General features: G+C 69.9%; 51 protein-coding genes, 1 tRNA gene and 2 CRISPR repeat arrays. Of the genes, 26 read left to right on the forward strand and 26 right to left on the reverse strand.

All coding sequences use genetic code 11. The features are described 5' to 3' along the window. Positions 1-66 precede the first annotated feature (66 nt). Positions 67-2,340 carry a catalase/peroxidase HPI gene (katG, locus tag FM112_RS08445; protein WP_087006441.1) on the reverse strand — a complete coding sequence of 758 codons (2,274 nt, stop codon included), beginning with the start codon at positions 2,338-2,340 and terminating at the stop codon, positions 67-69. Continuing rightward, positions 2,330-2,842 carry a Fur family transcriptional regulator gene (locus FM112_RS08450; RefSeq protein ID WP_254910424.1) on the reverse strand — a complete coding sequence of 171 codons (513 nt, stop codon included), beginning with the start codon at positions 2,840-2,842 and terminating at the stop codon, positions 2,330-2,332. Before FM112_RS08450 ends, katG begins: the two co-directional genes overlap by 11 nt. Positions 2,843-2,996: 154 nt before the next feature. Here FM112_RS08450 and FM112_RS08455 point away from each other — a divergent pair, with 154 nt between their 5' ends. Next, positions 2,997-3,995, forward strand: a complete 999-nt coding sequence (locus FM112_RS08455) for a putative FMN-dependent luciferase-like monooxygenase (RefSeq protein WP_087006443.1) — start codon at positions 2,997-2,999, stop codon at positions 3,993-3,995. 4 nt (positions 3,996-3,999) lie between these two features. Here the strand turns inward: FM112_RS08455 and FM112_RS08460 are convergent, their stop codons facing one another. Further along, the gene (locus tag FM112_RS08460; protein ID WP_087006446.1) at positions 4,000-4,722 is read right to left on the reverse strand and encodes an ABC transporter permease; all 723 of its coding nucleotides are present in this window, start codon (positions 4,720-4,722) and stop codon (positions 4,000-4,002) included. A gap of 45 nt (positions 4,723-4,767) precedes the next feature. Next, on the reverse strand, positions 4,768-5,655 hold the full coding sequence (locus tag FM112_RS08465) for an ABC transporter ATP-binding protein (RefSeq protein WP_176386749.1): 888 nt from the start codon (positions 5,653-5,655) through the stop codon (positions 4,768-4,770). A 111-nt stretch (positions 5,656-5,766) separates the two neighbouring features. Between FM112_RS08465 and FM112_RS08470 the strand changes: the two genes are divergently transcribed. Together FM112_RS08470 and FM112_RS08475 are read left to right on the forward strand one after the other, a co-directional pair. Then, positions 5,767-6,924 carry a sensor histidine kinase gene (locus FM112_RS08470; protein WP_087006450.1) on the forward strand — a complete coding sequence of 386 codons (1,158 nt, stop codon included), beginning with the start codon at positions 5,767-5,769 and terminating at the stop codon, positions 6,922-6,924. Continuing rightward, positions 6,921-7,523, forward strand: a complete 603-nt coding sequence (locus FM112_RS08475; RefSeq protein WP_087006452.1) for a DNA-binding response regulator — start codon at positions 6,921-6,923, stop codon at positions 7,521-7,523. The genes FM112_RS08470 and FM112_RS08475 overlap by 4 nt, the downstream gene beginning before the upstream one ends. Positions 7,524-7,538: 15 nt before the next feature. On the opposite strand, the gene FM112_RS08480 is transcribed toward FM112_RS08475, so the two are convergent. Then, positions 7,539-8,201, reverse strand: a complete 663-nt coding sequence (locus FM112_RS08480; RefSeq protein WP_254910425.1) for a TIGR00645 family protein — start codon at positions 8,199-8,201, stop codon at positions 7,539-7,541. Between the two features lie 149 nt (positions 8,202-8,350). On the opposite strand from FM112_RS08480, the gene FM112_RS17235 reads away from it, so the two are divergent. The 5 genes from FM112_RS17235 to FM112_RS08500 all read left to right on the forward strand — a co-directional run bounded on the left by FM112_RS17235 (position 8,351) and on the right by FM112_RS08500 (position 13,633). Continuing rightward, positions 8,351-8,524, forward strand: coding sequence for a hypothetical protein (locus tag FM112_RS17235; protein ID WP_176386750.1), 174 nt, complete (start codon positions 8,351-8,353; stop codon positions 8,522-8,524). Positions 8,525-8,624: 100 nt separating this feature from the next. Further along, positions 8,625-9,262: a CRISPR direct-repeat array (repeat unit 28 nt; unit sequence GCCCTCTCCGTGTGGACGGAGGTAGGCC). A gap of 295 nt (positions 9,263-9,557) precedes the next feature. Next, positions 9,558-10,547 (forward strand): hypothetical protein, encoded by a 990-nt coding sequence (locus FM112_RS16870; RefSeq protein WP_140400631.1) that lies wholly within the window; start codon positions 9,558-9,560, stop codon positions 10,545-10,547. A 221-nt stretch (positions 10,548-10,768) separates the two neighbouring features. Then, positions 10,769-11,686, forward strand: coding sequence for a hypothetical protein (locus tag FM112_RS08490; RefSeq protein WP_087006456.1), 918 nt, complete (start codon positions 10,769-10,771; stop codon positions 11,684-11,686). Positions 11,687-11,894: 208 nt separating this feature from the next. Next, a complete protein-coding gene (locus FM112_RS08495; RefSeq protein ID WP_087006458.1) occupies positions 11,895-12,632 on the forward strand; it encodes an SDR family oxidoreductase in 738 nt (245 codons plus the stop codon). Between the two features lie 11 nt (positions 12,633-12,643). Further along, a complete protein-coding gene (locus FM112_RS08500) occupies positions 12,644-13,633 on the forward strand; it encodes a Gfo/Idh/MocA family protein (protein WP_087006460.1) in 990 nt (329 codons plus the stop codon). A 62-nt stretch (positions 13,634-13,695) separates the two neighbouring features. Here the strand turns inward: FM112_RS08500 and FM112_RS08505 are convergent, their stop codons facing one another. From FM112_RS08505 to FM112_RS08530, 6 genes are read right to left on the reverse strand one after another with little or no spacing between them, the layout of a single operon-like run. Next, positions 13,696-15,012 carry an MFS transporter gene (locus FM112_RS08505; protein ID WP_087006463.1) on the reverse strand — a complete coding sequence of 439 codons (1,317 nt, stop codon included), beginning with the start codon at positions 15,010-15,012 and terminating at the stop codon, positions 13,696-13,698. 33 nt (positions 15,013-15,045) lie between these two features. Continuing rightward, complete coding sequence (locus tag FM112_RS08510) at positions 15,046-16,170, reverse strand: FAD-dependent oxidoreductase (RefSeq protein ID WP_087006465.1); 1,125 nt, start codon at positions 16,168-16,170, stop codon at positions 15,046-15,048. Next, positions 16,163-16,570 (reverse strand): Rid family hydrolase, encoded by a 408-nt coding sequence (locus FM112_RS08515; RefSeq protein WP_087006467.1) that lies wholly within the window; start codon positions 16,568-16,570, stop codon positions 16,163-16,165. The genes FM112_RS08510 and FM112_RS08515 overlap by 8 nt, the downstream gene beginning before the upstream one ends. Further along, entirely contained in the window at positions 16,567-17,811 is a 1,245-nt protein-coding gene (locus FM112_RS08520; RefSeq protein ID WP_087006541.1) for a pyridoxal phosphate-dependent aminotransferase, read from the reverse strand. Before FM112_RS08520 ends, FM112_RS08515 begins: the two co-directional genes overlap by 4 nt. 10 nt (positions 17,812-17,821) lie before the next feature. Beyond that, complete coding sequence (locus tag FM112_RS08525; protein ID WP_087006469.1) at positions 17,822-19,447, reverse strand: hydantoinase B/oxoprolinase family protein; 1,626 nt, start codon at positions 19,445-19,447, stop codon at positions 17,822-17,824. Continuing rightward, complete coding sequence (locus FM112_RS08530) at positions 19,444-21,498, reverse strand: hydantoinase/oxoprolinase family protein (protein ID WP_087006471.1); 2,055 nt, start codon at positions 21,496-21,498, stop codon at positions 19,444-19,446. The genes FM112_RS08525 and FM112_RS08530 overlap by 4 nt, the downstream gene beginning before the upstream one ends. Positions 21,499-21,645: 147 nt before the next feature. On the opposite strand from FM112_RS08530, the gene FM112_RS08535 reads away from it, so the two are divergent. Then, positions 21,646-22,335: a GntR family transcriptional regulator gene (locus tag FM112_RS08535; protein ID WP_087006473.1), complete on the forward strand. Its 690-nt coding sequence runs from the start codon at positions 21,646-21,648 to the stop codon at positions 22,333-22,335. A 12-nt stretch (positions 22,336-22,347) separates the two neighbouring features. On the opposite strand, the gene FM112_RS08540 is transcribed toward FM112_RS08535, so the two are convergent. Next, on the reverse strand, positions 22,348-22,539 hold the full coding sequence (locus FM112_RS08540; RefSeq protein ID WP_087006476.1) for a hypothetical protein: 192 nt from the start codon (positions 22,537-22,539) through the stop codon (positions 22,348-22,350). Between the two features lie 371 nt (positions 22,540-22,910). Here FM112_RS08540 and FM112_RS08545 point away from each other — a divergent pair, with 371 nt between their 5' ends. The 6 genes from FM112_RS08545 (at position 22,911) to FM112_RS08570 (ending at position 33,945) form a co-directional block, all read left to right on the forward strand. Then, entirely contained in the window at positions 22,911-23,564 is a 654-nt protein-coding gene (locus FM112_RS08545; RefSeq protein WP_087006478.1) for a type I-E CRISPR-associated protein Cas6/Cse3/CasE, read from the forward strand. Positions 23,565-23,628: 64 nt separating this feature from the next. Then, the gene (locus FM112_RS08550) at positions 23,629-24,918 is read left to right on the forward strand and encodes a type I-U CRISPR-associated protein Cas7 (RefSeq protein ID WP_176386751.1); all 1,290 of its coding nucleotides are present in this window, start codon (positions 23,629-23,631) and stop codon (positions 24,916-24,918) included. 2 nt (positions 24,919-24,920) lie between these two features. After that, on the forward strand, positions 24,921-26,273 hold the full coding sequence (gene csb2 / locus FM112_RS08555) for a type I-U CRISPR-associated protein Csb2 (RefSeq protein ID WP_176386752.1): 1,353 nt from the start codon (positions 24,921-24,923) through the stop codon (positions 26,271-26,273). Continuing rightward, a complete protein-coding gene (gene cas3u / locus FM112_RS08560) occupies positions 26,270-30,145 on the forward strand; it encodes a type I-U CRISPR-associated helicase/endonuclease Cas3 (protein WP_087006484.1) in 3,876 nt (1,291 codons plus the stop codon). Before csb2 ends, cas3u begins: the two co-directional genes overlap by 4 nt. Before the next feature lie 146 nt (positions 30,146-30,291). Further along, positions 30,292-32,576: direct repeats of the CRISPR family, unit length 26 nt; unit sequence CGACTCCGCGTGCGCGGAGGTCTTCC. A 349-nt stretch (positions 32,577-32,925) separates the two neighbouring features. Then, positions 32,926-33,261, forward strand: coding sequence for a hypothetical protein (locus FM112_RS08565; RefSeq protein ID WP_087006485.1), 336 nt, complete (start codon positions 32,926-32,928; stop codon positions 33,259-33,261). A gap of 135 nt (positions 33,262-33,396) precedes the next feature. Further along, complete coding sequence (locus tag FM112_RS08570) at positions 33,397-33,945, forward strand: type 1 glutamine amidotransferase domain-containing protein (protein ID WP_087006487.1); 549 nt, start codon at positions 33,397-33,399, stop codon at positions 33,943-33,945. A gap of 207 nt (positions 33,946-34,152) precedes the next feature. Here FM112_RS08570 and FM112_RS08575 read toward each other — a convergent pair whose 3' ends face one another. Both FM112_RS08575 and FM112_RS08580 read right to left on the reverse strand, forming a co-directional pair. After that, positions 34,153-35,292 carry a YbdK family carboxylate-amine ligase gene (locus FM112_RS08575; protein WP_087006488.1) on the reverse strand — a complete coding sequence of 380 codons (1,140 nt, stop codon included), beginning with the start codon at positions 35,290-35,292 and terminating at the stop codon, positions 34,153-34,155. Then, positions 35,289-35,516, reverse strand: coding sequence for a hypothetical protein (locus FM112_RS08580; RefSeq protein WP_087006490.1), 228 nt, complete (start codon positions 35,514-35,516; stop codon positions 35,289-35,291). The genes FM112_RS08575 and FM112_RS08580 overlap by 4 nt, the downstream gene beginning before the upstream one ends. A 187-nt stretch (positions 35,517-35,703) precedes the next feature. Between FM112_RS08580 and FM112_RS08585 the strand changes: the two genes are divergently transcribed. The 3 genes from FM112_RS08585 (at position 35,704) to FM112_RS08595 (ending at position 37,797) form a co-directional block, all read left to right on the forward strand. Continuing rightward, complete coding sequence (locus tag FM112_RS08585) at positions 35,704-36,612, forward strand: SDR family oxidoreductase (protein WP_087006493.1); 909 nt, start codon at positions 35,704-35,706, stop codon at positions 36,610-36,612. A gap of 124 nt (positions 36,613-36,736) precedes the next feature. After that, positions 36,737-37,411 carry a DUF6766 family protein gene (locus tag FM112_RS08590; protein WP_087006495.1) on the forward strand — a complete coding sequence of 225 codons (675 nt, stop codon included), beginning with the start codon at positions 36,737-36,739 and terminating at the stop codon, positions 37,409-37,411. Between the two features lie 116 nt (positions 37,412-37,527). Beyond that, a complete protein-coding gene (locus FM112_RS08595) occupies positions 37,528-37,797 on the forward strand; it encodes a GlsB/YeaQ/YmgE family stress response membrane protein (RefSeq protein WP_087006497.1) in 270 nt (89 codons plus the stop codon). A gap of 52 nt (positions 37,798-37,849) precedes the next feature. Here FM112_RS08595 and FM112_RS08600 read toward each other — a convergent pair whose 3' ends face one another. From FM112_RS08600 to FM112_RS08610, 3 genes are all read right to left on the reverse strand, one after another. Further along, positions 37,850-38,335, reverse strand: a complete 486-nt coding sequence (locus FM112_RS08600) for a CinA family protein (protein WP_087006499.1) — start codon at positions 38,333-38,335, stop codon at positions 37,850-37,852. Positions 38,336-38,521: 186 nt separating this feature from the next. After that, a complete protein-coding gene (locus tag FM112_RS08605; protein ID WP_087006501.1) occupies positions 38,522-39,298 on the reverse strand; it encodes an ABC transporter permease in 777 nt (258 codons plus the stop codon). Next, the gene (locus FM112_RS08610) at positions 39,295-40,161 is read right to left on the reverse strand and encodes an ABC transporter ATP-binding protein (protein WP_087006543.1); all 867 of its coding nucleotides are present in this window, start codon (positions 40,159-40,161) and stop codon (positions 39,295-39,297) included. The genes FM112_RS08605 and FM112_RS08610 overlap by 4 nt, the downstream gene beginning before the upstream one ends. Positions 40,162-40,280: 119 nt before the next feature. On the opposite strand from FM112_RS08610, the gene FM112_RS08615 reads away from it, so the two are divergent. Together FM112_RS08615 and FM112_RS08620 are read left to right on the forward strand one after the other, a co-directional pair. Continuing rightward, positions 40,281-41,240 carry a TetR/AcrR family transcriptional regulator gene (locus FM112_RS08615; protein WP_176386753.1) on the forward strand — a complete coding sequence of 320 codons (960 nt, stop codon included), beginning with the start codon at positions 40,281-40,283 and terminating at the stop codon, positions 41,238-41,240. A 91-nt stretch (positions 41,241-41,331) separates the two neighbouring features. Continuing rightward, on the forward strand, positions 41,332-42,867 hold the full coding sequence (locus FM112_RS08620) for an asparagine synthase-related protein (RefSeq protein WP_087006505.1): 1,536 nt from the start codon (positions 41,332-41,334) through the stop codon (positions 42,865-42,867). 143 nt (positions 42,868-43,010) lie between these two features. On the opposite strand, the gene FM112_RS17560 is transcribed toward FM112_RS08620, so the two are convergent. Continuing rightward, entirely contained in the window at positions 43,011-44,180 is a 1,170-nt protein-coding gene (locus FM112_RS17560; RefSeq protein WP_087006508.1) for an Ltp family lipoprotein, read from the reverse strand. Positions 44,181-44,598: 418 nt separating this feature from the next. Between FM112_RS17560 and tatA the strand changes: the two genes are divergently transcribed. Beyond that, complete coding sequence (tatA, locus tag FM112_RS08630; protein ID WP_087006510.1) at positions 44,599-44,832, forward strand: twin-arginine translocase TatA/TatE family subunit; 234 nt, start codon at positions 44,599-44,601, stop codon at positions 44,830-44,832. A gap of 258 nt (positions 44,833-45,090) precedes the next feature. On the opposite strand, the gene FM112_RS08635 is transcribed toward tatA, so the two are convergent. Continuing rightward, positions 45,091-45,162 (reverse strand) — tRNA-Gln (locus tag FM112_RS08635). A 119-nt stretch (positions 45,163-45,281) separates the two neighbouring features. On the opposite strand from FM112_RS08635, the gene FM112_RS08640 reads away from it, so the two are divergent. The 3 genes from FM112_RS08640 (at position 45,282) to FM112_RS08650 (ending at position 48,035) form a co-directional block, all read left to right on the forward strand. Next, complete coding sequence (locus tag FM112_RS08640) at positions 45,282-46,181, forward strand: ion transporter (RefSeq protein WP_087006512.1); 900 nt, start codon at positions 45,282-45,284, stop codon at positions 46,179-46,181. 601 nt (positions 46,182-46,782) lie between these two features. Beyond that, positions 46,783-47,673, forward strand: a complete 891-nt coding sequence (locus FM112_RS08645) for a hypothetical protein (RefSeq protein WP_087006513.1) — start codon at positions 46,783-46,785, stop codon at positions 47,671-47,673. Next, on the forward strand, positions 47,667-48,035 hold the full coding sequence (locus FM112_RS08650) for a GntR family transcriptional regulator (RefSeq protein WP_087006545.1): 369 nt from the start codon (positions 47,667-47,669) through the stop codon (positions 48,033-48,035). The genes FM112_RS08645 and FM112_RS08650 overlap by 7 nt, the downstream gene beginning before the upstream one ends. Before the next feature lie 20 nt (positions 48,036-48,055). Here FM112_RS08650 and FM112_RS08655 read toward each other — a convergent pair whose 3' ends face one another. The 5 genes from FM112_RS08655 to FM112_RS08675 are packed head-to-tail and all read right to left on the reverse strand — an operon-like array spanning position 48,056 to position 52,041. After that, entirely contained in the window at positions 48,056-48,598 is a 543-nt protein-coding gene (locus FM112_RS08655) for a hypothetical protein (protein WP_087006515.1), read from the reverse strand. A gap of 4 nt (positions 48,599-48,602) precedes the next feature. After that, entirely contained in the window at positions 48,603-49,535 is a 933-nt protein-coding gene (locus tag FM112_RS08660) for an NAD(P)/FAD-dependent oxidoreductase (protein WP_176386754.1), read from the reverse strand. Then, positions 49,535-51,052 carry a glutamate--tRNA ligase gene (gene gltX, locus FM112_RS08665; RefSeq protein WP_087006522.1) on the reverse strand — a complete coding sequence of 506 codons (1,518 nt, stop codon included), beginning with the start codon at positions 51,050-51,052 and terminating at the stop codon, positions 49,535-49,537. Before gltX ends, FM112_RS08660 begins: the two co-directional genes overlap by 1 nt. 12 nt (positions 51,053-51,064) lie before the next feature. Further along, positions 51,065-51,649: a metal-dependent phosphohydrolase gene (locus FM112_RS08670; protein WP_140400632.1), complete on the reverse strand. Its 585-nt coding sequence runs from the start codon at positions 51,647-51,649 to the stop codon at positions 51,065-51,067. Further along, on the reverse strand, positions 51,646-52,041 hold the full coding sequence (locus FM112_RS08675; RefSeq protein ID WP_087006526.1) for a hypothetical protein: 396 nt from the start codon (positions 52,039-52,041) through the stop codon (positions 51,646-51,648). Before FM112_RS08675 ends, FM112_RS08670 begins: the two co-directional genes overlap by 4 nt. 111 nt (positions 52,042-52,152) lie before the next feature. Between FM112_RS08675 and FM112_RS08680 the strand changes: the two genes are divergently transcribed. Further along, positions 52,153-52,764 carry a SatD family protein gene (locus FM112_RS08680; RefSeq protein ID WP_176386755.1) on the forward strand — a complete coding sequence of 204 codons (612 nt, stop codon included), beginning with the start codon at positions 52,153-52,155 and terminating at the stop codon, positions 52,762-52,764. 88 nt (positions 52,765-52,852) lie between these two features. Here FM112_RS08680 and FM112_RS08685 read toward each other — a convergent pair whose 3' ends face one another. Together FM112_RS08685 and FM112_RS08690 are read right to left on the reverse strand one after the other, a co-directional pair. Beyond that, entirely contained in the window at positions 52,853-53,623 is a 771-nt protein-coding gene (locus tag FM112_RS08685) for a fumarylacetoacetate hydrolase family protein (RefSeq protein WP_087006530.1), read from the reverse strand. A gap of 14 nt (positions 53,624-53,637) precedes the next feature. After that, positions 53,638-54,516 carry a universal stress protein gene (locus FM112_RS08690; protein WP_087006533.1) on the reverse strand — a complete coding sequence of 293 codons (879 nt, stop codon included), beginning with the start codon at positions 54,514-54,516 and terminating at the stop codon, positions 53,638-53,640. A 160-nt stretch (positions 54,517-54,676) separates the two neighbouring features. On the opposite strand from FM112_RS08690, the gene FM112_RS08695 reads away from it, so the two are divergent. Next, a complete protein-coding gene (locus FM112_RS08695) occupies positions 54,677-55,333 on the forward strand; it encodes a TetR/AcrR family transcriptional regulator (RefSeq protein WP_176386756.1) in 657 nt (218 codons plus the stop codon). Positions 55,334-55,703: the final 370 nt, after the last annotated feature.

Consider the following 55,703-nt stretch of genomic DNA (forward strand, 5'->3'; position numbering starts at 1 on the left):
CGGGGCGCCGGGCCGTTCCGCTGCGACTCGTCGAAGCGGCGCCGCCGCGCCGTCAGCCGGCCGCCGTCAGCGCACGTCGAACCGGTCGAGGTCGGCGACCTTCGCCCATGCCGCGACGAAGTCCCGCACGAACTGCTCGTGCGCGTCGTCGCTCGCGTACACCTCGGCCACGGCGCGCAGCTCGGAGTTGGAGGCGAAGACCAGGTCGGCGCGGGTGCCCTTCCACGTGGCCTCGCCCGTGGCGTCGTCGAAGGCCTGGAAGGTCTCCGACCCGTCGTCGAGCGGACGCCAGGTGGTGCCGAGTTCGAGCAGGTTCACGAAGTAGTCGTTCGTGAGCCGGCCCGGCCGGTCGGTGAGCAGGCCGAATTCGCTGTCGCCGTGGTTGGCGCCGAGCACCCGCAGGCCGCCGACGAGCACCGTCAGCTCGGGGGCGCTCAGGGTGAGCAGGTTCGCGCGATCGACGAGGTGGTGCTCGGTCGGCAGCCGCAGCCCCTCGACGCCCTTGTAGTTGCGGAAGCCGTCGATGCGCGGCTCGAGGTAGCCGAACGACTCGACGTCGGTCTGCTCCTGCGTCGCGTCCACCCGGCCCGGGGTGAACGGCACCGTTGCCTCGAAGCCGGCCGCCCGCGCGGCCTCCTCCACGGCGGCGTTGCCGGCGATCACGATGAGGTCGGCGAACGAGACGCCGCGGCCGGGCTCCTCGGCGTTGAACGCCGCCTGGATCTGCTCGAGCGTTGCGAGCACGGGCGCGAGCCGCTCCGGCTCGTTCACCGCCCAGCTGCGCTGCGGCTCGAGGCGGATGCGCGCGCCGTTCGCGCCGCCGCGCTTGTCGCTGCCGCGGAACGTCGAGGCCGACGCCCACGCCGTCTTCACGAGCTCCGCCACGCTCAGACCCGATTCGAGCACCCGTCGCTTCAGCTCGGCGACGGCCGCCTCGTCGAGCGGCGCGAACTCGGGCTCGGGGAGCGGATCCTGCCACGGGTAGTCGACCTCGGGCACCTCGGCCCCGAGATAGCGGGACTTCGGCCCCATGTCGCGGTGCGTGAGTTTGAACCACGCGCGCGCGAACGCGTCCGACAGCGCCCTGTGGTCGTCCTTGAACCGCCGCGAGACCCTGTCGTAGTCGGGGTCGACGCGGAGCGCGATGTCCGTCGTGAGCATGCGCGGCTCGCGCCGGCGGTCGGAGTGCGCGAACGGCACCATGTCCTCGCCCGCGCCGTCCTTGGGCCGCCAGTGGTAGTGGCCGCCCTCGCCGGTGACCAGCTCCCACTCGTAGGCGTAGAGGATGTGGAGGAACTCGTTGTCCCAGCGCGTGGGATGGTACGTCCAGGTCACCTCGATGCCGCTGGTGATCGTGTCGTCGCCCTTGCCCGCGCCGTAGTCGTTGGACCAGCCGAGCCCCTGCGCCTCGATCGGCGCCGACTCCGGCTCCACGCCCACGTGGTCCCCGTCCGGCGCGGCGCCGTGCGTCTTGCCGAAGGTGTGCCCGCCGGCGATCAGCGCCACGGTCTCCTCGTCGTCCATCCCCATGCGCTTGAAGGTCTCGCGGATGTCGCGCGCCGCGAGCGCCGGGTCCGGGTTGCCCTCGGGGCCCTCGGGGTTCACGTAGATGAGCCCCATCGTCGTCGCCGCGAGCGGCTTCTCGAGCCCCTCGCGCTCCTCGCTCGACTCGTAGCGCTTGTCGGTGCCGAGCCAGGTGGTCTCGGCGCCCCAGTAGACGTCGTCGTCGGGCTCCCACGCGTCGGGACGGCCGCCGCCGAAGCCGGCGGTCTCGAAGCCCATCGATTCGAGCGCGACGTTGCCGGCGAGGATCATGAGGTCGCCCCACGAGAGGCTCCGGCCGTACTTCTTCTTGACCGGCCACAGGATTCGGCGCGCCTTGTCGAGGCTGACGTTGTCGGGCCAGCTGTTGAGCGGCGCGAAGCGCTGCTGACCGGTACCGCCGCCGCCCCGGCCGTCGAAGGCGCGGTAGGTGCCGGCGCTGTGCCACGCCATGCGGATGATGAGCGGGCCGTAGTTGCCGAAGTCGGCGGGCCACCACGGCTGCGACTCGGTGAGCGTGCGGGCGATGTCCTCCTTCACCTCGGCCAGGTCCAGCGCCTCGAACGCGGCGCGGTAGTCGAAGGCCTCGCCCAGGGGGTTGGACACGGCAGGATTCTTCGCGAGCACCTTGAGATTGAGGCGGTTGTCCCACCATCGCTGGTTCGCTGCGCCCTGCGTGGGGTACGGCAGTCGCTCGCCCTCGGCCTGCGAGCCCTCCACGGCTTGCGAGGACTGCGGGGCGTGCTCGGTGAACTCGCCGTGGTCGACCGGGCATTTCGACAGGGTGTCATCGGACATTCATGTTCTCCTCATGGGGCTGTTGGGGTGGCTGGGACGGGTTCTCGTCGCGCGCATCGGCCCGCGCTGCGAGGCATTCGGCGCAGAGGCCCTTGAACGTGACCTCGGCGTCGAGGATCCGGACCCCGTGGTGCATCCGGGGCTCGAGGAAGGGGACGCCCTCCGCGGGCACCTCGACGTCCTCGATGAGGCCGCATTCGACGCACTGCACATGATGGTGGTGCTCGTCCACGCGGGTCTCGTAGCGGGCGGCCGCGGAGTCCGGCAAGTCGATCCGGCGGATCAGGCCGCGCCGCTGCAGGTCGTGCACGATGTTGTGCGCCGACTGCAGGGTGATGGAGGGCAGCGCCTGGCCGATGCCCGCGTGGATCTCCACGGCCGAGCTGTGCGGGTGGTGCTCGAGGTACTCGAGCGCGGCGAGGCGCCCCGCCGTGACCCGCAGCCCCGCGCCGCGGAGGCGCTCGGCCCACGCCGGGACTGGACGGCTCGTTGCTTGCTCCACGCGCGAAGTGTAGCGTCGCCGCCGCCGGAGCGGCCGTGAACGTGACGACGTCTTACGGGGCTCGTCTTGGCGCGGCCGGAACGGCGGGGTAGCCTGCCGGTTCGCCTGTCCTTCACCCCGGCTCCGGCCGAATACCGTGAAACGAGGTCGCCCGTTGTCGCCACGCATCGGATTCTTCACCCGCCTACTCGAGGACGCGCCGGCCGCCGAGCGGTACCACTTCGCGCTCGAGCAGATCGAGCACGCGGAGCGGCTCGGGTTCTCGACGGCGTGGATCGCGCAGCATCATTTCGACGCGGCCGAGGGCGGGCTGCCCTCGCCGTTCCTGCTGCTCGCCGCCGCGGCCGAGCGCACCTCCCGCATCCGCCTCGGCACCGGGGTCGTCACGCTGGCCCACGAGAACGCCGTCCGCACCGCGGAGGACGCCGCCGTGCTCGACCTGCTCTCGGGCGGGCGCGTGGAGCTGGGCGTCGGCACCGGCGCTTCGCCGGAGTCCCTGGAGCTCTTCGGCTTCGGCGGCCGCGACCGCAACGACCTCTTCGCGGAGAAGCTCGCGCGGCTCCGCGAGGCGCTGGCCGGGCGGCCGCTCGACGAATCCGGGCGGCACCTCCAGCCTGCGGCGCCGACGCTCCCCGGCCGCATCTGGCAGGCGACGCTCTCGCCCTCCGGAGCCCGGCGCGCGGGTCGTGCGGGCGACGGGCTCATGCTGTCGCGCACGCAGGTCCGCGAGACCGGGCAGACGCTCGACGACGTGCAGCTGCCGATCATCGACGAATACCTCCGGGCGCTGCCCGAGGGCGTCGAGCCGCGCATCCTCGCGTCGCGGACGCTCGTCGTCGTGGACGAGGAGAACCGCGCCGCCGCCCTGCGCCACGCGGAGGAGCGGGTGCGCTCGCTCGCCCGCGGATTCCTCCGCAGTCCGGAGGCCTCCGCCGGCGACCTCGACGAGCTGTTCGCCCTGACGAACACTTGCTTCGGCACGGTGCCCGAGGTCGTCGACCGCCTCGGCGCGGATGCGACCGCGGCCCGGGCCGACGAGGTGTCGTTCCAGGTGCATTCGATCGACCCGGGGCACGAGCTCGCGCTGCGCTCGCTCGAGCTCATCGCCACGGAGGTCGCGCCGCAGCTGGGCTGGGGCGGGGCCGGCGCCTGAGCTGTCAGCGGCGGGGCTCCCAGCGGAACATCGCCCGCGCCAGCACGACCGCGACGACGGCCCAGAGGATGGTCGGGGCGAGCAGGACGAGCGCCTCGCCCGCATCGAGCGTCCGGTTCCAGGCGCCCACGGTGAGCTCGGTGGCCGAGCCGCCCGGGAGCAGCCGTTTGAGCCACGCGAGATCGGCGGTCCCGGTGAACCCGATCCAGAAGGCGATCGCCGAGGTGCCCAGCGTGATGGGCAGCGTGGTGACCTGCGCGTGCTCGGGCGACTGCGTGATCCCGGCCGTCGCGAGGGCGAAGCCGATCATCATCACCACGAGCGAGAGGGCCGATGCCGCGAGCAGGGGGATGTTCGGGCTCGCCTCCCCCACGACGCCGAGCACGGTCAGCACGGCCGCCACCTGGACGACGCCGATGATCGCCGGAGGCGCGAGGATGCCGATGAGGATGCCTGCATCGCCGATCGCGGTGGAGCGCAAGCGCTTCAGGAACAGCGTCTGCCGCCTCGAGGCGAGAGTGGTCACGGCGGTGGCGTAGAGGCCCATGCCGATGAGGATGACCATGAAGACGCCTGCGAGGAAGCCCGCCCCTGCCGGGAACTGCGCGAAGATCTCGCGCTGGGCGATGAAGAGCAGGCTGAGGCCGACCGGGATGACGGTGGCGCTGAAGAAGACCATCCGGTTGCGGAGGATCTGCCGGAACTCGCTGCGGGCGATTGCGAACACGATGAGGTTGCCTTTCGAGTGACGTACGGGGATTCGGGGCGGCGGTCAGCTCCGCGCCACGGAGCGGAAGACGCCGTCGAGGCTGGTGGGGCCGGCCTCGAGCTCCCGGAGCTCGAGGCCGTGGCGGTCCGCCCAGCCGAGGAGTGTGTGCAGGTCGCGCTGCAGGGCGTGGGTCTCGACGAGCAGGCGGCCATCCTCGGTCTCACTCGTCGGCAGGGGCGACGGCGCGGGCACTGCCCGCGGCGGCCGGAAGCGGATGGTGGCGGGCAGCGCCGCGGTGAGGTCGGCGACGGTGCCCTCGACCCTGAGGCTGCCCTCGTGCATGAGCCCGATGCGGTCGGCGCGCTGCTGCGCCTCCTCGAGGTAGTGCGTCGTGAGCACCACCGTCGCGCCGTCCTCGCGCATCCGGTCGACGGTGCGCCACAGCGCGTCTCGCGACTCCACGTCGAGCCCCGTCGTCGGCTCGTCGAGGAAGATCAGCTCGGGCGAGCCGTAGATCGCGGTCGCGAAGTCGAGGCGGCGCTGCTCGCCGCCCGAGAGCTGCGAGACCTTCGTGTCGGATTTCCGGTCCAGCCCCACGAGGCCGACGACGCGGTCGACCCGATCGGCGCGTCCGGTGAGCCCGCCGATGAGCGCCACCGTCTCCCCCACTGTGAGGTCTGGGCTGAACCCGCTCTCCTGGAGCATGATACCGACGCGGGGCCGCACCTCGGCCCGGTTGCGGGGGCTCTCGCCGAAGACCCGCACCGTTCCGGAGCTCGGGGCGCGATGCCCTTCGACGACCTCGAGGGTGGAGGTCTTCCCCGCCCCATTGGTCCCGAGCAGCGCGTAGAGCTCGCCCCGTCCGACGGAGAACGAGAGGTCTCGCACCGCGTGAAAGGCGCCGTACGCGACGCCGAGCCGTTCGACTTCGATCACTGGTTCGTTCTGCATGCCCCGAGTCCACCGGCTTCCCGGACGCCCGGGTAGTGGCGCGCGTTCACGAGCGGGATGTGACGCGGCATCACTACTGCCCTGCGCGGCGGACTGCAAGACTGAGGGGTCATGACGACTGCAGCGAATACCGAGGCGCACCGCCGGATGCACCGCACGACGGTGCTCACGGTCGTCGTGGCGGTCGCTCCCCTGTGCCTGGTGGCCATCGCCGTCACCTCGGACGCCTGGTGGGAGGCGCTCATCCTCGGCGCCGGCGTGCTCGGGACTTTCCCGATGCTCTTCGACCGCGACACGGCCGGCACACGCGCGTACTCGGTCTACGCCTCGCTCGTCTCGCTGCTCGTCTGGCTTGCATGCGCGCTCACCGCGCTGAACCCCTTCGGGTTCTTCGGGCTCGCGCTGACCGGGGCCTCCCTCATCGCCCGGCGCCGCGTCAGGCCGCTGCTGCTCATCCCATGCCTCGCCGTCTTCGTGGGCGCCATCGGCGCCCTCGCGCTCATCCGCCTGCCGCTCGACTGGGAGGCCGTCGGGCGGTTCGTCGGCCTGCCGATGGCGCTCACAGCCTTCGCGGCCGGAGTCGTCCTGCTCATCGAGCAGTACTGGTTCATCCTGCGCGATCTGGAACGGGCGCAGCACGCCGAGACCGAGCTCGGCATCATGCGCGAGCGGATGCGATTCGCGAGCGACCTGCACGACATCCAGGGCCACACCCTCCACGTCGTCAAGCTCAAGGTCTCGGTGGCCGAGGGCCTCGTCCGGGGCACGGGGGCGGCGGGCGCGCCGACGCTCGACGAACTCCGCGAGGTGCGCGAACTCGTGGGCGAGACCATCGCGCAGACGCGCGCCCTCGCGCACGCCGAGCGGCGGATCAATCTCCCCGCCGAGCTCGAGAACGCGAAGAACCTCTTCGAGGCTGCGGGCATCGACGTGCGCGTCGAGGGCCGCCTCGGCAGGACGTTCCCCGACGCGACGGAGGAGCTGCTGGCCCAGGTGCTCCGCGAGGCCACCACGAACATCCTCCGCCACGCGCAGGCCGCCGAGGTGCGCATCGCGCTGCACGAGCGGGGGATCGAGATCGAGAACGACGGCGTCTCGGCGGAGGGCGAGCCGGGGCTGCACGGGCTGCTCGGCCTGCGGGAGCGGGTCGCGGCGCGGGGCGGCGCCCTGCGCATCCGCCGGGTCTCGCCGCGGTTCGTCACGGCGGCGGACTTCCCCCGCCCCGCGCCTGCATCGGGCGCCTCCGAACGGGAAGAGGATCGCGCATGATCACGGTGATGCTCGCCGACGACGAGGCGCTGCTCCGGAGCGCCCTCGCCGCGCTGTTGCCGGCGCGGGGGGACATCCGCGTCGTCGGCCAGGCGCCCGACGGCGCGACCGCCGTCGCCGCGTTCCTCGAGCACCGGCCGGACGTGCTCGTGCTCGACCTCGAGATGCCCGGCGGGGACGGCCTCGACGCGGCTGCGAAGGTGCTCCGCTCCGCCCCGGACCAGGCGGTGCTGATGCTCACCCGTCACGCGCGGCCCGGTGTGCTGCGGCGGGCGCTGAAGCTGGGCGTGCGGGGGTTCGTCAGCAAGTCGGCGGAACCGGAGCATATCGCGGAGGTGATCCGCACGCTGCACGAGGGCAGGCGCTGGGTCGATCCGGACGTATCCGCCTCGGCCGTCATCGACGACTGCCCGCTGACCGATCGCGAGCTGGATGTGCTGCGGGAGACCCGCGCCGGATACTCCGTCAAGGAGATGGCAGGACGCCTGCATCTCGCCGAGGGCACCGTCGGGAACTACCTGTCCAGCGCGATCCAGAAGACGCAGTCGAAGACGAGGCACGAGGCCGCCCGGTACGCGCGCGAGCGCGACTGGATCTAGCCTCGTGCCCTCGACTCAGGGGCGCTGCTCGGGGTGGTACTGCTGCGACATCTTGTCGATCCAGGCCAGTGCGAGCGCGGAGACGATGAAGGCCAGGTGGATCATGACCTGCCAGAAGACGCCCTCGGAGGTGTACGTCTCGCCGGTGACGTCGCCGTTGCTGCTGGGCGCGCCGATGTTGCCGACCTCGATGAACGTGCGCAGCAGATGGATGGACGAGATCGAGATGATCGAGATCGCCAGCTTGACCTTGAGCACGTTGGCGTTGACGTGGTTGAGCCAGTCCGGCTGGTCCGGATGGTCGTTGACCCGCAGCCTCGAGACGAAGATCTCGTAGCCGCCCATGATCACCATGATGAGCAGGTTCGCGATCATGACGACGTCGATGAGGCCGAGCACCGCCAGCATGATCTTCGCCTCGTTGAGCTCTTCGAGTCCGAACAGGACGTCCTCGGTGAGATGCCAGAGCTCCACGAGGAACACGATGACGTAGAGCAGCTGCGCGACGATGAGGCCCAGGTAGAGCGGGGCCTGCAGCCACCGGCTGGCGAAGATCACGTAGCCGAGCGCTCCGCGCCGGGCCGGTTCGTCGCGGACGGGGCTGGGGACGTCCGACGGGTTGTCGGGGATCTCGGTCGTGCTCGTCGAGGGATCGGGATGGGTGTGGCTTGAAGTCACGCGTCGGAATCGACTTTCTCGTAAGTCCGAAGGATGCGCGGGCGGCGCCCTGCGCGGGGAAGGAGAAAATCGTATGGGCAGTCCGCCGCGCGAAGCTTGGAGCCCGCCGTGGCTTCGCTGACCTAGCCTGTGCCGCATGGCGACGAAGCTTGCTGCGGCAGGTGCGCACGCCGAGCGACCACTCGTCCGGATACGAACCGGGGCTGCCCATCCGCGATGCCTGGCACGGGGTCGTGCAGGCCTGCACCGCGGTGACGGTCGAGGCCGTCGAAGGCCGGCACACCATGATCGCCCTGGAGCTCGAGCGGGGCGGTCCGCGTTAAGGTGGGCCAGGGCTCGTTCGTGAGAAATGCGCCCGGATCGGACAACTCCAAAGTGAATGAACGCTGCGTCGCGTCGGGGAGGAAACCCTGGTCAGGAAGTGCCCTCTCCGTGTGGACGGAGGTAGGCCTGGACCAATCGTAAAGCCGCCGTCGAGGTTCGCGCCCTCTCCGTGTGGACGGAGGTAGGCCCGTCGCACCGAGCGCCACGCCCTCGAAGCCGTCGCCCTCTCCGTGTGGACGGAGGTAGGCCTGTCTGTGTCGCGGCCGAGGAACCAGTCACTGCGCCCTCTCCGTGTGGACGGAGGTAGGCCCCCGTGCGTCAGCTCCACCACGACAGAGCGGACGCCCTCTCCGTGTGGACGGAGGTAGGCCGAGGCCAAGTGAGCACGTTCAGCGAGTGGGCAAGCCCTCTCCGTGTGGACGGAGGTAGGCCGCCGCCGCCGTGCCGACCCTGTTTGACCTCGCGGCCCTCTCCGTGTGGACGGAGGTAGGCCCCTCCGCTGGCTGCACCGCGACCAGCTCGTCGAGCCCTCTCCGTGTGGACGGAGGTAGGCCTAGGGTTGATCCCCGTTACCGGGTAGTCCACTAGCCCTCTCCGTGTGGACGGAGGTAGGCCTCAACGCCAGACCCTCGGCTATATCGGCTCTACGCCCTCTCCGTGTGGACGGAGGTAGGCCGTCGACTGCTCTATCCGCTGAGCTACGGAGGCAGCGCTCTCCGTGTGGACGGAAGTCAGCCTGCATTGTTCGCGGCGTTCGGCCATATCGGGTCGCCCCCTCCGCGTAGGCGGAAGCCCGGGCTCCGGGCAGGCCGAAACGCCATTCCTGCGACGCCATGCCCGCTGGGCATCCGCGCGAATAGCCCATCCGGCACCGCGTCAGGTCGTACCAGCGGATGACATTGGCCGTGGTCCTTGGCGTCGCGCAACCGCTCTGTCGATATGATGCCGACAGGCCCCGGGCCGACGGGTCGATCGGCCGACGAAGGCACAACCAGCGCCAATCCCTGCACGACGAATTGAACGGAGAGAGCGATGAACGATCGCCAGCCCGACAGCTTCACTGCCGAAGAACTGAGCAGCCCGAGCACCGACGCCGCGACGCTCGCCCACGCAGCTTCGGTACGGCCCGACCTGTGGTCGGCCATCCTGTCCAACCCCAACTGCTACCCCGAGCTGGGCAGCTGGATCCGACAGCAGCAGAGCACCCAGCAGGTCGCGCCGGCGCCGCAGGCGGAGCCGCAGCCCGACCCGACCGCCTCGGCCGGGTCCCAGCAGCAGACCCCCTCCTCGCAGCCGGGCTTCGGCGAACCGCAGTCGGGCCAGCAGTCCGAGCCCGGTCAGCAGCCCCAAGCCGGTCAGCAGCCGCAGGGCGGCTACGGCCAGCAGCCCACCTACGGGCAGCAGCAGCCTCAGCAGGGCTACGGCCAGGGCCAGCAGCCGACGTACGGCCAGCAGCAGCCCAACGGTCAGGGCCAGCCAGGATACGGCCAGCAGGGACAGCAGCAGGGCGGCTCGAATCAGTTCGCCGACGGCGCCCAGCAGATGGCGAACGGCGCCAAGAACTTCCTCAACGACGCGGCGCAGAGCGCGGGCAAGCGGGCCAGCAACGACCCGAACAGCTTCCTGCACAAGTTCACCTGGGGGCAGGTGGGCGTGGTCATCGCCGCCGTCGTCGGCTTCATCGGCCTCTTCCTGCCCGCCGTCTCGGCCAGCGCCTTCGGCTTCAGCGTCTCGGCCAGCTTCATCCAGTCGCCGGACGGCATCTTCCTGCTCATCCTGTTCCTCGGCACGATCGGCATGACCATCTTCTCAGCGGTCTCGCCCCAGAAGGTGGTACTGATCATCGCCTGGGTCGTGGCGGTGATCGCCGGCCTCGTCGCGCTCATCGACGCCATCGCCACGCTCGCACAGGCGGGCGGCTACGGTGTCGCTCCCGGCATCGGCATCTTCGCGATCCTCATCGTCGGCATCGCACTCATCGCGGGAGCGGTGCTCGACATCATGCAGCGCCGCAAGAGCTGACGCACTCGTCGGACATCGCCGGCCGGTCGCCCTTCGAGGGGCGGCCGGCCGGTTTTTCGATATCCGACTGCAGGATGAGTTCTGGGGCGGAGGATGAATGCTGCCGGTACTCTCGATTCCGCCCAAATACGCGTCTCGACGCCGACGGGGCCGGGCGGCCCCGGCACGATCTCGCCCCGGACCGGAGCGATTCGCAGCATGACCATCGAACGGAGACCGCGATGAACGATCGCAACCCCGCCACCTTCACCGCCCAGGAGCTCGGCAACCCGGGCATCGATCAGGCGACGCTCGCCCACGCGGCCCAGACCCGCCCCGACCTGTGGCAGGCCGTCCTCGCGAACCCGAGCTGCCCGCCCGATCTGGCACACTGGATCCGCCAGAACCAGGCGAGCCGGCCGCAGGCGGCGCAACCGCAGTACGGCCAGCAGCAGCCCCGCGACGGTCAGCCTCCGCAGACGGGGTACGGCCAGCCCTCGCAGCCGGGTTACGCCCAGCCCGGGCAGCCCGCGCAGGGGTACGGCCAGCAGCAGCCCCAGGCCGGATACCCGCAGCCGCAGCAGCCTCCGCAGAACTACGGGCAGCAGGCGAACGACCAGTTCGGCCAGCAGGGACAGCAGGCGCAGCAGCAGAAGGGCCTGAGGGGCTACATGGCCAAGGCGGAGTCCCAGCCCGGACTGCGCGCGAGCAAGGATCCCAATAGCCTGCTCGCCAAGTGCACCTGGCCCCAGCTCGGCATCATCCTCGCCTCGGTCATCGGCTTCGTCGCGCTGTTCCTGCCTGCGATCACCGCGAGCGCGGGCTACCTCGGCAGCGAATCGGCGAACTTCTTCGCCGGCGGCGCGCGCTGGAGCTTCCTCCCGCTCATCCTCTTCCTCGGCGTGATCGGCGGCATGCTCTTCGCCATCTTCGGCAGCAAGCCGGGAACGCTCTCGAGCGCGTGGGGCCTCGCCGCGGTCTCGGGCGTGATCGCCCTGCTGCGTTCGCTGCAAGTGCTCTTCGAGGTCTCGGGCGTCGGCTCGGACTATGCGGGCATCTCGGTCACCGTCGGCATCGGCGTCTACCTCCTGCTGCTCGCCGGCGTGCTGCTCATCGCGCTCACCGCGGTGGACGTCATGACGCGCAAGCCGAAGAACTAGATCTGTGGCGTGAAGAAGCCGGCTGCTCGCGGAGCGGCCGGCTTCTTCGCGTTCCGATCACCCCCGCCGTCGGCGCTGATATTCACCCTTGTCACGTCAACTGAAAACTGTTGACACTGTGGGCTTCTACTGAGAGGGTGAGATGGCAATCCGCGCGCAGAATCCGCTCTGCGCGCAATCGCTCCTGACTCGATGAAGAGAGGCGCTCATGAACCGTCTGCAAGGAAGAACCGCCGTGGTCACCGCCGCGGCCCAAGGAATCGGCAGAGGGGTGGTGGAGCGGTTCGTCGCCGAAGGCGCGCAGGTCTGGGCTGTGGACCTCAACGCCGACGCGCTCTCCGAGCTCGACGGCGTCGAGGGGGTCACTACGGCGGCCTGCGACGTCACCGACGCGGAGGCCCTCGCCGAACTCGCCCGCCGCACCGGTCCGATCGACGCGCTGTTCAACGGGGTGGGCTTCGTCCACGTCGGCGCGCTGCTCGAGACCACGGCTGCGGAGCTCGATGCGTCGTTCCGACTCAACGTCGGCACGGCGTTCGCCGCCACGGCCGCCTTCCTGCCCGGCATGCTCGAAGCGGGTTCGGGGAGCATCATCACGATGAGCTCGGTGCAGTCGTCCATCCGAGGTTTCCCGAACCGGCTCGCATACGCGACGAGCAAGGCCGCGATCATCGGCTTCACGAAGTCCGTCGCGGCCGACTACGCGGCGCGGGGCATCCGCTGCAACGCCATCGCACCCTCCGCGGTGGACACCCCGTCGATGCGCGCCCGCATCGACGCGATGCCCGATCCGGAGCGGGCGGCCGCCGATTTCGCGAGCCGGCAGCCGGTGGGCAGGATGGGCACGCCCGAGGACATCGCCGCACTCGCCGCATATCTCGCGAGCGACGAGTCGTCGTTCACCACAGGCTCCGTCGTCGTCATCGACGGTGGAGCCTCGAGCTGAGGAGCGTGAACATGATCAACGCCGCCATCATCGGCCTCGGACGCTGGGGCCGCAGACTCGTCACCTCCGTGCAGGGCCCCGATTCAGACCCGAGCGGCTCGATCCGGTTCACCGCGGCGGCCACCGGTCGTCCCGAACGCGCCCGGGACTTCGCCGACCGGCACGGGCTGGCGCTGTATCCCGACCTCACCGCACTCCTCGCGTCGGCGGATGTGGAGGCCGTCGTCATCGCCTCTCCCCACAGCCTGCACGCCGCGCACGTCCGCGAGGCGCTCGAGGCCGGCAAGGACGTCTTCGTCGAGAAGCCGCTGGCCCTCGAGCTGCGCGCCGCGCAGGAACTCGTCGAGCTCGCGGATGCGCGCCGGCGGACGCTCGTGGTGGGGTTCAACAGGCGGCTCCTGCAGGCGTACCGCTTCGTCGCGGATGCCGTGCACGAGGGCCGGATCGGCACGCCCCTGCACGTCGAGGGAAATTTCTCGGGCCCCTTCGGCCTCGGGTACGCGAAGGAGGCGTGGCACGCGAACCCCGCCGAGACGCCGGCGGGCGGTTTGACGCTCATGGCCGTCCACGTGATCGACGCGTTCATCGGCCTGCTCGGACCGGTCGAGCGGGTCGCGACGCGGTCGAGACGGCAGGTGCTGACCGTGGATATCGACGACACCACCGACCTCGCCCTCGACTTCGTCTCCGGTCGCACCGGATACGTGAGCACGCTCACCGCGACGCCCTCCTGCTGGCGCCTGCAGATCTTCGGCACCCGGGGCTGGCTGCAGATGAACGACCAGTGGACGGTGACCAGCAGCACCGAGGAGGGCGTCGACACGCACACCTTCGCGCGGGGCGACCTCGAGCGCAGCGAGCTCGAGGCGTTCGCCGAGGCGGTGACGAGCGGGGACCGCGCACGGCTCGCGCCCCTGCCGGAGGTGCTCAACGGCATCGGCGTGCTCGAGGCCGCGGTGCGCAGCCTCGACGCGGGCGGCGCCCCCTCTCCCGTCGAGTAGCCGGAACGCGAAGCAGGGGCTTCCCCGAGCGGATGCTCGGGGAAGCCCCTGCTTCGTCGCGATCAGTCGTGCAGCGACCTGGCCTTCGTCTCGGCCATGAACAGGCCGCAGACGAATGTCACCACGGCCGCGCCGATCACATAGAACGCGACGATGTCGTTGTTCCCCGTCTGCCCGATCAGGCTCGTGACGACGAGCGGCCCCGCTCCCCCGAAGATCGCGAGACCGATGTTGTAGCCGACCGAGTAGGCCGTCGTGCGCACCGCGGCGGGGAACATCTCCAGCAGCGCGGTGTGGATCACGCCGGTCTGTCCCGCGAAGAAGATCGACAGGCCGACGATGCCCGCGATCGCCCAGGCCATGGTGCCGTTCTGCATCAGCCCGTAGGCCGGGAAGGTGAGCACGGCCATCGCCACGGCCGAGATGAGCAGCACCGTCCTACGGCCCCACCGGTCTGCCGCGATGGCGGCGAAGGGCACGGCGATGCACAGCGCCAGGAGACCGACCGAGGTGATGATGAAGCTGTCGAGCGAGGTGAAACCGAGGGAGGTCGACAGGTAGGTGGGCAGGTAGTTGTACACCACGTAGTAGCCGACGCCGTTGAGCACGGGCAGGAGCATCGCGATCCACAGGTTGCGGCGGTTGCTCGCCGTGCTCATCATCTCGCGCGCCGGGTTGACGGCGATGTTGCCGGTCTCCTTCTTCACCTGGAACACCTCGGTCTCGCCGATGGAGCGGCGCAGCCACAGCCCGAACAGGCCGAGCGGCAGCGAGAGCAGGAACGGGATCCTCCAGCCCCAGTCGTGCATCGCCTGATCGTCGAGCAGCGAGGTGAGGACGATGCCGAGGCCGGTGCCGCACAGCAGCGCGACGAAGCTCGCGGACTGCACGAAGGAGACGGCGAAGGCCCGGCGCTTGGGGTCGGCGTGCTCGCCCACGAAGGTCATCGCGGCCGAGACCTCGCCTCCGGCGGAGAAGCCCTGGGCGAGCCGGAACAGCAGGAGCAGGATGGGCGCCGCCACGCCGATCGCGGCGTAGCCGGGGGTCAGTCCGATGAGCGTCGTCGCGATCGTGATGATGAGGATGGACAGGAGCAGCGCCGTCTTGCGCCCCAGCTTGTCGCCGAGCACGCCGAGCACGAAGCCGCCGAGCGGCCGCACGAAGAACGTGACGCCGAAGATGGCCCAGGTGGCGAGCAGGCCGATGAAGCCGGTATCCGCCGGGAAGAAGACGGTGGCGATGATGGGCGCCATCGCGCCGTAGACGCCGAATTCGTAGAACTCGATGAACATGCCGGCGCTGCCGGCGATGGTCGCTTTGCGCCGCTGCCCCGCCAGGCGGGAGGCATCGGTGCTGGTATCAACGGTGGGGGTGGACATGGTGGATCTCCAACTTCGTTGTCAGGGGATCACCTAGCGGGCGGCCGTGATCGGCTGCTGCGCGTGGGTGGGGATGGAAAAGTCCGGATCGGCGGGGGCGTTCTCGAAGGCGAGGCCGGCGATGATCTCGCCGACCACGGGCATGAACTTCGCTCCTTGGCCGGAGCAGGGGGAGGCCACGACGATGCTGCCGATCCGGTCCAGGATGAAATCGTCGTTGCGGGTGATGGTGTAGAGGCAGGCGTCGCCGCCCACCGGGGTCGGCTCGAGGCCGGGGACGTGCTCCTCGACGAAGCGCGTGATGATCTCGCGGTTCTCGGCCGTCGGAACGCCGTCCCTGCGGTCCGGCGTGACGACCTTGCCGGGGTTGTGGCGTCCGATCTTGATCGCGGGCTCGGAGCCGCCGTCCGCGCCCGAGGGCAGCGCGAACAGCTGCAGGCCGCCCTTGTAGACGAACACCGGCCACTGCTCCTCGGGGTCCCGCTGGCGGAAGTGGAAGACGTTCTGCTCGTTGACGGTCACCATCGGAGGCGGGACGTCGGGGAAGGTGGCGGCGAAGAGCTCGGGCAGCCACGGGCCCGCGGCGATCACGGCCGTGCGCCCACGGAAAGTGCCGGAGGGGGTCTCGACCAGCACGCCGTTCGCCTCCTCCCGCAGGGCGAGCACGGGGGTGCTCGTCCGCAGTTCGGCGCCGTTGTCGATCGCGATGTCGAGCATCGCCCGGATCGCGGCCTGCGGGTCGATCGTCCCGGCCTCGCGGTGGTGGATCACCGCCGTGGGGAACCGGAACGAGGGCCAGCGCTCCTGCGCCGCCTCGGCGGTGAGCAGCTCGCAGTCGGTGCCGCTCCGCCGGGCCGCGGCGTACAGCGAATCGACGTTCCGGGTCGGGCCGAAGTCGAGCGCGCCGCGCATCCTGAGGATGCTCGTCCCCGACTCCTGCTCGACCTCGCGCCAGAGTCCCTGCGAGCGGTGCACCATCCGGCTGTACTTCGCCGACTCGTTCACGGTGCGGAAGATGCGCGAGGTGCCGTGCGAGCTGCCGCGACGGTGGTGGAGCCGCCCTGCCTCGAGAACGAGCGCCGATCGTCCCCGCTTGGCCGCGGCCCAGGCGGCGGCCGCGCCGGTCATGCCCGCCCCGATGATGATGACGTCATGCATCGTGCCCGGCCTCCCCGCGCCGATAGAGGATCGCCTCGACCTCGACCTCGCCGTTCGGGAGGTCCGATTGCACGAGCGCTCGGGCCGGGAGCGGCTCCGCCGTGCGGAGGTGATCCCGGTACACGCGGTCGAATGCCGCCGCGGTGCGAGCGGGATCGCGCAGGTACACGGTGACCTTGACGGCGTCGGCGAGCGATGCCCCCGCCGCGTCCGCGACCGCCGCGAGGTTCTCCATCACGATCCGCACCTGGTCCTCGAACGGCGCATCCGCGTGCCGGATCCCGTCCGGGGTGCGCGGCGTCTGCCCGGAGAGGAAGACGAGACTCCCGGCCCGGACGGCCTGGCTGTAGGAACCTGCCGGGGCCGGGGCCTGCGCCGTCCGCACTTCCCCGGTGCTCACGAGGTCACCGCCTCCGGCTCGTGATTCGCGGTGTACAGCGACTGCAGCACTTCCACGATCCGGGTCAGCGCAACCTTCCACTGCGCCTCGTCGCGGGCGTAGCAGATGCGGATGTGCCCGACTCCGCCGGGGCCGAACTGATACCCGGGGCTGACGAGCACGTTCGCCTCGCGCGCGAGCGTCTCGGCGATCTCGGTGTCGGACAGGCCGATGGCGCGCACGTCGATGAAGATGTACGCAGTGCCTCGCTGGGGCGACATCTCGAGCCAGTCGAGCGTCGAGAGGGTGTCGATCGTGAAGGCGCGGAGCTTCTCGAGATCGGCCACGCGCTCCGCGACCCACTCGCGGTCCCTGACGAGCCAGCCCTTGAGCACGTGCTGCGCATAGCCGGGGGCGCGGAGGGAGGTGAAGGAGAGCACGTCCTCGGCGGCCTGCACGACGCTCGCCGGGGCGAGCACGACGCCGAGCCGGTAGCCGCTCAGCGACTCGGTCTTCGAGGGCCCGAGCAGTGTGATGGTGCGCTCCCGCATGCCCGGCAGCGAGGCCAGGTGCACGAACTCGGTGCCCGGGTACACGAGCCGACCGTAGAGCTCGTCCACGAGCACGGTCACGTCGTACCGAGCCGCGAGTTCGGCGATGCGCTGCAGCACCTCGCGGGGGTAGACCGCACCCGTGGGATTGTTGGGATGCGAGAACACCAGCAGCCCGGGGCGGGCGCTGAGCGCCGCCTCGAGCGCGGCGAAGTCCGGACGGGGCTGCTCGCCGTCGAGCTCGATCGGGACCCGGCGGATGTCCGCGCCGAGGAAGGTGAGGATGCGCTCGGAGAAGAGGTACTCGGGGTCGAAGACCACGACCGCGTCGCCCGGGTCCACCATCGCCGTCAGCGTGGTGAACAGGCCGGCCTGGCTGCCGGGCGTGATCAGCAGATCGGTGGCGGGGTCGACGTCGAATCCGAACCACTCCGAGAGCACCGGCGCGAGCGCCCCGCGCACCTCGTCGCTGCCGCGGTACACGGTGTAGGCCTGCGAGCCGTCCTCGGCTGCCTCGGCGAAGAGCTCCGCGGCCCAATCGGGCGCGGGGAACCGCACCGTGTCGAAGTGGGTGGTGTCGAGCGAGTCGGGCCCTGTGGCCGCGAGCAGCGCGCGGTCGGCCTCGCGAACGGTCGCGCCGTCGATGCGGCCGCCGATGCCCGCCTCGCGCAGGCGTCGGCTGGTGGCTGGTCCGTTGTCCTTGTCAGTCATCATTTCCTCGTCATTCGCTTTCGTGGTTCGTGGTGTCGGGCGCGCCGAATCCGCCGCCGCCGGCGGTCTGAATCGCGATGGTCTCGCCGCGGTCGACGCGCTGCTGGCAGAGCGACGGCAGGTCGGCGCTGCCGGCCTCGGTGGTGATCCATACCCGGCCGGAGGATCCCGGTTCGCCGCCTTCGAGGCCCCAGGGCCGCGTCGTCACGCGGCTGGTGGCGATCACCGCCGTGGCGCTGCTCGACGTGACCTCGAGTTCGCGCACGAGGCCGTCTCCGCCGCGGAACCGTCCCCGTCCGCCCGTCCCGGTCGCGATCTCGTACCGGCGCACCCGCAACGGGTACTCACGCTCGATGACCTCGCAGGGCGTGTTCCGCGTATTGGTCATATGGGTGTGCACCGCGTCTCCGCCGTCGAGGTCGGGGTTCGCGCCCTGCCCGCCGCCGTAGGTCTCGACGTACGAGAAGTACTCGCCCGTCGCCTCGTCGAGGCCGCCGATGGTGAGGATGTTCTGGCTGCCGCAGGAGGCGGCGGGCACGACGTCCGGGGCGATGCGGTGGAACGCCCCGAGAAGCGCGTCGACGATGCGCATGGAGGTCTGCGTGTTGCCGTTCGCCACCGGAGCCGGGAATTCCGCGGACACGAGGGTGCCGGGCCGGGTCTTCACCCGGATGGGGCGCATGAGCCCCTCGTTCGAGGGCAGGGAGGGATCGGTGATGAGCTTGATCGCGTAGGCCACGCAGGCCTCCGTGATCGCGTAGGAGCAGTTCAGCGCGCCGGCGATCTGGTCGGCCGACTCGGAGAAGTCGAAGTCGATCTCGTCGCCGTGCTTGTCCACCGTGACGGTGATCGGGATCTCGCGCTCGCGGGTGCCGTCGTGCTCGAGGTGGTCGGTGAAGGTGGCGCGCCCGTCGGGCAGCCCGGCGATCGCGGCGCGCGTGCGCTGCTCGGCGTAGTCGACGAGCGATCGGCAGGCGGCGGCGAAGTAGTCCGGGCCCCACTCCTCGAGCACCTCGGCGACGCGGCGGGAGCCGAGCATGTTGGCCGAGAGCTGCGCCACGATGTCGCCGCGGGTGGTGGACGGCGTGCGCACATTGGTGAGGATGAGGTTGAACACCTCCTCCGCCAGTCTGCCGCGGTGATAGAGCTTGAGCGGGGGTACCCGCACGCCTTCCTGGAACACCTCGGTGGTGTGCGTGGCCATCGACCCGGGTGCGATGCCCCCGACGTCCACGTGATGCGCCATGTTGGCGACGACCGCGATCAGCCCGCCCTCGTGGAAGATCGGGGTGATGAGGCACATGTCCGGCAGGTGCGAGCCGCCGAGGTAGGGGTTGTTGGTGAGGATCACATCGCCCGGCTCCAGGTTCTCGGCCCCGATCTGCTCGATGGACCGGCGGACGAGCGTGGGCATGAGGCCGAGGTGCAGCGGGATGTGCTCGGCCTGGGCGATGAGCTCGCCGCTGGGCCCGTACAGTCCCGCCGAGCAGTCTCGACGGTCCTTGATGTTCGGCGAGTACGCGGTGCGGATGAGCGTCATGCCCACCTCCTCCGCGATCGATTCGAGGCGGTTGCGAGCCACTTCGACGTCGATCGGGCTCAGGACGGTCTGCGCGTCCTCCACTGCTGCGGTCATCGGTCTTCCTCCTTGAAGATGTGCATGAACCCGAATCGGTCGGTGCGGCAGGTCTGCGAGGGCCCGACCACGACGGTGGAATCGAGCTGCTCGGCGATGAGCGGCCCCCGGATGTCGACGTCGATCGGCAGCTCGGCGCGACGGTAGACGGGTGTCTCGACCCATCCGCCCGCGAAGTAGGCCTCGCGATGCTCGATCGCCTCGGGCATCGACGCGCCCTCGAGTTCGGCCTCGTGGCTGGGCGCGGTGGCGACCTCCACGCCCACCCGGGCCGTGACGGCCTCGAGCTCGGCGTCGTCGTCCGCGAATCCGTAGAACTCGGTGTGCAGCCGATCGAATTCGGCGCGCAGCGCCGCGGGATCCTCCGACCACGGCGTCGTGAGCTCGTAGCTCTGGCCCTTGTAGCGCAGGTCCACGGAGCGGAGGATCTCGGCATCCTCCGCGCCGAAGCCCTCCTGCTCGAGGAACTCGTCGGCCCGCTCGGCCTGTTCGTCGAGGAGCGCGGCGATCTCCTCGGTCGAGGATGCGTCCGCGGGGATGGTGGCCACGAAGTCGGCGCGCACGGCCGCGTCGAGCATGCCGAGCGCCGAGGCGACTCCGGGGTGAGGCGGCACGACGGCCGATTCGAACCCGAGCTCCTCCATGAGGTCGGATGCGTGCAGCGGTCCGGCGCCGCCGAAGGCCATGAGCGCGCAGTCGCGGATGTCGATGCCGCGCTCGACGCTGACCTTGCGGATTCCGCGACCCATCGTGGCGCCGATCACCCGCAGCACTCCGGCGGCGGTGTCGTCCACCGGCATGCCGAGCCGGTCGGCGAAGCGCTCGAGCGCGGCCCGCGTCGAATCGACGTCCAGCTCGAGCCGGCCGTCGAGCAGCTTCGTGCCCAGACGGCCGAGCATGAGGTGCGCATCCGTGACCGTGATCTCTGCGCCGCCCCGTCCGTAGCAGATCGGGCCCGGCGAGGCGCCGGCGGAATGCGGCCCTACCCGCAGCACCCCGGCGCTGTCGATCCAGGCGATCGACCCGCCTCCCGCGCCGATGGTGTGGATGTCCACGGCGGGCAGGCGGATCGGGTAGCCCTCGATCTCCCCCGCCGCCATCTCGTCCGGCTGGCCGTCTCGGATGAGGGCGATATCGGTGCTCGTGCCGCCGATGTCGAAGCTCACCACCTTCGGCAGGCCGAGTCGGCGCGCCCAGCGCGAGGCGCCGATCACTCCCCCGGCCAGGCCGGAGAGCAGGGTGCGCACGCTCTCCTGGCGCGCGGAGGCGCCGCTGATGAGGCCGCCGTTGGACTGCATCACCCACAGCTTGGAAGTGACGCCGAGGTCGTCGAGTCCGTCCTCGAGACGCTCCAGATACGAATCCACCTTGGGCTGGACGTAGCCGTTCAGCACCGCGGTGGAGGTGCGCTCGAACTCGCGCAGCTCGCTCGAGATGTCGGTGGCCACCACGACCGATGGCGCGGCTCCGGCGTCGCGGAGCGCCTGCGCCACCCGCTGCTCGTGCTCCGGATTGCTGTACGCGTTGATGAGCGAGACCACGACGACGTCGAGCCCCGCGTCGCGGATCCTCGCGGCCTGCGCGAGCAGCGCCTCGTCGTCGAGCGGCGAGAGCACCTCTCCCGTGTGGGCGACGCGCTCCTCGAGCTCCCACGTGTCCGCACGGGCGACGAGCGGCTCGGGACGGCGGGAGTCCCTCGCGTAGAGCTGGGGGCGGGTCTGATAGCCGATGTGAAGCACGTCCGCGAAGCCCTTGGTGGTGACGAGTCCGACGCGGGCGCCGGTCTTGGTGATGAGCGCGTTCGTCGCCACCGTCGTGCCGTGCACGAAGCGCGTCACGGTCTCGGCATCGGCATCGAGATCTCGAAGGGCGCTGCTGAGCCCCTCGAGGACCGCTCGGTCGGGCGCCTCCGGCGAGGAGGAGACCTTGCCCACGTAGATGCTGCCGTCGGGACGGGCGACGGCCACATCGGTGAACGTGCCCCCGGTATCGATCGCGACGCGATATTCATCGCCGGAATGAGCTCCGGCAAGCTGCTGCTGTGCTGTCACGGTGAGTTTTCCGTTCTGCTCGTTGTACGCACTCGACGTTGAGTGACACCAGCATGACTAGGTTTCTGCAAACTGTCAACAGTTTTCATGATGGCGATGAAGCGAGCCCTGTCAACACTTGACAGGAGTCCCGTGTTTAATGCGGGCATGGTGAATGAGAGCGCGGTGCGATTCGAGAAGGTGCGGCCCGAGCCGCTGCACGTGCAGGTGCTGTCGCAGATCCGGGGCATGATCCTCAGCGGCAAAGCCGCCCCCGGCCAGACCCTCGCCGAGACCGAGCTCGCCGCACAGCTCGGCGTGAGCCGCGGACCGATCCGCGACGCCCTCAAAGTGCTGGAGCGCGAGCGGCTCGTGGTCTCCAATCCTCGGCGCAGGGCGCACGTCGCCACACTCAATGCGAAGGACGCCGAGGAGATCTATTCGCTCCGGCGGAGTCTCGAGCTCCTCGCCTCGCAGCGCGCCATCGAGAACGCCACGCAGGCCGACCTCGACGAGATGGAGGACGTGCTCGGGCGGATGCAGCGCGCACTCGACGAGAACGACTTCATCGCGATGAGCCACCTGGACGCCGCGTTCCACGATGTGATCTACCGGGCCTCGGACCACAACCGCCTCTACCAGCTCTGGCAGGAGATCCGCGCCCAGGTCACCTTCTTCCTCGTCTCCCGCGAGGCGTCGCCCATCACCTCTCAGAGCATCATGATCGACGAGCATCGAGCGCTGCTCGAAGCGCTCGCGGACCGCGACGCGGACCGGCTGCTCGCGCTGACCGAGGAGCACCTGCTGGGCGCCTACGACCGCATCCTGCAGGCGCTGCCGGAGGAAGAGCGCGACTGAGCGGCGAAGCCGTCAGCGGCCTTCGGGGCGCTCCCGCTCCTCCGCGATGAGCGCCCAGCGGCGCACCTCCTCGACAGGCATACGGAGCGCTTCGGCTACGAGTTGCGTCGCCTCGTAGAGCGAGCGGTCGTCGCGCCGAGCCCGGAGTGCGGCCGCCCTCTGCAGCGCCGTGCGGATGAAGCATGCCGGGTATTCGAGAGCCATGGCCTCGGTTCCTTCCTCGTCATCGAGCCGTCCAGATGTCGCTGAGCGCGCGGAGCGTCTCCCGCCTACGCGGGACGTGGTTCGTTCGCCAAGGAAAACAATGCTCCCAGGACTACCACCGGCCACAGTGCCACTCGGCATCCCACATGCTCGTCGAACGGTGGGGACCGTACTTCCTCTCCGTGAGAATTTCCTGAAGCTGCTCGCTACGTGCTGTCTAGAACGAGAAAGACAATTCTACCGTTCATAATGAGACCAGTAACCCGAGCGATGGTGCTCGTGAGGGCAAACCCTGTCGATCATGTCGGGGGCAGCGCATACGTTTTTGACCAGAGCCCCCGAACTCCCGCACCGGTCAAGGAGGACCCACCATGAAACCACTGTTTCGCAGCAGGATCTCGACGACGAGAGTCGTGGCCGAGGGACTGCAGGACAATCGCCAGCACGGTCATGTGCACGTGCTGTCGGCGTTCCGGGACGGCGTCGGGCCGTCTCCTCGGCATCATCTCGGCGTGCTGTGGCATATCGATCCCGAGCGGAAAGAGCTGCTCGTACAGGCGGCAGAGGCGCCGCTCGAGCTCGACCGTCTCGGACGCTGCTCGCAATGGGAGGGGCCTCAGTCCCTCGAACCCGGCCGGGAGTTCCTGCTCGAGCTCGACAGGAGCTGCCAGAAGACGCCTCCCTCGGACGTACCGGAAGACATCCGCGCGCAGGTGAAGGCGATGGTGCCCAAGGGCGAGGGGCGCTGCTACCGGTCGAAGCCCGTCATCGTGCCCGAGCAGGAGCGCCCCGACTGGGCCGCGGCCCGCCTCGCCGCCATCGGTCTCGAGGTGATCGACGATTCGCTGCAGGTCGGAAATCTCCGCTTCGCGCCGCTCGGCGCGAAGCGGAAGGGCATCCCCTACGTCTCGATCGCCTCGCGCGTCCGCGTCGCGGATGCGCCCAAGGCCGAACTGGCGCTGCACGGCGGCACCGGCAAAGGCAAGAACTACGGCCTCGGGCTGCTCCGCCTCTCCGCGCCCTGATCGCGCTTCCCACCACGACGCACCCGATATCGACATTCATTCACTCGACGAAGAGGAGAACATCATGACCAATGCGCTCAAGGCCCTTATCCGCGAGCACGTGACCGACCCGACCGTCTCGGGACTCGTCATCGAGACGGAGTTCGAGCCGCTCGCAGGCAGGTCCGGAGCGGTCGCACCGCCGACCTATGCGGGCGATGGGGACGACCCTGTCCATGCCTATACGGAGGAAGCGTTCATCCCCGATCGCTCCGAAGAGGGATGGTACACGGGGCTGCAGAAGGATCCGGAATCGGGCGCTCCCCGCCTGGCCCCCCGCGTCGTCCTCAACAGCTTCGCGGCCGAGAGCGGGCGCGCCGAAACCGCGCTCTGGCAGCAGCAGGAGCGTATCCGCTGCGAGCTGCCCGGCATCATCCTCAAGGGCCGCTCAGCCCAACAGGAGGAGGAAGACGAAAAAGAGGAGGACTCACCAGCCTTGACGGAGGCGCTGGACTTCGCCGTCAGCACCTGGGAGCTCGCCCACCGGCAGAACGATGGATGGCTGCGGTATGCCACCGCGGACGGCACGCGACAGGTATGGCAGGACGACGCCGACGGCGATGAACCGAGCGTCAAGCGGATCATCACCTCCGCGAGCGCCGAGCGTGGCTCGCTGCTCTACTCCTATTTCCCGAACTCCGCGGTCTGGGGATTCTGGCTCTCATCGGGAGTCGCAGCTCGCCACCGGCTCCCCCGCGCGTATTCGTCCGAGATCATCGGCTACAACGCGCGACCGGTGCTCTCGGGCGCCACAAAGCTCGACCCGACTGGGGGCACGCCGAACTCCATCGGCGTCGCCATCGACAAGCACGGAGCGCTCGCGCTGACGCCCAAGGTCACGAGGCAGACGAAGCCCTCCGCACGAGGATTCGGGTTCGTCCCCGGCTCCCCGGTCGCGCGCACGTACACCTGCGAGCTCATCCTGCAGCAGTCCACGCTCTCGCTTCCGGTGCTCCGCTCCATCCGGTTCGAGACGGCAGAGCAGTCCGCCGCAGCGCTCACGGTGCTCGTCCTCCTCGCCGCCACCGGGCACGCGCTCGCCGGCGAAGACGGATTCCTCCGCTCTACCTGCGCGCTCAACACGGTCGAACGGCGATGGGGCTGGAAACGGCAGGGCACGCGTGCGCCCGAAGCGTTCGACGCACCGAGCGTGGACGACCTGTCCGCCGCGCTCCGCGAGGCGATCGACGACGCGGAAGCCGTCGGCCTGCGCTTCGCTCCGGTGATCACGCTCATGCTCTCCGATGTCGAACGCGAGCTGATCGCCAAGCGCGTCGAGGAGGCGCCTTCCCTGACCGAGTCCGGAGACGACTGATCATGCTCGAAGTCCACGTCGAATTCTGGCGTCCGGCATTCCACGGGCTCCGCGCAACCGGCGAGCCCGACTGGCCGCCCTCCCCCGCCAGGCTGCTCGGAGCGCTCAAGGCGGGATCGCACGCGCTCGAAGACTCCTCACCCGGCCAAGCACGGGCGCTCGCTGCTCTGCAACGCATGGCTGAAGCGCCGCCGCCGGTCATCACCGCACCCCGGATGATCGAACTGCACCTGCCGGCGACCTACACCGAGAAGACCTGGAAACCCTCGCGCCTCACCAACAACCAGGCCGGCCGGTTCCTCGATACCAGTGCGATCGGGATGGATACGCGGTCCCGCACGCTGAAGCCGAACGGCGGCATCGCGCTGGCGGAGAACGCGCTGGTGTACTCGATCGAGCTCGAGATCGATGACGACGAGCTGCGCGCCCTGCAACAGGCCGCAGCGGCCGTACCGTATTTCGGCACGTCGAAGGATCCCGCCGATATCACCATCCGGCATACGACCGACGGCGAGACTATCGGGGAATCGGCGAACCTCGATCCCGAGACGCAGCAGCGCTGGCAGCCGCGGGTGCGCGCCGACGGCCGCTCGCGCGGCTGGCTGCCTAATACGATGCAGTGGTTCGACATCAACTACGAACGGGTGTTCGGCGAGGATCCCGTGCTCAACCAGCTGGGCCCCATCGCCGCCCACGGATACACGCAGCCGCTCGCCTACTCGCCCCGCAGCGCGAGCAGGCCCGGCGAGTTCCCCATCGTGCCGTTCACCGCCTCCATTCCCCATCACAGCATCCGCGAGCCGCTCGCGGCGGCGAACCGGCGCCTCCGCGCCGAGGGACTTCCTTGGACCGCGTTCCCGGCGACGGTGAGCAACTCCGCGCATGCGGACGGCCGCCTGGTCGGCATCGGCATCCTGCCGGACTCCGACGAAGACCGCCGGCGCGGCTCCGAGGCCGCCGAGATGGTCGTCGAGTCGGAGATCGCGGTGCTGGAGCCGGTCTCCGATTCATTCCCCGTGATCGACCCGGCCGCGTTGAGAGCCCGCACCTGGATCGGCCCTTCCGCATCGTGGTATTCCGCGACGCCGATGCGCGCGTTCCCCGACCGCCGCGTCCTCGAATACGAGGTGCACCGCGAATTGGGATCGCGGTTCAACGCCAGAGTGCTCGAAGTGCGGGCGACTTCGGTGCCGACGAGCAAGGCGCATCGCCCTTGGGCCGATGGGGCGCTCGCCGACGGGCTCGGGCAGTGGTGGCTCGAGGTCGACCTCGCGGAGCCGATCGACGGCCCGGTCGTGCTCGGCCGCGCCAAGGACCACGGATTCGGACTGTTCCACCCGAGAGGACGATCATGACAGACGCTGCAAGGCCCTCTTTCCCGTCTTTCGACGAGTTCTTCGCCGAGACTCACAACAACGCCCCCTATAGCTGGCAACGGGAACTCGCCGCGCAGGTGCTCGCCGAAGGCTGGCCGAGCACCGTCCGGGTACCGACCGGGCTCGGCAAGACGGCGTCGATCGCCGTCGCCGTCTACGCGCTCGCCCACGAACTGCACCACGCGCCGCACCCGGCCTCCCCGTCCCGGGAACGCCTGCCACGACGGATGCCGCAGCGCATCTTTCACCTGGTCAACCGCCGTGTGCTCGTCGACGACACCCACTCGTACGTCCACCAGTTGGCGGAGAAGATCAACAAGGCCTCCGCAAGCAGTCCGCTCGGCCCTGTCCGAACGGCCTTGCAGACGCTCCTGCCTCAGAACGGGCCCGGGAAGTCCGCGATCGCGGTCGCCTCGCTCCGCGGCGGGCTCGCGAACGATCCCGCCTGGTTGCGCGCGACGGGATGCGTCATCGTCTCCATGACGCCGCACCAGTTCGTCTCCCGCCTGCTGATGCGCGGCTTCGGCGTATCGAACTCCTCCCGGCCCATCCACGCGGGACTCGTGGGCATGGACCGCCTCGTGCTGTTCGACGAGCCGCATCTGTCCACGCCCGCTTACGCGGCCATCAGGGATGCCGAGCGGCTGCAGGCCCGGGCCGAGGAACCGCTCGGCATCCCCCTCGGAGCCACGGTCGCGCTGGGGGCGACGATCCCGGCGGTCATCCGCGACGAATCGGACAACGATCGCTCGGTCGAGTTCAACCCCGCCGATGAGCGGATCAAACACCGCTTCACCGCTCCGCGCACGCTGTCCGTGAGAGAGACCCGGACGGCATCCGATGGCGCCTTCGTCAACGCGATGGCGAAGTCCGCGCTGGCCGCCCACGAGTCGGGCGCGTCGGCGATCGTCGTGTTCGCGAATACCGTGGCGGTGGCGCAGGGCATCTATTCGCGCTTGCTCGCCGCGTCCGACAAGGGCCGCGACGTGCCCGAGCCCGACCTCATCACTTCGCGCTTCCGTCCGATCGAACGGATGCCGCTCCCGGATTCGCCGACCGGCATCGTCGTCACGACGCAGTGCCTCGAGGTCGGGGTCGACGTCACGTTCGATGCGATGATCACCGAGGCCGTGCCCTGGGGTACGCTCGTGCAGCGACTCGGACGCCTCAATCGCGATGGCAGTCTCGACAGCGCGGCTGCCACCCTCGTCACGGCCGGAACCGGCGCCGTCCGCAAGGGCAGCGCGGCCGTCTACGGCGAGCAGCCGATCAAGGCGACGCTCGACCTGCTCTCCGGGCTCCCGCACTCTGACGACGGGGGCATCGATGTCTCCACCGCCGCTTTGCAGCGCATCCATGCCGGCTTCCTCAGCGACCATGCCGCCGAGGAGCTCGAGGGGCCGGCACCGCGGAACGGCACTCTGCACAGCGGTCTGGTGCCGCTCATGACGCAGACCCGTCCTTCCCCTATACCGGACCTGCCGGTGGAAGCGTTCATCTCCGGCCCGGATGCGCCGGTGAACCGCGAAGTTCGCGTCGCCTGGCGCGACGATCCCGAGGCTTTCGCAACCGTGCCGAACGCCCAGCTCGAGGATGCCGAGTGCCTGACCATCTCGGAGCGTGCGCTCCGCGCCTTCCTCCGTGGAGCACCCGGAGCCGGTGTTCCGCTCGCCGATCTCGACACGACGCAGATCGATGCCGAGCCGACGGCCGCGGCCGAACCGCTGTGGGAACGGTACGCCGTATTCGTCTGGGACCATGCAGCCGAGGAATGGCGTCGCGTCCGGCGAAGGCAGGACCTCGATGCAGGCCGGCTCTTCCTGCTCGACGGCGAGATCGGCGGTTACTCGCCGAAACTCGGGTGGACGGGCCGCGGCGGTGAGGAGGCGGAGCCCGTGCGCGACGTGTCGCTCGCGGCGGCCATCGCTGCGGTCCGAGCGCGATCGGGGAACCCGCGCAACGCCCCGACCGGCACCTCCACGTGGGTCGTCACCCCGACGACGATCCGAACGGCGAAGGATCTGATCGGCGACGAATCATTATCGGCCATCGCCGACGCGCTCGAGCACACCCTCGCCAGTCGGCACGAGGACTCGCTTCCGGAAGACGAAGCCCTCGCCGAGGTCCAAGACGCGGTGCTCAAGGAGTCGAAGGAAGTGATCTCGATGGCTCTCAGAGGAACCGGGTTCAACGCGGTCGCCCACGTCGACCAGGAGACGGCCGATGCGGGCATCGTCACGCTCCGCTGGCGCGCCGCCTCGCCGAAGAGCCGAGGGACGGCGCTCGGCCGGGTCACGCTGGATGCCCATCTGGAGCAGGTCGGGACGTGGGCCGAGCAGGATGCCGAAACGGCCGGTCTGCGGCAGGAGGTCGTGAGTTCGCTCGGCTTCGCGGGGCGCTGGCATGATGTCGGGAAGCTCGATCCGTCGTTCCAACGGCTGCTCGCGGAGGATCCGTCCGCCGGAATCACGGATGCAGGAATCGTCTCGGATTCCGGAACGACTCCGTTCCTGGCCAAGTCCTCGCTCTCGACACGCGAGACGAAGTCTTCCTTGAAAGCGGCCCGTCGGCTCCGTCTCCGGTGCGGGGTCCCGGAGCGCTGGCGGCACGAATGGCTCAGCGCCGCGGCGATGCGACTCGATCGAGAAGATCCCCTCGCCGCGCATGTCGTCGGGGCGCACCATGGCTATCGCGTCGGTCCGCCGCCCGCACGGCCCGATCAACGGGACGGCTTCGCACACGCCCGCGACTTCCTTACGCTCAACAGGCGGTACGGCCCCTGGGGACTCGCCTATTTGGAAAGCGTGCTCCGGCTGGCGGATTGGCGCGCCTCCGCTCTTCCCGATGAAGCCTTCGCGCTCGAATCCGGAACAGCCGCCGCCCAAGCACGGGCCGTCGAACGTGCGAAGAGCGCTGCGTCGTCGAACCCCGCTCCGGGTGACGAGGTGGTGCTGAGCGGTCTGATCTCGCATCCCACGACCGGCTGGTACGCGGCCGCAGGCCTGCTGGCGGCGGCGCTGGAACTGGGAGATGCGGATGCGAGCATATGCTGGCGTCCCGTGGTTCCCGGCGGCGACGTCGCTGTGCCCGCGATCGCTTCGAAGCACACTCTGGAGCGGCTCGTCGGCCACGTATGCGACGCCGGGCGATGGGAGCGGGCGCAGGACTTCGTGCTGGAGCATGTGGGCGGTAAGTACGGGCTCTGGGCGAAGAGCCAGAAGCTCAAACCGGCTCGGGCGCTGCGTGAGCTTCTACTGGACGCGGACGAGCGGGGGCTCCGATTGGTGCTGGGGCTCGTCGGTGACCTGGGCCTCCAGGAGCGCCAGTCGCAGCAGGTTCCGTTGCCGTTGAACGCGTTGGCGAACAATTCGAACTACCCGAGCGTCGCCCGTGATCACGTCGCTCGTGGATTGGAGGTTGCGGTTCCGCAGACGGTCTCCGCGCTGCTCGATGTCAATGCCGGTTACTCGGCTGCGCAGTGCGATGGCGGGTTCGACAGGCATGATGCGAATTCCTACGCCATCACGGGCGTCGGTTCTGTGGATGACACGGCTGGGCTGCGGGCGACCCGTACGGCGCTCGCACCCCTGGCCGTCTACGGCATGGCGGCGCTCGGGCACACGGGTGCGCTCGGATTCGGGCGGGCCCGTATCGGGCGCACTCGAGCCCTGCGTCTGCCGTTGCCGCAGCGGCCCACGGGTCTCGATGAGCTGAGGGCTCTGCTGCTTTCGGTCTGGAGCGCGGACCGATGGGACTGGGCTGCTATCGACAACGATGCCGTGTTGGAAGCGGAGTTTGTCGATCGCGGCGACTCCGACAAATCGTGGCGCCCTTCCACGAAGCGCCGGTAAGCGGCTGAGGCCGCCAGGTTTTTCACAACTCAACAGCGAAACCGCGTTGCCTGCTGGTTCGCGTCGAGACAGGACGAGCGACCTGCTCAAGGCAAACTGTACGTATTTCTGAGTAAGCTGCGGAAAAACACCTGGTCAGGAAGTACCGACTCCGCGTGCGCGGAGGTCTTCCGGCTGCGCCGAGGACCGTGGCGATAGCGTCCGCACCGACTCCGCGTGCGCGGAGGTCTTCCTCGGGACGTGGCGGACCAGTGGAAGGGCGCCGAACCGACTCCGCGTGCGCGGAGGTCTTCCCATGTACCGGACCCGCCTGTATCAGGGATGCGAACCGACTCCGCGTGCGCGGAGGTCTTCCCTACCGGATGTATCTCGGCCGGTGGGTGGAGCGACCGACTCCGCGTGCGCGGAGGTCTTCCCAACTCGATCTCTGCGGAGGTTGGGTTCGAGCGACCGACTCCGCGTGCGCGGAGGTCTTCCCGCCGGCCGTGGCCGTGTCGCCGCCCGCTACCAACCGACTCCGCGTGCGCGGAGGTCTTCCCCGACCAGCCAGTACCGGCCATTCGTCGGAACGACCGACTCCGCGTGCGCGGAGGTCTTCCCGCGAAGCCCACGGTCAGCGCGCGGGACCAGGCACCGACTCCGCGTGCGCGGAGGTCTTCCCGCGTCGATCTTCTCGGGCTTCATGCCGTCCTCACCGACTCCGCGTGCGCGGAGGTCTTCCTGCAACAGGATCATGCGTTCATTGATGGTGCGAGACCGACTCCGCGTGCGCGGAGGTCTTCCCTGGTGCTGGTCCAAGGTCTCGAGCCGGATCGCACCGACTCCGCGTGCGCGGAGGTCTTCCCCCCGGCGAGGACATCGGCTTCCCGCAGTCATCACCGACTCCGCGTGCGCGGAGGTCTTCCCGGCACCAACGCACAGACCTACATCACGGACACACCGACTCCGCGTGCGCGGAGGTCTTCCGCCGGGGGACACGCAGCGCTCGGTCGCGATCGCACCGACTCCGCGTGCGCGGAGGTCTTCCGTCGAACCTGACGTAGGTTCGCCGCCTCTCTGAACCGACTCCGCGTGCGCGGAGGTCTTCCGATCGTGCGCCGCTTCTCCATGATCCAGGCGCGACCGACTCCGCGTGCGCGGAGGTCTTCCCGAGCACCACGCGAAAGCTGTCGGCGGTGCCGCACCGACTCCGCGTGCGCGGAGGTCTTCCGTCGGCCTTGGTGAGCTTGTTCTTGAACAGCGCACCGACTCCGCGTGCGCGGAGGTCTTCCCTGCCCCCAGTCCGGATCCCCCTTCGCACAGAAACCGACTCCGCATGCGCGGAGGTCTTCCGAACCCCGAGGAAGTCGCGCGCAAGCTTCGAGAACCGACTCCGCGTGCGCGGAGGTCTTCCCGTCTTCGGGAGCCCCGGGGTGTCGTCCTCGCAGTCGACTCCGCGTGCGCGGAGGTCTTCCGATCGACGCGGTCGAGGGCCGGCAGCCACGACGGTCGACTCCGCGTGCGCGGAGGTCTTCCCCGGGCGACGACGCCCCACCCCCGAACATCACGGTCGACTCCGCGTGCGCGGAGGTCTTCCCGGGTCGCCGACACCGAACTCCTCGAAGTCCAGGTCGACTCCGCGTGCGCGGAGGTCTTCCTGAGTGCCGGGATACGCGTGCCTCCCGGCCAGGGTCGACTCCGCGTGCGCGGAGGTCTTCCCGCGTCCTTCCCGATGCCGAGCTCTCGCATGATGTCGACTCCGCGTGCGCGGAGGTCTTCCCCCGAGGCCGGCCAGGTCTCCAAGAACGGCTCCGTCGACTCCGCGTGCGCGGAGGTCTTCCGTCAGCCGGCATCCCCAGCCTCCTGTTCTGCGTGTCGACTCCGCGTGCGCGGAGGTCTTCCGGTTACCGAGGCTGTTGTCGGTGAGACCCCAGTGTCGACTCCGCGTGCGCGGAGGTCTTCCGTTGCCGTATGTCCGTGGTCCCGTGCTTGCTTCGTCGACTCCGCGTGCGCGGAGGTCTTCCCGCGAGTGCGGCGAGCTGGCGCCAGGTTCGGCCATCGACTCCGCGTGCGCGGAGGTCTTCCTGTTTTCGCTATGGCGTGGATCGCGCTGTCGTAATCGACTCCGCGTGCGCGGAGGTCTTCCTCGCTCGCGCGCGTTGTCGAGCACGTCTTGCTCGCCGACTCCGCGTGCGCGGAGGTCTTCCGTCACGGTCCTCCCGAACGAGTTCTGGAAGCAGGCCGACTCCGCGTGCGCGGAGGTCTTCCCGTCCCCCTCGACCAGCGGCCGTTCGTCAGCGGGCCGACTCCGCGTGCGCGGAGGTCTTCCCGCCGGCATCGTGAGCGTGCCGACCGACTTTGAGGCCGACTCCGCGTGTGCGGAGGTCTTCCCCACATGTGGCTCAGCGACGTGACGGTGTCCGTGTCGACTCCGCGTGCGCGGAGGTCTTCCCCGCTGGCTTCCGCCCCGGCCGCGATCTCACTCGCCACGCGCATGCGTGGGTCTCCCCGCGACATCGCAAGCTCGACCGATTGGGTGTTCGTCATCACCGCGTATGCGAGAGGCTCCTGCCCGTTCAGTCGGATACGCCTTCGGCGAGGCCAACTACGCGTACGCGTATGTTTTCCCGTGTTTCCCGATTTCGAGGGCCTCGGCGGGATAGCTGCCTCGCGTACGCGAGGGACCATCGTCGTACAAGACCGAGGCGACGGCGACACCTCAATTCATTTCGTAGGCGACGATCCGCCGCCGGCGCTCAGCGAAACGCCGTCCTGCCTCACATACGCGAGGAACCGCAGCCATGTCCGGCATCGTTGAAGAGGAGTTTGCAGCTGCCCGCATCCAGGCGCAACGTCTCCACGCCTTCCTCCAGAGCCTCCTCCCGCAAGGCGTTCAGTGGGTGAGCACGTGCGTGTACTACTCCTACCCGTCCGCGACCGTGCACCACGTTCCGAAACAGCAGCAGACGGACATCGTGTCGAACACGGATCAGCTCGAGCAATACCTCGCACGGCTTGCCGGAGATCGGCGCGCGCACGCCGATCCGGGCCATGTGGCCGATGCGTTGAGCCCGAACGCCGGAGACGTCACCGGAACCGGCCGCTGGGCGGAGGCCTGGCCGGACCGGCTCAGCTGACCACCCGGGCGAACGGTAGTCCTCCGGCCGCCCATTGGCAACGGGGTGGTTCAGGTTCGACGCCCCGCGCACACTGGGGTGACCCGTCCCGCGAAGACGGAACGAAGCGAACGCCGACAGGGAAGGAAACCGACCATGACCCACCTGGCAGACAAACGCATCGCAATCCTCGCAACCGACGGCTACGAGGACTCCGAACTCACCCGGCCGCTCTCAGAGCTGCTCAAGCACGAGGCCGCCGTCGACATCATCTCCACCGAGCCCGGCATGATCACGGGCAAGAACGGCCACGAGGCCAGGGTGGCCCGCACCACCGCCGACGCGAACGCCGAGGACTACGACGCGCTCGTGCTCCCCGGCGGCGTCGCGAACGGCGACCGGATCCGCCTCGACGAGCAGGCCGTCTCGTTCACCCGCAGCTTCTTCGCCCAGCACAAGCCGGTCGCGGCCATCTGCCACGGCGGATGGATCCTCGCCGACGCCGACGTGCTCGAGAACCGCACCGTCACCTCCTACCCGAGTCTCAAGACGGACCTGCGCAACGCCGGCGCCACCTGGGTCGACGAGGAGGTCGTCGTCGATCAGGGGCTCGTCACGAGCCGCACCCCCGACGACCTCGACGCGTTCTGCGACAAGCTCATCGAGGAGATCGCCGAGGGACGCCACCACGGCCAGACCGTCTGACACCGAGTGGCGCCGCCACGGGCGCTCCGGCGGGGCCGGCGCGAGCGAATCGCGTCGGCCCCGCCGCCTCCGTATCGCGGCTCCGGCGCGATCGACGGCCTCATACTCTCAGACCCCACGCGCAAGCGGCCGATCGCTCCGACACGCGAAACGGCCCGGCGGATGCGGACATCCGCCGGGCCGTCACGGACTCCGGGCGCCGCGCGCTCAGACCGCGGTCGCCGCCGGGCGGTCGCGCGCCTCTCCCGGCTCGCGCTCCGAGCCGGTGCGATACAGGTCGAGCAGACCGGCGACGCCGTCCTCCTCGTACCTCCGAAGCTGCTGCGCCGCCTGGCTCCCGCCCCTTCGCAGCCGATCCGCATAGCCCTCGACCCGCTCGAGGTCGCCATAGGCGGCGAGCGTCGGCGCCACGGATTCGAGCAGCAGGTCGACCGCCTCGAAAGCCGGCCGGGACTCGCCCGCTGCCGGATCGACGAGCTCCGCCTCCAGGCCGTCCCGAGCGGCCAGCCACAGGGCCCCGTCGAGCAGGCCGGGAACGATGCCCGGCGCCGCCACGCCCTCCTCGGCCTCGCGCAGCCCCTGATCGACGATCGCGCGCACCAGCACGCCGAACGCCGCCGCATCGCGCGCCTCGAGGTGGGCATCCGCGATGCGCAGCTCGATCGTCGGGAAGTTGTCGGAGAGCCGAGCGACCCAGGTCACGATGCCGGAGTCGAGCAGCACGCCGCTCGCCACGAGCTGCCCGATCGCACGGTCGTACTCATCCCCGTCCGCGAACGCCGGCGGGTAGCCCGCGATCGGCCAGGTCATGCTCTTGATGTGCCGCCAGCTGGCGAACCCGGTCGGCTCCCCCAGCCAGATCGGCGAGTTCGCGCTCAGCGCCAGGAGCGTCGGCGCCCAGCGCGCCAACCGCTGCAGCGCATCCACGCCGGCATCCCGCGAGGGCACCTCCACGTGCACGTGCGTGCCCGTCACGTACTGGTACGCGCCGGCGTTGCGCACCTCCGCCTCGATGGCGCGATAGCGCTTCTTCGGCGTGACCGTGCCGGCCTCCTCGCCGCCCACCGGCGGCAGTCCGGTTCCCGCGAGCACCACCCCGCGCCGGGCTGCCTCCTCCGAGACGGCGCGGCGGAACCCGGTGAGCGCCTCCTCCGCCTCGGCGGCATCCACGCACACCGGCGTCGCCGTCTCGAGCTGGCTCGAGAAGAACTCCCGGTCCGCGCGCTCGCGCTGCTCCGGCAGCGACCGGATCAGCGGCTCCGCATGATCCGAGGGCCGGCCCGTGACGGCGTCGAGGAGCAGGTACTCCTCCTCCACGCCGAAGCTCCGGCGCTCGCGCCCGCTCACGCGTCGTCTCGTTCTCCGGGCAGCTCGCCCTGACCGCGATCGGTCGGGGTGGATGCGACATCCGCGCCGAGCTCCTCGAGCGCCTCCCGCGGCGTGTCGCCGGGCGTCTCGACCACCTGCTCGTCCTCGGGCCGCACGTTCGGCTCGGGCGCATCGCGGTGGTCGGTGGCCACGAGTTCCTCGTCCCCGCCGAGCTCCTCATTCGGTTTCGCGATCTGTGCCATCGTCGGGCCTCCTTCGTCCGATCGGAACCGGGTAGCCCGCGCACGGGCCCCGTATGGGTGGCTTCCGAGCGTAGGCGCGCCGCCGTGCGATCCACGTCAACGAGTGCTGGGAATCTCGCCGCCGTTCGGACCTCGCGGGCAGCCGCGCGTGATTGAGTCCGGTGATCCCCCGACGGAAGGAGTCGACATGACCGACGACGCGCAGACGGACCAGCTGACGTTCCAGAACCCCGTGACCCGGTTCCCCGAGATCACCCCGCCCAAGCAGCACCAGCCCGAGCCCGGGCTCGACCAGGAGCTCGTGCCGAAGACCGACCGCGGCCAGCGCTCCTACCGCGGCACCGGCCGCCTCGAGGGCAGGAAGGCGCTCATCACCGGCGCGGACTCGGGCATCGGCGCGGCCGTGGCGATCGCCTTCGCCCGCGAGGGCGCCGATGTGGCGCTCTCCTACCTGCCCGCCGAAGAGGCGGACGCTCAGGAGATCAAGCGGTGCATCGAGGAGTCCGGCCGCCGCGCGGTGCTGCTGCCCGGCGACCTCGCCGACCCCGAGTTCTGCGAACGGCTCGTCGACCGGGCCGCGGAGGCGCTCGGCGGCCTCGACGCGCTCGTGAACAACGCCGGCCGGCAGATCGCCGTGGCGGACATCGCGGATCTGCGCGACGAGCAGTGGACCGCCACGTTCGAGACCAACATCCACGCGATCTATCGCGTCTCCAAGGCGGCGCTGAAGCACCTGCCGGCGGGATCGACGATCGTGAACTCCACCTCCATCCAGGCCTACAAGCCCTCCGAGACCCTGCTCGACTACGCGTCCACCAAGGCCGCGATCAACAACTTCACGAAGGGGCTCGGGCAGCAGCTCGCACCGAAGGGCATCCGCGTGAACGCGGTGGCCCCGGGCCCGATCTGGACGCCGCTGCAGGTCTCCGACGGGCAGCCGAAGGATGCGCTGCCCGAGTTCGGCAAGAACACGCCCATCGGCCGGGCCGGACAGCCGACCGAGCTCGCCCCGGCCTACGTCTTCCTCACCTCGCCGGAGTCGAGCTACGTGATCGGCGAGACGCTCAACGTGAACGGCGGCACCCCCTCGCCGTAATCCGTCAGCCGGCCCCGCGGGCGCTGGCCTAGGATCGGCGCATGAAAGCAGTGTTCTCCTTCTGGCTGGCGCTCGTGGTGGTCGGGCTCCTCGCGATGTTCGCGATCGTGCTGATCGGACGATGATGAGCAGGTTCAAGGATCACGCGCTCTCCATCGCCTTCGCCGCGGCCTTCGTGCTGACGCTGTTCGGGCAGTCCTTCGCCGGCCTGGCCGTCTACAACGAGGAGCAGGCGGCGCACGGCGGGACCGCCGCCGGTTGGCTCGACTTCGTCACGTCCTCCGACTTCGTGGTCGACGTGGCCGAGAACTGGCAGTCGGAGTACCTGCAGTTCTTCCTGTTCATCCTCGCGACGGTGTGGCTCGTGCAGCGCGGGTCCCCCGAGTCGAAGGAGCCCGGCAGCGAGGGCACGGGCACCGACGAGGAGCAGCTGGTGGGCGAGTACGCGCGCCCCGACTCCCCCGCCTGGGCGCGGGCGCGCGGCTGTCGCAGGTGGATCTACAGCAACTCGCTGCTCATCGTGATGGGGACGATCTTCGTCCTCTCGTGGCTGCTGCAGGGCCTCGCGGGCACGGTGGTCTACAACGCGGAGCAGCTGCAGCACGGGCAGCCCGAGGTCTCCTTCCTCGGCTACGTGCTCTCCGCGGATTTCTGGAACCGCACCCTCCAGAACTGGCAGTCGGAGCTGCTCGCGGTGGGATCGATGGTCGCGTTCGCGATCTTCCTGCGGCAGCGGGGCTCCGCGGAGTCGAAGCCGGTCGGCACGCCGCACCGGGTCTCGGCCGTCGAAGCGGAGTGACGGCGTTCCGCGCCGACGCCTCTATCTCGTTCCGGCATCGATATTCGACGGATAAGGGGAATTCCTCGCGCGGCTAATAGAATGAGCAGCAATATCCGTACCGAAAGGAGAGAACCGTGGGCTTTTTCGCATTTCTCGTACTCGGGTTGATCGCCGGCGCGATCGCGAAGGCGATCCTCCCCGGCAGGCAGGGCGGCGGCTGGATCGCCACCCTCATCCTCGGCGTCGTCGGCGCGATGGTCGGCGGCTGGCTCGGCGGGCTGCTGTTCAACGCGGACCTCGAGAAGTTCTGGTCGCTCGAATCGTGGCTGCTCGCCATCGGCGGCTCGCTCGTGGTGCTGCTGATCTACGGCCTGATCGTCGGCCGGAAGAAGGGCGCGGAATAACCGCCCGGCCGTCGAAGGAATCGAATAGGCGTCGTCGAATACTCGGCGGCGCCTATTCCCGTATCCGGGCGATGAGTTCGTTCAGCGCCGCCTTGATCGTCTGCTCCATCACCTCGACGGGGCGTCCCCCGAAGCGATGCAGCGAGATGGTCGGCTCGGCCGCCCCGCCGTACGAGGCGAGATAGACCGTGCCGGGAGGGTGACCCTCGCTCGGCTCGGGACCGCCCACGCCGGTCAGCGCGACGGAGTACTCGCCGCCGAGCAGCTCCACAGCCGAGCGGGCCATGGCCGCCGCGGTCTCCGGCGTCACCACCGGCCCGCGGGGTGCCTCCAGCAGGTCGTACTTGACCTCGGGGTGATAGGCGACGATGCCACCCCGGAACCACCGCCCGGCCTGCGGAGCCGCCGCGATGGCGGCCGCCAGCTGCCCGCCTGTGAGGGACTCGGCCGTCGAGATGGTGCATCCGCGCTCCTCGACGGCGCGGAACAGCTCCTCGATGAGACGGTCGACGTCCTCGCCGAATGCGGATTCGACCATGCGGGCTCCTCACGTTCCTGGCTGCGCGGATGAGCCATCGTACGCCCGTTCGAGCCGCGGGGCCTGTGCCCTGGATCGGCCTCCGCCGCATCCCGGGCGCAGGCCCCCGGTCTCGGGCAGTGCCTATCGAACCCGCGTGCGCGGGAATCGCCACCCTCGGTGACCCGCACGTTGATCGCGGTCTGGCTATCGAACCCGCGTGCGCGGGAATCGCCAGAGGGCGAGCACCGTCGCGGCGGCGATGATGCCGAGGCACCACAGGAGCGAGGCCGCGGGTCTCCCCTCGCCGCCGATCAGCCCGGCCCGGATGGTCTCGATGATGGGCGTGACCGGCTGCTGCTCGGCGACGGGCGCGAGCCAGTCGGGCATCGTCTCGATGGGGACGAAGGCGCTCGACACGTAGGGCAGGAACAGGATGATGAATCCGTACCCGTTCGCGGCCTCGGGGCTCCCGGCGATCAGCCCGATGACCGCGAAGACGCTCGTCACCGCGAGGATCCACAGCGATACGATACCCAGCGCGCCCAGCCAGCCGAGGAGGTCGCCGCGGGGCCGGAACCCGAGGGCGAACGCGATCGCGATGACCACCGCGGTCGCGACGAGGTTGCGCACGAGGCTCGCGATCACGTGACCGACGATCGAGGTCGAGGCGGCGATCGGCATGGTGCGGAACCGCAGCATGGCCCCCGCCGTCATGTCCCGGCTCACCGAGACCGCCGTGGACGCGGCGCCGAACCCCGCGCAGGTGAGGATGATGCCCGGCACGATGTAGTCGATGTACCGGCCGTCGTGCTGGATCGCGCCGCCGAACACGACCGTGAACATGAGCATGAGCAGCGCGGGGAGCGCGATCGCCATCAGCAGCCCCTCGCCGTCCCGGACGCTCAGCAGCAGGCTGCGCCGGATGAAGATGCCGCTCGATCTCGCCGCGGAGATGCCCCGCGGCGCCGTGATCGCCGTCATGCCGCCACCTCCTCGCGTCGCGTGAGCGCCGCGAAGGCGTCCTCGAGGCTCGGCGATCGCAGCTCCACGCGCACCGGGCGGTCGTGCCGCATCCGGGCCAGGACCGCGGCGACGGACTCGGGGCTGCCGTCGGTCTCGGCGGTCTCGATCGTGTTGCCGGCGTCATCCACGAGCGCCACGGCCCGCCCGCCGACGAGCGCGGTGAGCTCGTCCACCGTGCCGTCGGCGACGATGACGCCCCGGTCGAGCACCATCACGCGGTCCGCGAGCGCCTCGGCCTCGTCGAGCGTCTGCGTCGTGAGCAGCACCGTGGTGCCGCCGCGAGCGAGCGCTCGCACGTCCTCCCACACCCGGGCCCTGCTGACGGGGTCGAGTCCGGTGGTCGGCTCGTCGAGGATCAGCAGCGGCGCGGGCGAGATCAGGCTCGCAGCCAGGTCGAGTCGGCGCCGCATCCCGCCGGAGTAGGTGCGCACGGGCTTGCGCCCCGTGTGCTCGAGGCCGAGGCGCTCGAGCATCTCATCGGCACGAGCCCTCGCGCGGCCGCCGAGTCCGAGCAGCTCGCCGAGGATCACGAGGTTCTCGCGCCCGCTCAGCAGCTCGTCGAGCGACGGGGCCTGGCCCGTGACGCGCAGCAGCGAGCGCACCCGCCGCGGCTCGCGCAGCGCGTCGTGCCCGAGCAGGCGCACGGATCCCGCATCGGGTCGCACGATGGTCGTGAGAATCGAGACGAACGTCGTCTTGCCCGAGCCGTTGGGGCCGAGCAACGCGACGACGCCGCCGTCGATGTCCATCTCCAGACCGTCGAGCACGCGGTGCCGCTGGAACGACTTGCGGAGGTTCCGCACTTCGATCATCGGGGGCATCGCCACCACCTCCCATTGTTGTGTATGTCGCAGACAGTATGCATGACACACAGTATGCGCCACACACAATTCCTGCGCAATACCGTGTGCGTGATATACCGTTGCGGGAGGAGGTCGCCATGCCGGAGGAAGTCGCGCGCGTAGTCGCCCTCGCGTGGGGCGCCGAGGCCGCGCCGCAGCGCGGGCCCAAGCGGGAGCTCAGCCTGGAGCGGATCGTCGAGGCCGCCATCGGCATCGCGGATGCGGAGGGGCTGCAGGCCGTCACCATGCAGCGGGTCGCGAAGACCTTCGGCTATACGACCATGGCGATGTACCGGTACGTCGCCAACAAGGACGATCTCCACCAGCTGATGGTCGACGCGGCGACCAGGGGCGCCATCGCCGTGGACGACGAGGACTGGCGGCTCGGGCTCCGACAGCTCTGCGACTACCTGCTCGAGACGTACCGTCGGCATCCGTGGGTGCTCGACATCCCTGCCTCGTCCGAGTCGCTGCTCATGCCCGCGCAGGTGCGCGTGGCGGATACCGCGCTGCGGGCGATGCGGACGCTGCCGGTCTCGCACGAGGAGCGGCTGCTGCTGCTCATGCACCTCTCCACGTTCGTGCGCGGGCACGCCGCGCTGCTGCGGGAGCTCGCGAATTCCGGCGAGGGCGTCTCGGAGGCCACCAGAACGCTCCTCCGCGAGGCGGTATCGGCGGGCGGCTACCCGGATCTCGCGCCGCTGATCGAGTCCGGGGCCTATTTCGGGGCGCCCGAGGATGCCCCGATGACGGCCGAGGAGGCGGAGCAGGATTTCGCGGCGGGGCTGCGCATCTGGCTCGACGGCATCGCATCGGTCCACTGCGGTCCGGATCGCGATGGCGAGGCGCCGCAGACCGCCGAGCCGAAGACGCCGGAGGCGGCGCTCGCCGCGGTCGAGCACGAGCTCGAGGCCGCGGCGGCGCTGCGGAAGGCGACGCAGCGCCGGGTGCGGGAGCTCGAGAAGCGCGAGGCGGAGCTGCGCAAGCGGCGCGAGGCGGCGAAGGAGGCCGTCAAGTCGGCGGCGAGGGTGCGGAAGCAGTCGCCCGAGTCCGGCTAGCGGCACGGCCTCGGCCTTCCCTGACCGTCGCTCCGGTTCCGTCTCGATACCCTCGAAGCTCTGTTCATCGACTCAGAGGGAGTGATTCTTCATGTCGGCCATCGTCGCCGCCCATGGACCGTTCGACGAGAAGCTCGGAATCCGGATGCTCGATCGGATGCGTCATCGAGGGCCCGATGGCCGGGGAACGCGGGCGGTCGGGCCCTCGTGGCTCGGCACGGACCATCTGGCGATCACGGATCCCGAGTCGGCGACGCCTCCGATCGCCGCGAGGGATGCGGCGGTCTGGATCGTCGGCGACGGCGAGGTCTACAACCACCGGAACATCCGCGACAGCCTCGGCAACGAGCGCTTCAGCACGGGTTCGGATCTCGAGGCCGCGCTGCAGCTCTACGTCGAGGAGGGCGTCGACGCGTTCGAGCGGCTCTGGGGAGCGTTCGCGCTCGTCGCGGCCGGGGAGGACGGCCGGTTCGTCGCCGCGCGCGACGTGTTCGGCATCGCGCCACTCTATTGGGCGCGGCGCGGCGACACGACGGTGTTCGCATCCGAGATGAAGGCCTTCGACGAGGACTGGCGCGAGTACGTCGAGCCCTTCCCGCCCGGCTACGTCTGGAGCCCGCAGGACGGGCTCGTGTCCGGGCCGGAGATGCCGGGCACGTCGACCGTGCTGCTGAAGGCCCGCGGTGCGGATGAGGAGCCGCCGGCCTGGGTGTTCGACGCGGTTCGCGAGACGCTGATCCGCGCCGTGGAGGACTGCCTCGACTCGGAGAAGCCCATCGGCGTGCTGCTGTCGGGCGGCGTGGACTCGAGCATCATCGCCGCGATCGCCGCGCGGGTCGCGCGGGAGCGGGGCGTGCAGCTGCCGAGCTTCTCGGTGGGGCTCGAGGGCAGCCGCGATCTGCTCGCGGCGAAGAAGGTCGCCGATCATGTCGGGACCGTCCACCACGAGCTCGTGTACACGCCGGAGCAGGCGATCGAGCTCGTGCCGACCATCATCGGCGAGCTCGAGTCCTTCGACCCGAAGCTCGTGCACAGCGCGGTGCCGCATCACCTCGTCACGAAGCTGGCCTCCGAGCAGGTGGATGTGGTGCTGGCCGGCGAGGGCGCGGACGAGCTGTTCGCGGGGTACTCGTTCTACGGCCATCACACGCGCGGCGAGGCGCTGCAGGATGCGCTGGTCGAGACGCTGGAGGGGCTGCACGTGAGCGGCCTGCAGCGGGTCGACCGGATCGCCGGCGCGCACGGCGTGGAGCCGCGCCTGCCGTTCCTCGATATGGATGTGGTCGAGCTGGCGATGGCGCTGCCGCCGGAGTGGAAGCTCGTCACCGAGGATCGGCCGGCCAAGTGGCTGCTGCGCCGCGCGTTCGACGGCTGGCTGCCCGAGGAGGTGCTGTGGCGGCGCAAGGAGCAGTTCGGCGAGGGCACCGGCATGAACGACGTGCTGAACGAGCACTTCGAGGCCGCGATCGCGCCGACGCCCCTCTCGGAGGAGGCGCTGGTCGAGGCCGCGCCGGAGCTCGACCCGCCGCTGCGCACCGCCGAGGAGCTCGCGTACTACCGGATGCTGCAGGAGGCGCTTCCCGGGATCAACGCCCAGCGCACGATCGGACGCTCGCCGCTGGAGTAGCCGCCGGTTTCGGCTTCCCGCCTGCGCGGGGTTTCGCCGATGTCGCTTCGCATGGCCGGAGCCTTCTCGCTCCGGCCATGCTCGACGGTCACGCCGTCTATAGGCGCCGCTCGCCTCGGCCGACGACCTCGTCTTCTCTGCCGCTACAGTCCGACGCTGTTCACGCCGTGCTCGGCCTGTGCGGCGGTGAACCCCTCGAAGATCAGCTGGTCGATCAGCGCGCTCCGCGAGAACGAGGAGTACTCGAGGTACTCTCGTGCTTTGGCCGCGGCCTGCTCGTTCCAGTCGACATCGAGCGAGTCCACGGCTGCGGTAGCCTCGGCGTTCGAATAGCCCTCGAATTCGAGCTGATCGATCAGCCCATCCCTCGAGAACGCCATGACGTCGAGGTAGCTCTGCGCCGAGGCGGCGGCCTGGCCGCCCTGGCCGTCGTAGACCTGCTCGACGCCGTAGGCCGCCTCCTCCTCGGTGAACCCTTCGAACAGCAGCTGGTCGATCAGCCCGCTCTTCGAGAACGCCGAGAACTGCAGGTACTGCTCCGCCGAAAGGGCGGCCTGCTCGAACCAGTCCGCGCCGACGTGGTCGACGGCGTAGGTCGCGTCTTCCGTGGAGTAGCCCTCGAACTCGAGCTGATCGATCAGCCCGCTCCGCGAGAAGGCGGTGAAGCGCAGGTAGTCCCTCGCGGCGGAGACCGCCTGCTGCTGGGAGACCGTCTCCGAGTTCTCGGGTTCCTCCGCGACCGGCGACGGCGAATCCTCGACCTCGGTATCCGCAACCTCGAGCGCGTCATCCTCGGCGGGCGCGGGCGTGGAGGAGGCGCGCGGCTCATCCGCCTCGAAGACCTCCTCGGAAGCGTTCCCGGAAGACACCCCGGCTCCGATGATGGACGCCACGATGACCGTAGCGCTGACCGTCCAGGCGATGGCAGGCTGCCGGCCCTCCCCCGTCACGACACGCCCCTCGGCGTCGCGAGTCTTGCCGGCGAGCGTCATGGCGAGGTCGACGAGCCACCAGACTGCGAACCCGCCCAGGGTGAGCAGCTTCACGATCGCCGAACCGGTTTTGCCGAGATAGAAGCGATCGGCGCCGAAGAATCCGAGGAGCAGGCTCAGCAGCCAGGTCGTGGTGTAACTCCTCGTGGAGGGCGGCGCCGGCGGCTCCCCGAACTGCCCGTACGGGGCATCCGTCCAGACTGGCTCGACCGGACGAGACTGCCCTGTCCAGGATGCTCCGTCGAAATAGCGCTCCGCGCCGAATTGCTGCGGGTCGGGGTACCAACCGGCAGGCACCTGGCCGGGCTGGATATCGTTCAATTGCGTTTCCGCCTATCGGGTCGAGTATGCACGGTGAAGCGAGCCGAGAGACGACGCGGCACGGATTGTTCGCGGCGCTGATACGCATCGCGTCCGGGTCGCTCTTGGACTCGGTTTAACGGTACCGCGCCCCACAGACATGGCGTCGCGCGGAAGCCGAACCGGACTACGCCCTACCGGACCGATCCGCTCGTGACGGGATGAGCCTGGGCTGGACGGAACCGGACGTAGTGCCCCGATATCGCAGCGAGTTTGCCCCTAGTCGACGCGGGTTCGGCTCGTTTCCCGCGTCTGCCCTGAGAGGGTCGGCGCCACGGCGCAACCACGTAGCCGCCCTTCGCGGTGCTGGAGTCGGGGCGCTGTTACGCTTGGCTCCGTCTGATAGACGACTTCGAAATCAAGATAGGGAACGGGAATAATGGGCGCATTCGGAAACGCCTTCTCCGGCTGGCATCTCATCGTCATCCTGCTGATCGTGCTGCTGCTCTTCGGTTCCTCCCGACTGCCCGCGGCAGCACGAGGCATCGGGCAGGCGCTCCGGATTTTCAAAGCCGAGGTGAAGACGGAGACTCCGATCTCCGAGAGTCCTGCGCCTGCCACCGAGGCAGAAGCGCCCGCGCCGGGCACGACGAAGCTCGACGCCGCGCCGTAGACCCCGCGACTGCGGGCCGACTTAGGTCGAGCGCTCTCCCGCAAACGCTGATGGAGGCGATCGACCAGGACGCACATGGCCCGGCCTCGTTTCGCCCGACTTTCGATACCCGTCGCAGCGAGTGGCCGTGAGGCGATCGAGCCGCCCGTGCACGGAACTCGCAGGAGCCGGCATATCGCCGGCCGGAGAATGCGAGGCAGTACACGCTGAGCGAATGCGGTCATCCGCTAGGACACGGATTTCGATGAGGATTCTTTGCTGGGGTACCTGGACTCGAACCAAGAACAACTGAACCAGAATCAGCCGTGTTGCCAATTACACCATACCCCAGTGCTTTGCAGCACTCGGATAGCTTAGACCACTCCGCACGCGCTTGCAAACCCTCGGCGGAGGGCTGCTCCTACTCAAGCACGTCCATCCGGCAACGCGCCACCGCTAGCATCGTTCGCATGCCCGCAGACGCCTCCGCCGCCCAGGATCGAGCACGCACCGAGCCGTGGGAGCCGAACCCCAGGGCCACCGGCTTCCGCCGTCGCGTCGGCGAGTTCGTCCTGAGCTCCCCCGTGCAGTCGTTTGTCCTGGCCGTCATCGTCGTCAACGCCATCACGCTCGGCCTCGAGACCTCGGAGTCGATCGTCGCGGTCATCGGCACGCCCCTGCGCATCCTCGACACCGCCGCGATCGCGATCTTCGTGGCCGAGCTGATCCTCAAGATGTTCGCACTGGGCCGTCGCTTCTGGCCCGACGGATGGAACGTCTTCGACTTCGCCGTGGTCGCGATCACCCTCGTACCCGCAGTGGGCGACCTCACCGTCCTCCGTTCGCTCCGCGTCCTGCGCGTGCTCCGCCTCATCAACCGCCTCCCCCAGCTCCGGCGCATCGCCGCCGCGATCATCAAGGCGATCCCCGGCATCGGCGCCATCGCCGCGCTCATGGCCATCGTCTTCTACGTCGCCGCCGTCATGGCCACCTCGCTGTTCGGCGACGAGTTCCCCGAGCTCTTCGGTACGCTCCCGGCCTCGCTGCTGTCGCTCTTCCAGATCATGACCCTCGACAGCTGGTCCACCGGCGTCATGCGGCCGATCATGGAGGTGCACCCCAACGCCTGGCTCTTCTTCATGCCGTTCATCCTCGTCTCGGCGTTCGTCATGCTGAACCTCTTCATCGCGATCATCGTGGACACCATGTCGAACATCAGCACCACCGAGAAGGGCACCGTGGCCGACCCCAAGCCGGTGCAGACCGGCCCCATCCGCACCGCGGAGGCGCCGGCGACGCAGGAGGATGTCGAGGCGCTCCATGCCGAGCTCGCCGAGATCAAGGCGCTCCTCCGCGAGCGCCGCGACTGAGCCCCGCTCGCACATTTCCCCGCCGGCGCCTCTCCATCCAGTCGGCCCGTCTCGATATGAGGTGTTCTCGCTCGCCGCTCTCGGATGCGAGGCGTTCTCGCTCGCCGCCCTTGAATGTGAGGGGTTCCCGCGGATGCTTCCGGATGTGCGAGGCGTTCTCACGGACGCTTCCGGATGTGTGAGGCGTTCTCGTGCGCTCTCGACCACGGATGTGAGAGAAAAGCGCGCCTATCCCCCGGATGTGAGCGAAAAGCGCGCCCCTCCCACAGATGTGAGCCATACGCAGGCTTTACGGCACCCATACCCGGCATGCGTCTCACATCCGCATATGCCTCACATCCGCAGGAGCCCGCGCGCATGGACACCTCTGCACGACTTCCCCTGCACGGACACCGCGCGCTCCACCTCGACAACCGGGGCACTCCCTCCCGCGCCCCGCACAGCGCACCGACAGCCGCGCATGCACCGACAGCCGCGCATGCACCGACAGCTGCGCGCGCACCGACGCGCACCCGCCCCTTCCCCCGCCCGCACAGCACACCCCTTGTTTTGTATCGTTCATGCTGATACAAATGGGACAACCGCCGACGAGGAGGTCGTCATGCTCTGGATCGCCCTGACCATCGCGTGGATCGTGCACCGCCATCCGATCTGCCTCGGAGGAGCGCGCAGACGCCGCGCCGCGTTCGACGCCCAGCTCGCCGAGGCGCCCGAGCACTCGCCCGAACAGGCCGAGCGGCTCGAGCACGGCCTCCGCCGATCCGACCGCATCCTCATCGCCGCCGAGGCCGCCGTGCTGGTCGCGTTCGTCACGGCCGTAGCACTCGGACTGCGCATCCCGCGCGAGTGGTACCTGCTGACCGATACGGCGACCTACCTCGCCTGCGCCCTCGCGCTCTGCTCGCTGGCCTCCGCGCTCGCGCGGGTCGCCCTCGCGGCGCGCAGCTCCTGGACGCTGACCGCACCGGGCGAGAGCACCGCGGCCGCGGCCCGCATCCGCCACACGACCCTCGCCGACTACTCCTCGGCCTTCGACCGGCGCGGCGCGATCACGGTCGCCGCGGTGCAGCTCGCGCTCTTCCTCATCGCGGCCCTCTTCGTCTCGCCGTACTCCGAGAACCCGCTGCCGGCCCTGGTCACGGGCGCCTTCGCCGCCCTCGTGTGCGGCGCGATCCTCATCGCGCAGCTCGCCGGCCGCGCCCTGGTGCGCCGGAGCGTGCGCGCCTCGACGGCGTTCGAGATCTTCACGGCCGATCGCGCCCGCGTGGATGCGGTCACCGCCGCATTCCGCAGCGTGTTCGCCATCGGCCTGATCACCTGCGCCTTCACCGCCCTCGCGCTCAGCGGGACGGTGCACGAGGCGCTCTTCGCCCCGGCGTTCCTCGCCGTCTCGATCCTTCTCATCGCCTTCGCGCTGGGCAGCCCGCTGTGGGGAGACACCCGCGAGACGATGCGCGCGCTGTGGCGGGAGCGGGAGGCATCCGCGTGCTGAGCGTCAACGCCGCGAGCAGCGTTCCCGTGTGGGAGCAGCTCGTCGACGGCGTGCTCGGCGCGATCGATCGCGGCGAGCTGCGCCTCGGCGACCGGCTGCCGACGGTGCGGCGCCTCGCCTCCGACCTCGGGCTCGCCCCGGGGACCGTGGCCCGCGCCTATCAGCACCTCGAGGAGCGCGGCGCCGTGCACACGCAGGGACGGCGCGGCACCTTCGTCGCGCGCGAGAGCGACGAGCGCGCGGCGCAGGCCCGCGCCGTCGCGGATCGCGCCCTGGGCGAGCTGGAGGAGCTGGGCTTCGCCCCGCGCGAGGCCGCCCGCTACCTCACGCGCATCGCCGAGGCCCGGGCCTCGGATCCCTAGCGGGACCCACCGGTTCGCGGCTACCCGCCGGATGCGCCCGAGAGCAGCCATCCGACGCCGCTGAGCAGCGCGATGGCGGCCCAGAGCAGCCATCCCCGGCGGCGCATCCATCCGTGCTTCGCGGTGATGCCGCCGAAGAAGGCGATCGCGAGCGCGGGGAGCAGCAGCACCGCGAGCCAGAACGTGATGAGCGTGCCGGTGAGGCTCGCGGTGAAGGCGAGCGAGACGAGCACGAGCGGCACCAGCGCGACCGCCTCGAGCGCGATGCACGCGTACCGGTTCCAGCCGCGCCGCTCCACGAGCAGCCAGACCGGGGTGTGCACGACGGCCACCCACGCGAATGCGGAGGCCGAGATCGAGAAGAGCATCCCCGACCAGAACTCGAGCGACCACAGCGCCTGCGCGAAGGCGACGAAGACGAGGATCACCACGACGCCGACGGTGAGGAACGCGGCCGCCGCGAGGCCGGAGGAGAGGATGCCGCGCAGGCTCGCGCCGAACGGCTCCTCCACCGCGGCTGCGTCGTGCAGACCGGGATGGAGGTCGCCCTCGGGATCGGTCACGACGCTAGAACCCGACCGCATCCCGGTGCGCCGCGATCGCGGTGCGCGCACCCTTGCCGGCCGAGATGATCAGCACCTCGGGCCCCGGCGCCGTCAGCTCGCCGGTGGCGTAGAGGTGCTGCACGCGCGTGCGCCCCGAGCCGTCCGCCGCCACGAGCCCCTCCTCCGTGAGATCCGGGCGGATGTCCTCGTCGAGGAAGCCCAGCTGGGCCTCGAACCCGGGCAGGACGAAGGCGGCGTCGACCGGCACGATCTCGCCGTCCGCCGTCCGCAGCCCCGTCAGTGTCGCGCGGTCGCCCACCGCGTCCTCGAGCTCGCGGCGGTCCACCGCCACGCCGAGCTCGCGCAGCCGCGCCGCATCCGGCTCCGGCACCTGCCGCTCGCTCGCGAACAGCGTCACGTGCGACCCGATGCGCGACAGCTGCGCCGCGCGGTACGCGAGGGTCTTCGCCTCCGGCACCCCGAACACCGCGATGCGGGACTCGCGCTTGTTCCACGCGTCGCACACCACGCAGGAGTGGATGTGCGTGCCGTAGAAGGCGCGCAGCATCGGCAGGTTCGGGAAGTGCTCCTTGAGCCCGGTCGCGAGGATGACCCGCTCGGCGAGCACGTGCCGGTTCGGGGTGCCCCGCACGCCGCGCGCCTCGACCGCGAACCCCTGCCCCTCGCGCCGCACACGGGTGACCTGGGCGAACTGGATCTCGGCGGTCTCGTACTGCTCCACCGACTCGCGACCGGCGGCCCGCAGCTCGTTGGGCGGGATGTTGTCGCGCGACAGGAAGCCGTGCGCCTCGAGCGTCGCGGAATGGCGCGGCCGGTTGCCGTCGAGGATGAGCACCCGCCGCAGCTGCCGCGCGAGGATGAGCCCCGCCTGCAGTCCCGCGGGGCCCCCGCCGATGATGACGACCTCGTAGCGGTCGGTCGCGCCGATCGTCACTACTCGGCTCCGCCGGTGATCCAGGTGTGGAGCCGGTCGATCCGCGCGAGCGTCTCCTCCTTGCCGAGCAGCTCCATCGACTCGAAGAGCGGCGGCGAGACGCGACGGCCCGAGAGCGCGACGCGGGCCGGGCCGAACGCGAGGCGCGGCTTGATGCCGAGCTCGTCGATGAGCTTCGCGCGCATCGCCTGCTCGATCGGCTCGGTGCTCCAGTCGTCGAGGCCCGCGAGCGCCTCCCGAGTGGCGACGAGCGTCTCGTCGGCACCCGCCTTGAGGGTCTTGAGCGCATCCGGCGCGTACTCGAGCCGGTCGCTCGTGGTGAAGAGGAAGCCGAGCATGCCGGGCGCCTCGCCGAGCAGCTGCATGCGCTCCTGCACGAGCGGCGCCGCCTCGCGGACGAGGCCGCGACGCTCGTCGGTGATCTCGATGCCGTCGGCCTCGAGGTACGGGACGAGGCGGCCGGCGAAGTCCTCCACGTCGAGCCTGCGCATGTGCTCGCCGTTGATGGCCTCGGCCTTCTTGAGGTCGAAGCGCGCCGGGTTGGGGTTCACGTCGTGCACGTCGAAGGCCTCGACCATCTCGTCCATCGTGAACACGTCGCGGTCGGCCGAGATCGACCAGCCGAGCAGCGCGAGGTAGTTGAGCAGCCCCTCGGGCAGGAAGCCGCGGTCGCGATGGTGGAACAGGTTCGACTCCGGGTCGCGCTTCGAGAGCTTCTTGCTCCCCTCCCCCATCACGTAGGGCAGGTGGCCGAAGCGCGGCACGAAGTCGGCTACGCCCACGGCGATGAGCGCGTGGTAGAGCGCGATCTGGCGCGGCGTCGAGGAGAGGAGGTCCTCGCCGCGCAGCACGTGGGTGATGCCCATGAGCGCGTCGTCGACCGGGTTGACGAGCGTGTAGAGCGGCTTGCCGTTGGGCCGCACGACGACGAAGTCGGGGAACGATCCCGCCTTGAAGGTGATCTCGCCGCGCACCACGTCCTCGAAGGAGAGGTCGGCGTCGGGTACCCGCAGCCGGAGGCTCGGCTTGCGCCCCTCGGCCCGGAGCGCCTCGCGCTGCTCCTCGGTGAGGTCGCGCTCGAAGTTGTCGTAGCCCTGGCGCGGGTCGCGGCCGTTCTCGATGTTGCGCGCCTCGATCTCCTCCGCGGTCGCGAAGGACTCGTAGAGGTAGCCCGCATCCTTGAGCTTCGCGATGACGTCCTGGTAGATGTCGCTGCGCTGCGACTGGCGGTACGGTCCGTGCGGCCCGCCCGCGTCGACGCCCTCGTCCCAGTCGAGGCCGAGCCAGCGCAGCGCCTCGAGGATCATCGAGTAGCTCTCCTCGGAGTCGCGCTCCGCGTCGGTGTCCTCGATGCGGAACACGAGCGTGCCGCCCGTGTGCTTCGCATACGCCCAGTTGAACAGGGCGGTGCGGATGAGCCCGACATGCGGGGTGCCCGTGGGCGAGGGGCAGAAGCGAACTCGGATATCGGAACCGGCGGCGCTCGTCACGGGCGCGGCAACGTCAGAAGCAGTCATGGTGGCCCCATTCTACTGAGCCGCGAGCGCGAGTTCCCATCGCAGATTGCGTCTCGCCCGCGCCTCCCAGCGCGCCCGGCCGTGAGCAGTGCGGAAGAGCGGCTCGCGGTCGAGCAGCCGCTCGACCATCGCGCGCCGACGGGCCCGCCACTGCGACTCGTCGAGCATCGGCAGCTCGACTCGGATGCCGCGGATGTTGTCGAGGTAGGCCGGCCAGTCGGACGCGAGCCCCACGAGATCGGCGTCCGACACCCTCGCGCCGGGCGCGTCCCCGGGCTCCGGCGCATGGTCGATCGTGACGAGGATGAGCCGGCGCACCTCCTCGAGCTCCGCGGGCTCGAGCGCGGCGCCGAGCAGCTCGCGCGCCACCTCCGCGGAGGCGAGCTCGTCATCCGGCGTCGTGTTCGTGTGCACCGCGTCATGGCACCAGAACGCGATGCGCTCGAGCCGCGTGCCGCCGAGCTCCGCGAGCGCGCGCAGCCCGGCCCGCAGATGCCCCTCCCCGTGGTAGTCGCGGTGCGGCTCCCGCCAGCGCTCGAGCAGCGATCCCGCCGCGCCGTCGGGCAGATCGGCGGCCGCGGCGCGCTCGAGGCTCACCACAGCCGCACCGCCCCGTAGGCGATGCCCGCGAAGGCCGCGGCCCACAGCATGCTCGCGAGCGTGCCGATGATGAACAGCTCCCCCACCCGCGGGTTCGCCTGCGCGCGCAGCTCCGGATACCGGCCGAGCCCCTTGATCGCGATGATGAAGGCGAGCCCCGCGGGGAACCCCGCGACGAGGCAGGCGTAGACGCCGGCGCGCTCGAAGACGCCGATCCACCGGCCTCCCGGCAGCGTGCGCTCGGCGTCGAGCACCCGCTCGTCGGCCTTCGGCTGCGGCGGTTCGATGCGGCGCAGGAACATGCGGATGAGCGGATTCGCCAGCAGCGCGATCGCGCCGCACACCGCGATGACGAGCGCCTTGAGCAGCAGATCGACGTCGAAGAGCATCGTGCCCGCCTCCTCCCGTTCTGGATTTCCGATTCGGCCGCATCGCTTTCCCAGCCCCGTTGATGAAGGTATTCTCTTCACATGGCGAATATGAAGCGATTTCCTTCATGCGTGGCCCTCCTGGCCGACCAGGTGGGGTCCCGCCGGACGGATCGCGATGCGACGCATCCGAAACTACTCGACGCCCTCGACATGGTGAACAGCCGGGTCGCAGCGATCGACGATCTGCGCGTCACGGTGGGCGACGAGCTGCAGGGCGTCTACGGCTCGCTGGGCGAGGCGCTCGCCGCGAGCCACCTCCTGCGCGCCGAGCTCTACGGCGCCGTGGAGCTCCGCTTCGGCCTCGGCGGCGGCGAGGTGGCCGTCGTCGACCGCGAGCGCGGCATCCAGGACGGCAGCGCGTGGTGGAACGCGCGCGCGGCCGTCGAGGCGGTCGAGCAGCTCGCGCAGGATCCCGGGTTCTCGGGCACCCGCACGGGCATCGTCGACGATCGCGAGGTCGCGAATCCCCTGACCTCGGCCACGGTGCGGCTCGTGGACGCGCAGCTCGCGCGCCTGCGCTCCGGCGCGCGCGAATCCCTCTACTCGCTCATGCTCGGGCTCGACAACCGCACCGCGGCCGAGCGCGCCGGCATCTCGCCGTCCGCCAACTCGCAGCGCATCAACAACAACGACCTCCGCGTCCTCACCGACGCCATCGAGGCGCTCTCGCGGCTGCCCTGAGCGCTCCCGGGCGCGCACGGATGCGTCGCGCTTCGCGGCGATGCGGGATCGAGAACCGCGAAGTGCGACGCATCTGCGAATGCGGGGCCTAGGCGGCGACCACCGGGTTGCGGAGGGCGCCGATGCCCTCGACCGCGCAGGTGACCTCGTCGCCATCCTCGAGCGGGCCGACGCCGGCAGGGGTGCCGGTGAGGAGGATGTCACCGGGCAGCAGCGTGAACACGCTCGACGCGTAGGCGATCAGGTCGCCGATCGAGCGCTCCATCTGGTCGAGGTCGCCGACCTGGCGCACCTTGCCGTTCACCTGCGCGCCGATCGCGCCCTTGGTGGGGTCGAACTCGGTCTCGATGTACGGGCCGAGGGGGCAGAACGAGTCGAAGCCCTTCGCCCGGCTCCACTGCCCGTCCGACTTCTGCAGGTCGCGGGCGGTCACGTCGTTCGCCACGGTGTAGCCGAACACCACCTGCTCGGCGTCCGCGGCGAGGACGTTGCGGGCGACGCTGCCGATCACCACGGCGAGCTCGGCCTCGTGCTCCACCTGCTGCGACTGCGGCGGCAGGACGATGGCGTGCCCGGGGCCGATGATCGAGGTGTTCGGCTTGAGGAACATGAGCGGCTCGCCGGGAACCTCGTTGCCCATCTCCTTCGCGTGCTCCGAGTAGTTGCGGCCGAAGGCCACGACCTTGGAGCGCGGGATCACCGGCGCGAGCAGCCGCGCCTCCGCCGCCGGCACGCGCTCGTCGGTGGTCTCGAACCCCGTGTAGAGCGGGTCTCCGAGCAGCCGGATGTACTCCTGCGCGTCCTCGTCGTAGATGCCGTACGCGAGCTGGTCCTTGTATTCGAAGCGTGCGATCTTCACGCGCCCGAGTCTAGCTATGCGTCGCTGTCGATGGGCTCCACGCCGCGGTAGCCGCTCGGGATCACGATCACCGGCACCCGCAGCGCGCGCAGGATGCGCGCCGCGCGCTGCCCGAGGAACACGCTGCGGTTGCCGCCCAGGCGGCTCGACCCGAGCAGGGCGACCTCGTGCGGGTCCCACTCGATCGTCGCGATCGCGTCCTCGAGGTCCCTGCCCTCGGCGATCTCGATCGTGACGCGCCCGGATTCGAGCATGCCCTCCGCCGCGTCCTCGAGGTGGCGGCCGCCGAACGCCCGTGCCTCGTCGGTGATGTCGCGGATGTCCTTCGGGTCGATGAGGTCCACCTGCACCAGCGAGATGAGTCGGGCGCGGATGTCCCGGTCGATGGCGCGTTCCACCGTGCGGCCGATCACGACCTCGGAGCCGGGACGCGTGCCGTAGATGCCGGTGAGGCGCTCGAGGGGTACGCCGGGGTTGCGGAACCCGCGCGGCGCCAGCGCGACCGGCACCGGCGAGGAGTGCAGCAGCGCGTTCGCCGTCGACCCCACCGAGAAGCTGCGCAGGATGCGCCCCGTCGCCGCGCCCACGACGATGAGTTGCGCCGCGTTGTCCTCCGCCGCATCCAGCAGGCCGCGCGCCTCGTTGACGCCCTGGCGCACCTCGAAGCGGGCGACGACTCCCTCCGGCACCTTCGACAGCGCCTGCTCCTCCCAGAGCTTGAGCTGCGCGCGGTTGGCGCCGAGCGCCCGGGTGTCGGGCATGACCATCACGAGCACGATCTCGTAGTGCTTGCCCTCGCCGAGATAGCAGGCGAGTTCGAGCGCATCGCGCCCACGCGCATCCGCGACGTACCCGACGATGAGCCGTTCGCGCGGCCGGGGTGAGGGTGGCATGGCTGAGTTCCTTCTCGCTGCATCGGAATGCGCGGGATTCGCGCGCTCTCGGGTTACTACAATCCCACACAGGGGATGGAGTCGGGCTTCGGCGGGTGCACCGAATAGGCTCGATTATTTCATCGGATTCCTTAACACCGGTGGATTCGAGGAGGCAGGCATGAGCGGCACGGGACGCCCCGCGGGGCGGCCGCGGACGAGCGTGCTCAACCGCGAGCTCATCACCGAGACCGCCCGCACCATCATCGAGAAGTCGGGCGCGCAGGCGCTGACGATGACCGTGCTCGCGCGCAAGCTCTCCGTCACGCCCTCGGCCCTGTACAACCACGCCGCCTCGAAGCACGAGATCCTGCGCTGGATCGAGGACGCGGTGATGAGCGAGATCGACGTGGACGCCTTCGACTCGCGGCCCTGGCCGGAGGCGCTCGAGGAGTGGGCCCGCAGCTACCGCGACGTGCTGCTCGCCAACCACGAGCTGCTGGTGCCGGTGGCGACCACCGAGGTGAGCCACTCCCCGCACTCGATCGCGATGTACGAGCGCGTGACCAGGGCGCTCGGGGATGCGGGGTGGCCCGTGGACGAGTGCCTGCCGCTCATCTTCTCGCTCGAGTCGTTCATCTACGGCTCGGCCCTCAACGCGCAGGCGCCCGAGGACGTGTACGACACCGGTGCGTTCGAATCCGCCGCGCCGAGCTTCGCCGCCGCCGTGGCCGCCGGCAGCCACAACGCGGAGGCGTTCGAGGAGCTGTTCCGCATCGGGCTCCGCGCGATCATCGCCTGGAACGCCGACCGGGCCGGCGTCCCGCTCCCCCGCTGACCGCGCCGCGGGCGGTGCAGATCGAGTTCATCCCCGTCGGCGTGACCCGCTCTCCGCTGTCCGAGGCGCGGGGCGGCTTCTCCCAGCGCACCGCCCGCCCCGCCTGTCTCGGAGACGCCCCGGGTTCCGCCTTTCCCGAAGATGCGAGGCTCCAGGCGCCCCATCAGAATCCGTCCACGCACCCCCTCACCCCCGGGATCCGATCGCGTCCCCCTCTCGCCGGGATATGAGGCTGCTGACGGGTATCTCCCGCCCATACCCTGCAGCGCTCTCATATCCGCGAGAGAAACCGGCATTCGCCTCACATCCGCAGCCCGGCAGCGGCAGCGGCAGCGGCAGCGGCAGCGGCAGCGGCAGCGGCAGCGGCAGC

Source organism: Gulosibacter sp. 10 (assembly GCF_900163695.1).
Classification (GTDB): domain Bacteria; phylum Actinomycetota; class Actinomycetes; order Actinomycetales; family Microbacteriaceae; genus Gulosibacter.

Bases quoted from the DNA above. Each gene is read 5' to 3' on its own strand.
- katG (WP_087006441.1), bottom strand. From the start codon at position 2,340: ATGTCCGATGACACCCTGTCGAAATGCCCGGTCGACCACGGCGAGTTC.
- FM112_RS08465 (WP_176386749.1), bottom strand. From the start codon at position 5,655: ATGCAGAACGAACCAGTGATCGAAGTCGAACGGCTCGGCGTCGCGTAC.
- FM112_RS08470 (WP_087006450.1), top strand. From the start codon at position 5,767: ATGACGACTGCAGCGAATACCGAGGCGCACCGCCGGATGCACCGCACG.
- FM112_RS08475 (WP_087006452.1), top strand. From the start codon at position 6,921: ATGATCACGGTGATGCTCGCCGACGACGAGGCGCTGCTCCGGAGCGCC.
- FM112_RS16870 (WP_140400631.1), top strand. From the start codon at position 9,558: ATGAACGATCGCCAGCCCGACAGCTTCACTGCCGAAGAACTGAGCAGC.
- FM112_RS08490 (WP_087006456.1), top strand. From the start codon at position 10,769: ATGAACGATCGCAACCCCGCCACCTTCACCGCCCAGGAGCTCGGCAAC.
- FM112_RS08495 (WP_087006458.1), top strand. From the start codon at position 11,895: ATGAACCGTCTGCAAGGAAGAACCGCCGTGGTCACCGCCGCGGCCCAA.
- FM112_RS08500 (WP_087006460.1), top strand. From the start codon at position 12,644: ATGATCAACGCCGCCATCATCGGCCTCGGACGCTGGGGCCGCAGACTC.
- FM112_RS08505 (WP_087006463.1), bottom strand. From the start codon at position 15,012: ATGTCCACCCCCACCGTTGATACCAGCACCGATGCCTCCCGCCTGGCG.
- FM112_RS08510 (WP_087006465.1), bottom strand. From the start codon at position 16,170: ATGCATGACGTCATCATCATCGGGGCGGGCATGACCGGCGCGGCCGCC.
- FM112_RS08520 (WP_087006541.1), bottom strand. From the start codon at position 17,811: ATGACTGACAAGGACAACGGACCAGCCACCAGCCGACGCCTGCGCGAG.
- FM112_RS08525 (WP_087006469.1), bottom strand. From the start codon at position 19,447: ATGACCGCAGCAGTGGAGGACGCGCAGACCGTCCTGAGCCCGATCGAC.
- FM112_RS08535 (WP_087006473.1), top strand. From the start codon at position 21,646: ATGGTGAATGAGAGCGCGGTGCGATTCGAGAAGGTGCGGCCCGAGCCG.
- FM112_RS08540 (WP_087006476.1), bottom strand. From the start codon at position 22,539: ATGGCTCTCGAATACCCGGCATGCTTCATCCGCACGGCGCTGCAGAGG.
- FM112_RS08545 (WP_087006478.1), top strand. From the start codon at position 22,911: ATGAAACCACTGTTTCGCAGCAGGATCTCGACGACGAGAGTCGTGGCC.
- FM112_RS08550 (WP_176386751.1), top strand. From the start codon at position 23,629: ATGACCAATGCGCTCAAGGCCCTTATCCGCGAGCACGTGACCGACCCG.
- csb2 (WP_176386752.1), top strand. From the start codon at position 24,921: ATGCTCGAAGTCCACGTCGAATTCTGGCGTCCGGCATTCCACGGGCTC.
- cas3u (WP_087006484.1), top strand. From the start codon at position 26,270: ATGACAGACGCTGCAAGGCCCTCTTTCCCGTCTTTCGACGAGTTCTTC.
- FM112_RS08565 (WP_087006485.1), top strand. From the start codon at position 32,926: ATGTCCGGCATCGTTGAAGAGGAGTTTGCAGCTGCCCGCATCCAGGCG.
- FM112_RS08570 (WP_087006487.1), top strand. From the start codon at position 33,397: ATGACCCACCTGGCAGACAAACGCATCGCAATCCTCGCAACCGACGGC.
- FM112_RS08580 (WP_087006490.1), bottom strand. From the start codon at position 35,516: ATGGCACAGATCGCGAAACCGAATGAGGAGCTCGGCGGGGACGAGGAA.
- FM112_RS08585 (WP_087006493.1), top strand. From the start codon at position 35,704: ATGACCGACGACGCGCAGACGGACCAGCTGACGTTCCAGAACCCCGTG.
- FM112_RS08590 (WP_087006495.1), top strand. From the start codon at position 36,737: ATGAGCAGGTTCAAGGATCACGCGCTCTCCATCGCCTTCGCCGCGGCC.
- FM112_RS08600 (WP_087006499.1), bottom strand. From the start codon at position 38,335: ATGGTCGAATCCGCATTCGGCGAGGACGTCGACCGTCTCATCGAGGAG.
- FM112_RS08605 (WP_087006501.1), bottom strand. From the start codon at position 39,298: ATGACGGCGATCACGGCGCCGCGGGGCATCTCCGCGGCGAGATCGAGC.
- FM112_RS08610 (WP_087006543.1), bottom strand. From the start codon at position 40,161: ATGCCCCCGATGATCGAAGTGCGGAACCTCCGCAAGTCGTTCCAGCGG.
- FM112_RS08615 (WP_176386753.1), top strand. From the start codon at position 40,281: ATGCCGGAGGAAGTCGCGCGCGTAGTCGCCCTCGCGTGGGGCGCCGAG.
- FM112_RS08620 (WP_087006505.1), top strand. From the start codon at position 41,332: ATGTCGGCCATCGTCGCCGCCCATGGACCGTTCGACGAGAAGCTCGGA.
- tatA (WP_087006510.1), top strand. From the start codon at position 44,599: ATGGGCGCATTCGGAAACGCCTTCTCCGGCTGGCATCTCATCGTCATC.
- FM112_RS08640 (WP_087006512.1), top strand. From the start codon at position 45,282: ATGCCCGCAGACGCCTCCGCCGCCCAGGATCGAGCACGCACCGAGCCG.
- FM112_RS08645 (WP_087006513.1), top strand. From the start codon at position 46,783: ATGCTCTGGATCGCCCTGACCATCGCGTGGATCGTGCACCGCCATCCG.
- gltX (WP_087006522.1), bottom strand. From the start codon at position 51,052: ATGACTGCTTCTGACGTTGCCGCGCCCGTGACGAGCGCCGCCGGTTCC.
- FM112_RS08675 (WP_087006526.1), bottom strand. From the start codon at position 52,041: ATGCTCTTCGACGTCGATCTGCTGCTCAAGGCGCTCGTCATCGCGGTG.
- FM112_RS08690 (WP_087006533.1), bottom strand. From the start codon at position 54,516: ATGCCACCCTCACCCCGGCCGCGCGAACGGCTCATCGTCGGGTACGTC.
- FM112_RS08695 (WP_176386756.1), top strand. From the start codon at position 54,677: ATGAGCGGCACGGGACGCCCCGCGGGGCGGCCGCGGACGAGCGTGCTC.